This window comes from Cytobacillus dafuensis (assembly GCF_007995155.1).
In the GTDB taxonomy this organism is placed as follows: Bacteria; Bacillota; Bacilli; order Bacillales; family Cytobacillaceae; genus Cytobacillus; species Cytobacillus dafuensis.
The window spans coordinates 3629664-3687334 of the sequence record NZ_CP042593.1 but is presented as its reverse complement, the minus strand read 5'-3'; the positions used below and the strand labels follow the sequence as shown (position 1 = coordinate 3687334).

The window sequence follows — 57671 nt, the reverse complement described above, 5'->3', positions numbered from 1 at the left end:
ATTATGTCATTGTAAAAGACGAAGCAGATCAGCTTCGTGCTGAAGTGTTAAAAGGGTGTAAAGATCCAGAAATTGATGTCGTTCTCACGAATGGCGGAACAGGAATTGCACTTCGAGATATTACAATTGAGACAGTCAAAGACTTATTTGATAAGGAAATTTCCGGTTTTGGAGAGCTTTTTAGAATGCTAAGCTATCAAGAAGATATTGGCTCAGCAGCAATACTTTCACGGGCAGCGGCAGGAGTTGTAAACAACAAAGCTGTATTTTCAACACCGGGTTCATCAGGTGCAGTTCGCTTAGCCATGAATAAGCTAATCTTGCCAGAACTCGGACACGTCGTACGTGAGCTAAAAAAAGATTTATAATCTTCAATTCTGTGAAAAAAAATCCTTTCAGTTTTTGATTGAAAGGATTTTTTTTTTACATATGAACTTTCTCAGATATGTCCTGATTTGTTCGATACCATAGCCATAGGTCATTTATGATGGAAGCCAGCTCAGATATTTGACTATTCAACTCGCAAGATTTAATGAAATTTTCTTCATCTGAGAGCTGATCTTGTTTTACGTTGATTAATTTTTCAAGTTCAGAGATCCGGTCAGGGATTGTTCCTCTAATTTTTTCCCATTGGAATAAGATTGATTGCTGAATCTTTTTAGAAAATTGATCCCAATCCACTTTGAATGATGGAATCGGAATTCCAAGGCGTTCGTCATATGAAAAATACTCATCCATTAAAAATCCTCCAATGAATTATGTTGCTTCCATTCTACTATATACAGGTACTTCATTCCATGGATTATTTCATTTACACTCATTAGCAGATTAATATAAAGGAGCAAAAATTTTTATAAATCATCGATATACTTCTAGTTCACTTGTACTAAATATTACATAAAAGGAACCATTTGATTAAAACTCTCTATACAGGGGAAAATATCAAGCATATGATATTAATAAATATTCATTAGAATATTCTGTCTTTTTCGGAAGGAGGAAGAAATGAAAAAATATTTTTACATTGTGCTCATTACTTTAATGGTTTTAGGCATAATGATGCCTTGGTATTCATCGCCTTCCGCAACTATCGTTTACAATTCGAAAAGAATAATAACTAGCCCGATTACACACAACAAATATGATAAAAAGGATAAATTGAAGTATCCTACCTTAAAAAAAGCTAGTAAACCGGAACGAGCAGGGTTTTCATCAAAAAAATTGCGTCGAATTGATAGGCTTATAAAACAGGAAATCAAAAATGGATTCCCAGGGGCCGCACTTGTCGTAATTAAAGATGGAAAAATTGTAAAAAATACAGCGTATGGGTTTGCTAAAAAGTATGATGGCCATAGACTTTTAAAAAACCCTCAAAAAATGAAAGTGGATACTATGTTTGATTTAGCATCGAATACAAAAATGTATGCTGTTAATTTTGCACTTCAGCATTTGGTTAGTAAAGGAAGAATTGATTTAAACCAAACAATCTCGCATTATTATTCATCTTTTAGAGACAATCCAACAGATAAAATCAAAGGAAAAGATTCTATACGAATTATTGACCTCCTCAACCATACGGCCGGGTTTTCTTCTAGTGTGCATTACTATAATCCTGTAAGAGCAGCCGAACTGTATTCCCAAGATCGAAATACCACTCTGGAAATGGTATTAAAAACACCTCTTCAATATGAACCTGGTACCTCACAAATTTATAGCGACATCGATTATATCCTTCTTGGCTTTATTATAGAAAAAATTACAGGACAGCCATTAGATAAATATGTTGAAACACATATTTATAAACCTTTAGGATTAAAATCTACTAAGTTCAATCCTCTTAAATATGGTCATAAAGAAAAGGATTTTGCAGCTACTGAATTAATAGGAAATACACGGGATGGGGTCATTTCATTTCCTAATATTAGGACGCATACTTTACAAGGTGAAGTTCATGATGAGAATTCATTTTATTCTATGGATGGAGTATCCGGACATGCTGGCTTATTTTCCACAACAGGCGATCTAGCAGTATTACTCCAAGTTATGCTCAATAATGGAGGATATGGAAAGGTGAAACTCTTTGATAAAGAAACAATTGATCTTTTTGTTAAACCATCTGATATGAACCCTACGTATGGATTGGGTTGGAGAATTAACGCAAATGAAAGTATGGAATGGATGTTCAGCGAACATGCAAATAAAAATGTAATAGGGCACACAGGCTGGACAGGGACAATTACAGTTATTGATAGAGACAATCAATTAGCCATCGCTTTGTTAACAAATAAAAAGCATTCTCCAGTTATAAATCCGCAAATTGACTCCAATAGGTTTCAAGGGGACACAAATGAGATTAGCCAATACGGAAAAATAATAAAAGCTGTTTATGAGGCAATGATAATATAAAGTAAAATAGCAGAATTCCTTCAGTGGACTTCTGCTTTTTTGCTGACTGGATGGTTAAATTCTAATACTTTTTAGGATCTGTATTAATTTTTATTCATTTTTACGAATAAGTATTGATTTTCATTTAAATTATGATAATATAATACAGTATAATGAATAAAGATAATAAAATATGAATATTTATTCGATAAATAGAGGAGGATTTTATCATGTCAAATCCAAAAGTCGTTCTTGCCTATTCAGGCGGTTTAGATACTTCAGTAGCAATTAAATGGTTAGAGGAACAAGGTTATTCCGTTGTAGCCTGCTGTTTAGATGTTGGAGAAGGAAAGGATTTAAATTTTATCCAGCAAAAAGCATTAACGGTTGGGGCAGTTCAATCGTATGTGATTGATGCAAAAGAAGAGTTTGCTAATGAATATGCATTAATGGCTTTGCAGGCACATGCATTATATGAAAATGTATATCCGCTTGTTTCTGCACTTTCTCGCCCACTTATTGCGAAGAAACTAGTTGAAGTGGCTGAACAAGAAGGAGCAGTTGCTGTAGCCCATGGATGTACTGGGAAAGGAAACGACCAAGTACGTTTCGAGGTTGCTATTCATGCACTAAATCCAGAGCTAGAAGTATTGGCGCCTGTACGTGAATGGAGATGGTCACGCGAGGAAGAAATTGAGTATGCGAAGCAAAAGAATATTCCAATTCCTATTAATCTAGATTCTCCGTTTTCGATTGACCAAAACTTATGGGGAAGAAGCAATGAATGTGGAATTTTAGAAGATCCATGGGCTGCGCCTCCAGAAGAAGCGTATGAGCTTACTTCAAGTCTTGAAAACACTCCCGACACTCCAGATGTTGTGGAAATTGGATTTGAAAAGGGTGTTCCTGTTAGCTTGAACGGAAAACAATATCCTTTAGCAGAGCTTATTTTGGAATTGAACTCCCTTGCTGGCAAGCATGGTGTGGGACGTATAGACCATGTTGAAAATCGACTTGTTGGTATTAAGTCACGTGAGGTTTATGAATGTCCAGGTGCGATGACATTAATTAAAGCGCATAAAGAGCTTGAAGATTTAACACTAGTAAAAGAAGTAGCTCATTTCAAACCAAATATCGAAAAGAAAATTGCAGAGTTAATTTATGAAGGACTATGGTTCTCTCCTTTAAGAACAGCTTTGGCTGCATTCCTGGAGGAAACACAAACCTTTGTAACAGGAACAGTAAGAGTAAAGCTGTTTAAGGGCCATGCGATTGTGGAAGGAAGAAAATCTCCATATTCTTTATACGATGAAAAGCTTGCCACGTATACATCTGAGGATGAATTTGACCATAATGCAGCGGTTGGATTCATTAAGCTTTGGGGCTTACCAACAAAGGTTCAAAGCATCGTTCAGAAAAACAAGAAGGTGACAGTGTGAAGAAATTATGGGGCGGCCGATTCACAAAATCAGCTGAGGAATGGGTAGATGAATTCGGTGCATCGATTTCCTTTGACCAGGAATTGGTCATGGAGGATATTGAGGGCAGCATCGCCCACGTCACCATGCTTTCGAAGTGTGGCATCATCTCCGAGACAGAAGCAGATGAGATAAAAAACGGCCTTGAACAACTAAAGGAAAAAGCATCTAACGATGAACTAACTTACTCAGTAAAGCTGGAAGATATTCATTTGAATCTAGAAAGCTATTTAACTGAACTTGTTGGTCCTGTTGGCGGAAAGCTTCATACGGCACGAAGCCGGAATGATCAGGTTGCAACCGATATGCACTTATATTTACGCAATCAGGTTCAAGTTATTATCGAGCTGATTGGAGAAATGCAGCAAGCATTAATAGAACAAGCTGAGGAGAATATTGAAACGGTTATGCCGGGCTATACCCATCTTCAAAGGGCACAGCCGATTTCATTTGCTCATCATTTAATGGCTTATTTTTGGATGCTGGAGCGGGATAAAGAGCGTTTCATTGAAAGTGTGAAAAGAATCAATCTATCCCCTCTTGGTGCTGGCGCATTGGCAGGAACCACATTTCCAATTGACCGTCATTTAAGTGCAGAATTGCTTGGATTTGAAGGTATTTACGAAAATAGTCTTGATGCAGTGAGCGATAGAGATTTTATCCTGGAGTTTTTATCGGACAGCTCTATATTAATGATGCATTTGTCAAGATTAAGTGAGGAATTTATTCTTTGGTCCAGTCAAGAATTTAAATTTATTGAGCTTGATGATAGCTTTGCAACAGGCAGCAGCATCATGCCACAAAAGAAAAATCCTGATATGGCAGAATTAATTCGTGGAAAAACAGGGCGAGTGTATGGAAATCTTATGGGTCTCCTTACTGTTTTAAAAGGCTTGCCTCTAGCTTACAATAAGGATATGCAAGAAGATAAAGAAGGCATGTTTGATACAGTAAAAACTGTAACAGGCTCTTTAAAAATCTTTGCTGGCATGATCCAGACGATGACTGTAAACAAGCAGCATATGGAAAAGGCAACAAAAACTGATTTCTCAAATGCAACAGAGCTCGCAGATTACTTATCAGATAAAGGCATTCCGTTCAGGGAAGCTCACGAAATTGTTGGTAAGCTCGTGCTAGATTGTGTGAAAAAAGGCTGTTTCCTCGGTGATTTGCCACTAGAGGTCTATAAAGAAGCCAATCCTCTATTTGCAGAAGATATATACGTAGTTTTAGATCCTGTTACGGCTGTAAAAAGACGAAATAGTGCAGGAGGAACAGGTTTTAAGCAAGTCGCTGCCGCAATCGAAAAGGCGAAGGAAGCGATGAAAACTAGCAAGTAGATAAAGAGATATAGAGTGCGAATCATTTGTGATTTGCACTCTATTTATTTTTTAAAAGACGATTCAGATAATTAACCTCACAATCTATAAGTTTCATTAATATAATATTTGACTATTCTTCTAATAATTAGGAAAATGAATGATACATAGAGTTTCTTTTAATTATTAGGAGGGTAACTAATGAGGGTGTTAAAAAAGGCAGCATTGTCATTGCTGATTTTTGCCTTAATGGGGATATTAATCTTTCAATCTCCTAAAGATGGACAGGCTGAAATACAAACTAAGTCCCAAAAACGGGAGCTTCGAGCTGTATGGATTGCTACAGTAGCGAATATTGATTGGCCTTCAAAAAAAGGACTTTCAATAGATAAGCAAAAGCAAGAGTTCGTGAAGCTTCTAGATGACGTTGAGAAAATGGGGATGAATGCGGTTGTTGTTCAGATAAAGCCAACGGCAGATGCATTTTACCCTTCAAAATACGGTCCGTGGTCAGAGTATTTAACGGGAACACAGGGGAAAAATCCCGGCTATGATCCACTTGCCTTTATGATTGAGGAGGCCCATAAACGTAATCTGGAGTTTCATGCATGGTTCAACCCTTACCGGATTACGATGAACCATACGAATATTAAACACTTAGCCGCTGACCATCCAGCTCGAAAGCATCAAAATTGGATCGCTTCTTATGGAGGAAAGCTTTACTATAATCCTGGAATACCTGAGGTAAAACAATTTATTATTGACGGAATTTTAGAAGTAGTAAAGAACTATGATATTGATGCTGTTCATATGGATGATTATTTCTATCCTTATAAAGTGAAAGGAAAGGATTTTCCTGATGCGGCTGAATTTAAAAAGTATGGAAAAGGCAAGTTTAAAACGGTCGGAGATTGGCGCAGAGATAATGTAAATCAGCTGGTACGTGATCTAAATAAAGCGATCAAAAAAGAAAAGCCTGATGTGAAGTTTGGAATAAGCCCATTTGGAGTATGGCGAAACAATGCTATTGATTCAACAGGTTCTAAAACAGCAGCCGGCGTAACGAATTACGATGACTTATACGCTAATACAAGAGAATGGATTCGCCAAGGCTATATCGATTATATCACTCCACAAATCTATTGGAATATCAGCTATAAGCCAGCTGCTTATGATATTTTACTAGATTGGTGGGCTAAGGAAACGAGCGGCAAGCCGGTTCACCTATATATCGGACAAGCAGCTTATAAGATCAATAATGATTCCAGTTCAGCATGGAAGAAAGCTGAAGAGTATCCAAAGCAAATTCTCTTAAATCGTCAATATGATACATTTATGGGTAGTATGCATTTTAGCTTAAAAGATCTAATTCGAAATCCACTCGGAATAAAAGATCGTTTAAGTAATGATCTTTATAGGCAGCCAGCCATAATTCCAACGATGCCATGGCTTGATAATATTATACCGCAGTCACCGAGTATAAAAAGTGCTGATCGTACAGAAGACGGCATCGAGCTAATTATTGAGGATCATCCACTAAATCAAGACTCTACATACTATGCAATTTATCGATTTACTGGAGATATAAAAGGAAATATTGAGGACTCAGAAAATTTAGTAAAGACAGTTCGAAAAACAGGAAATGAACAAGTTTTTCTTGATCAAACAACTAAAGCGGAAGAAACTTATACGTATGTGGTAACCGCACTTGATCGACTTCATAACGAAAGTGAAGTTAGTATTGAGGCAATTATACAAAAACAATAATTATCAAAACCTTCTTGAATCGAAATGATTGAAGAAGGTTATTTTTTTGCATTCTTTAAGTAAATGGAACCAATCATTATGAACAAGATATGTTAACTATGAAAAAATAGATCAATCTCGCAAGCGTTAATATAGGGGCAAAAAGATGGAAAAGTAAGAGAAAATGTAAAAATGTATGGTAAAATAAAGCAAATTAAATGGAAACATTAGAAGAGGTCATAAACAATGATTCTAACAAAAAATAGTATTGAAAAATTAAAAGCTAGTATTTCAAAAGTGATTATCCAAGATTTGAACTGGCAGCTTGAAGAGATAAAATTAATCGGCAGCGGAGTTATTAATGCTGTTTTTCTTATAAGAGAGAAAAATTTAGGGATGCTTGCTGTTAGAACACCTTGGCGAGCTGAAGAGAATATGATGGATAAGCATTCGAGTGGAATTATTTCACTTAAAAAGGAAGCTCAGATTTCTGAACATTGCCACAAGTATAGTTTACCAGTCCCTAAAGTCCATAAACTGCATTTAAGTAATGAAATAAACTTTCTAATATCTGATTTCGTATCGGGAGATAATAGTCCGATTTCCTCATTTGATATTGGTCAACTTACTTCTAAGATTCATGAAGTTCCATTGGATAGATTGTCAATTATTGATCAACATCAGCAGTCTTTAAGTCAAATTATATCCCATAGAATTATCAATCGTGCTCAAACACTAAGAGAACTCACCAATTCAAAAATTACTCTTCCTTGTTTAAAAGAATTACAGGCGATTTTGGACACATCACAAGCTGATAATTGTTTATTGCACCTTGATGTTAGACGACCGAACTTAATTGGAGAAAAGGGAAGCATTAAAGCGATTATTGATTGGGATAATGCCTTTATCGGTAATCCAATTATGGAATTAATGCGAATTGCTGAAACAGAGGAGCTGCATGTAGACGAATTTTTAAAGGGATATAACAATATGAGTATTGATGAAAATACTGATAAGGCTATTCAATTTATTTACCGCCTAGACACGGCATTAATGCTTTCTATTTTATTCATCTCGTTTGTTAATGACGTGGAAAAAAGAGAGCACTATTTAAAACGTGTAGATTATTTAAGTACAGAAATAATGAATAGTTTATAAGTCTAGTTAACTGATTTTTTCAAAAATGGGCAGTAAGAGAGGGTGTCGCAAATGTACATTGAAAAGTTTCATTTTACTGAAGAAGAACGGAAAAAGACGATTGAAGCTTTTATTAAAAACGGAGTACTGAGAGAATTGCCAAGTAAAGAAAAGCGAAAGGTAATTATCTTATTAGAACTGATAAAAAAGTTTGAAGAGGGTAGTTCTTACTCTGAAAAAGAAGTGAATGAAATTATTAAGAATTTCTATAAGGATTTTGCAATATTAAGAAGGTATCTAGTGGATTATCAGTTACTTGAAAGAAGTAAGGATTGTTCATCGTATTGGATAAATAGTTCATTGGCTATAAAAAACATAACCAATTAATATTTTTCTTAAATTATCTTTATTAATGGGGAGATTAGATGGAAATTATTTTTAATGAATTTTTTCAAGAAGAACTTACGATTCAAGCAATTCAAGCAGCAATGGAAGATGGCGAAATTACTTCAAAAGAGTTAGTTATGTATTATCTTTTTCGAATAGCAAAGTATGACCAAGCTGGCCCAAACATCAATTCCATTCTTGAAATAAATCCTGATGCCATTTTTATTGCTGAAGCATTAGATGCTGAAAGAAAAACAAAAGGTTCTAGAGGACCATTACATGGCATTCCTGTCTTGTTAAAGGATAATATTGAAACGAATGATTCTATGCATACGAGTGCTGGAACCATTGCACTTGAAAATAATATCAGCAGTCATGACGCGTTCCTTGTAGAGAAGCTTCGGAAAGCAGGTGCAGTTATTTTAGGTAAGACGAACATGACTGAATTAGCAAATGGAATGTCAACTGAAATGTGGGCAGGCTACAGTTCCAGAGGGGGACAAGTGTTAAATCCATATGGGGATGCAAACCTATATGTTGGTGGATCAAGCTCAGGATCAGCGGTAGCGGTAGCTGCAAACTTCACCGCATTATCGGTAGGAACAGAGACCGATGCTTCCATTCTCAGTCCGGCGATTCAAAACTCGGTTGTCGGGATTAAGCCTACTGTTGGTTTAATAAGCCGTACTGGTTTGATTCCCTTTACCTATTCACAAGATACTGCAGGGCCATTTGCTAGAACAGTTACGGATGCGACTATATTATTAGAAGCTTTAGCAGGTGTGGATAAGGATGATCCTGTTACTTTTAAAAGTGAAGGAAAGTTACATGATAATTATTCGGAATATTTAGATAGATATGGTTTAAGAGGAGCCAGAATAGGTATATTCAATCCTGTTTCTAAAGAATATTATCATTTAAATGAACATTATACTTCTGAAGATAACAATGAAGACTTATTTAAGAATGTGATTCAGACGCTCATGGATGAAGGAGCTAAAGTCATTTGTGATATCGAGATCCCTTCTTTCCATCGAGAATGGAGTTGGGGAGTATCGCTTTATGAATTAAAGCATAGCTTAGATAATTATCTCTCCAAACTGCCTTCACACATGCCTGTACACTCCATTACGGAACTAATTGAGTTTAATAAAAAGTTAGAAGAAAGGGCATTAAAATACGGACAAAATAAATTAGAAATGAGAGAAGCTTTTTCAAATACATTAAGAAATCCGGAGTATTTGAATGCCAAATTAGAAGATTTGTATTTTTCACAAGAACAAGGGATTGATTATGCTTTAAAAAAGTATGATCTAGATGCGATCCTTTTCCCTTCGTATATTGGTTCAACACTATGTGCCAAAGCTGGTTATCCTTCCATTGCTGTACCTGCAGGATATATGGAAAGTGGTAGACCTTTTGGAGTAACGTTTGCAGGCACCGCTTTTAGCGAAGGGGTTTTGATAAAGATTGCCTTTGCATTTGAACAGGCAACTAAACATAGGAGAAGCCCAAATATGAAATAAGATACAAAGTAAAATGCATACAATAAGTGCTAGACCTACATCGATTTAAGAAAGATAGAAAAAGGAGACTTTATGTTTCGAACGATTGAATATTTAAATGTCGGAAATGAGAGACAGAGAAATGCCTATAAAGTTATATCCACATTAGGCATTATGAAAGACTTAGAGGACTTTACCCCCTTACTTTGTGGGACTATTCCAATCGAAATTGATATCGGAGGTTCAGATTTAGATATTATTTTGGAAGTTCATCATTTTAATCAGTTCGGAAAAAAGGTTGAATCATTATATGGAGATAAATCAGAATTTAGATCAAAACAAACAAATATAAGAAATTCTCCCGTTATTAAGGTTAATTTTATGTTTGAAGGCTTTGAATTTGAGTTGTTTGGTCAGCCTAAGCCTGTTCTTAAACAAAACGCTTTTCTTCATATGCTAATTGAATATCGATTAATGCAGGAATCACCGCAGTTAAAGGAAGAAGTACTGACACTGAAGCATCAAGGCTATAAAACAGAACCTGCATTTTGTAAAATATTAGGATTACAAGGGGATCCATATGAAAGATTACTTGAATATGGGATTGAAAAAGGCATAATTAACGAAATGAATTTATCGTGACAATAGAAATAGAGCTTCAAGAGAAACGGAAGTAGGAGAAGAAATTGGAGAATGAAATACTAAAAATCTTTAATCAACGAAGAGAGCAAATAGGTGTGGCTGTTAGGGAAGAGGTACATAGACTTGGGCTTTGGCATGAAACCTTTCACTGTTGGTTTGTTCATCGTGAGGAGGAAGTTGACTTTATTTATTTACAAATTAGAAGTAGTGAAAAAAAAGACTATCCAAATCTATTAGATATTACTGCAGCTGGCCATTTATTAGTTCATGAAACTATTTATGACGGAGTGCGGGAAATTAAGGAAGAGCTTGGAATAGAAGTTGAGTTTACTGATTTAATTTCATTAGGAATCATTGATTATAGTGTGACTAAAGCTGAATTAATTGATAATGAAATTGCTCACGTTTTTTTATTCAAAAGTCAAAATACATTCTCTGACTTTGAGTTGCAAAAAGAAGAAGTGTCAGGAATTGTAAAAGCGAAATTTACTGATTTTTGTCAGCTTTGGTTAGGGGGAAAATCTGTCATTACTATCGAAGGGTTCGAAATAAATAAATCTGGCGAGAATACCTTGTTTAAGAAAAATGTTGATAAAAATGACTTTGTACCACATGATATATCATATTACGAAACGATCATCAAACTAATCCAAAAAGAAATTTCGGCATAATTTTTATTATAAGGGATGAGAGGGGAGAACAAGGAATAAAACTAGCCTTTGATGAATAAAAGATCAATATTAAAAGAGGATGATTAGAATAAATTATCACGAGAAAGTAAGAGGATACTCATATTTGATCCAGTTATTTAAAAAGAAGGATTTTACGGAGGAACAGATATGAAGAAATTTCATGTAAAAAAGAGATACTTTTTAATTGTTCTGTTTGGAATATTATTCATTGCAGCTATTTTAACAAATCCAACCAAAAAGGACTATATCCTATTTAGTGAAGAGCTAACAGGGCTTAAAACACCTGAAAATGTAAATGTAGAAATTGAGAGACTGAACTTTTATTTATTTTCTACTTATGCACCAAAGGGCCCGTTGAATCATTACGGTATTGTTCACTTCGGATTTATGGGGATTTTCTTCCGTATTTCTAATGGTCAATATGGTTATCCCAATTGGTTAGAATTTTTTAACTAGGTCAACAAAAAATGATGCATGGATAAAATTTTCCATGCATCATTATTTCTATTTGAAAATTAATAATATTAATAAGAACAGTATGTCTTAAAGTTATTCATCTTCCTTATTTGTACGAATAACCAATACATCACAAGGAGCATATCGGACAATGTTTTCAGATACGCTGCCAATTAGGAAGCGTTCTACTGCATTCATACCTGTAGCTCCACAAATGATCAAGTCTACAGAATGCTTTTTAGCGATGTCCTTTGGAATTCTAATTTTAGGTGAGCCGTAATCGATCACATACTCAACATTAGAAACGCCTGCTTCCAATGCTTCATTTTTGTATTTCTCCATTAGTTCTCTTGCGAACATATCAGCTCTTTCTGCGATTGTACGGTCGTATGCTTCCACAGTTGCAAAAGTACGAGTGTCAATAATATGTGCTAATGTGATTCGTGCATCATTTCTTTTAGCAACTTCTATCGCTTTTTTAAAAGCCCATTCTGCTTCTGTTGACCCATCTACAGCTACTAAAATGTTTGAATATTTCATTCCCATGAATATCTCCTCCTTTACTTTAATTATATAATACCAAAATGTGTATATCTGTAACAAATTATCGAACAATAAGAAAGTTAGTAAATAAAATAAAAGGAGCTACCCTGAGATGGAAAAACGTGATCCTAAGAAGCAATCCATTCATTTTCTCAATGAGGAAGGAATGAACCAGGTTTCAGATCAAATTATGGATGTTTATAATAGCGGGGTTATCGACCAATCAAATGCCAATTTTGATCTCGATTCGAATGATGCCCCTGTTGTAGGGGAAAATCAACAGTTTTAAATAACAAAGAAGCTGTCATGCAAATTGACAGCTTCCTACTTATGTCTAGCTCCAGCGCCTACCCCCGACGTCATAAGTCAGTCCGCCAAGAAAGTTAAAGAACAACTTTCAAGTCGGCCTGTCTTATGCTTGTCGGGGGTGGGCAAGGCGCTTGCGCTTTTCTAATTATTTTATAATTTGCAGCTCTTTCGGGAATTTCGTTAAGATTTCAACCCCGTTTGCAGTGACCGCTAAATCATCCTCGATCCTAACACCTGCTACATTAGGTACATAAATCCCAGGCTCAATTGTGAAAACCATTCCCTCTTCAAGCAATAGAGGATTTGTTTCGGTTAATGAAGGAAACTCATGTACACTAATGCCTAAACCATGACCTAAACGATGAGGGAAGTATTCTCCGTATCCTGCTCCTGCAATTATGTTTCTAGCAGTCAAGTCGATTTCAGAACATGAGACACCTGGTTTACATGCTTCAACAGCAGCCAACTGGGCTTTTAATACGGTATCGTATATTTCTTTTTGTTTATCATCTATGTCTCCATAGGCAACGGTTCTTGTAATGTCAGAACAATAGCCGTCAACAATGACACCTAAATCAAATAGAACCAGATCGCCTTTTTTAATTTTAGTCATACCGGGATTACCATGCGGAGAAGCACCATTCGCTCCGGTAAGGACCATAGTAGAAAATGACATTTCACGAACGCCTTTTTTCTTTAAAGCGAGTTCGACAGCAGCTAGAACTTCAAGCTCTGTTTTTCCTTCCTTAATTTCAGCACATCCAGTTTCAATGGCAAAATCAGCTAATGCACAAGCCTCGCGAATAATGTTTAGCTCTTTTTCATCCTTTACCATGCGCAGCTTTCTTAATTTTTCTTCAGCTGAAATGAATTGTACGCCATTAAACATTTGCGAAAGCACTTCATATCTTTCAACATTCATATGCTCTTTTTCAACAGCAATTCTCTCAACCTTTTTCAATCGTTTATCAATCTCTTTATGGATAAATTCCCAAGGATTTTCAATGTCAGTGTAGCTGATAACTTGGTTGTTCCAGCCTGCATTTTTTGCATCAGTCTTATCTAATGCAGGGCAAACAAGGAAGGGTTCTTCCTCTTGGAAAACAGCTATACCAAGAAGTCTCTCATGAGGATCACTTAAAAAACCACTAAGATAAAAAACATTTTCAGGCGATGATACAAAGCAAAATTGTATATCATTTTCCTTCATCCACTCGGATAATTTTATCAATCTAGTATTCATGATAGGACCTCCTATATATTCATATAAAAAGAGTAGCAATGAAATGAGCAAATGTAAACTTTTAGAACAGTATGAAAAATGGTATAAGTGAGTAAGAAGAAGGAAAAATTATTCTTTCGTTGAACTATTTTACATAATGATTAGTTGAAGGGGGAATTGAAATGAAAGTATTCTATCATGGACATTCATTTGTAAAAATTGAGTCCCAAGGAAAGACCATTCTTATTGACCCATTCATAACCGGGAATACATTAACGGATTTAAAGGTTGATGATGTGAAGCCTGATGTCATTATTGTTACTCATGGCCATGGAGACCATCTTGGGGATACAGTTGAACTTGCGAAAAAACACAATGCTCTTGTAATTTCCAACTTTGAATTAGCCACATACTTAAGCTGGCAGGATGTCCATACACATGGAATGAGTATTGGAGGGGCTTACCAGTTTGATTTTGGTAAGGTAAAGTTAACTCCTGCTTTTCACGGAACAGGATTAGTTACTGAGAACAAAGAAATTATTTATTTAGGCATGCCTGCAGGAGTTCTTATCACTTTGGAGGGAAAGACCATCTACCATGCTGGTGATACTGGCCTTTTTTCTGATATGAAACTAATTGGAGATCGCCATCCTATTGATCTTGCGTTCCTGCCAATTGGTGATAATTTCACAATGGGACCAGAAGATGCTGCATATGCTGCTAAGCTGTTATGCGCAAAACGGGTCGTTCCCATTCATTATAATACATTCCCACCTATTAAGCAGGACCCACATAAATTTGTTGAGATGCTTGATTCTGGTGTTGGCCAGGTTCTTGAGGCAGGAGAGTTCATTCAAATATAATCCAAAGCGCAGCTTACCAATGAGCTGCGCTTTTCTTCATATTCATTAGGTAAAAATCATTTTCTATTGTCTGTCCGCATACATATATGAAATAAGAGAAATGCGGGAGGAATCTTGATGAAAAAAAATCGATATTTACTATGTTTACTCGTCTGTGGTGCACTGCTTTATTTTGCATTGCCAAGGCTCGATATATTTAGTGTAGGATTGGAAGGGATATTTGCGATGACTTGGCTTGCATTTGCACTTTTTGTGATAGCTGGGAATTTAACAGCATTGCTTTATTCTCCAAAGAAACTTATGACAAGTACAAGATCGCAAGCGATAAATGAGAGAAAAAAAGCAAGATCCTTCTATCGGTAATTGTAGAATATTTAAGACGATACATGCACCGAATTGATATTAAGGCGTTTTTAACCTTATAATGAAGATAAAGGAATTATAGAAAAAGGGTGAACGTCTTGGCTACAAAGCATGAACAAATATTGCAATATATCGATGAACTGCCTGTAGGAGAAAAAATTTCAGTAAGACAAATCGCCAAGGCAATGACTGTAAGCGAAGGTACTGCCTATAGAGCCATTAAGGATGCAGAAAATAAGGGGTATGTCAGTACGATCGAACGAGTAGGTACGATTAGAATTGAACGTAAAAAGAAAGAAAATATTGAAAAGCTTACTTTTGCTGAAGTGGTAAATATTGTCGATGGACAAGTGCTTGGTGGAAGAGATGGCTTGCATAAGACACTTAATAAATTTGTAATCGGTGCCATGAAGCTTGAAGCCATGATGCGGTATACGGATGCAGGAAGTCTTCTAATAGTCGGAAACCGAACGCGTGCACATGAGCTTGCTCTTAAAGCAGGTGCAGCAGTTCTTATTACAGGTGGATTTGATACGGATGATCAAGTAAAAAAACTAGCTGATCAACTGCAGCTGCCCATCATCTCTAGCAGCTATGATACATTTACAGTAGCTACGATGATCAACCGTGCGATTTATGATCAGCTTATCAAAAAAGAAATCATTCTTGTTGAGGATATTTTAACCCCTCTTGAAAATACGGTGTATGTCAAAACAACTGAAAAGGTTTCAGATTGGCTTCAATATAATCGTGAAACAAAACACAGCCGCTTTCCTGTTGTTGATAAAAATTTAAAGGTATGCGGTATGATAACATCTAAAGATATTATGGGTCATGATCACGAAACACCAATTGATAAGCTTATGACAAAAAATCCGATGACTGTAGGAAAAAAGACAAGTGTTGCATCATCCTCCCATATGATGGTATGGGAAGGGATTGAAGTACTGCCTGTAGTGGATGATTCTAATAGACTAGAAGGGATTATCAGCAGACAAGATGTGTTAAAAGCACTGCAAATGATTCAACGGCAGCCTCAAGTAGGTGAAACCATTGATGACATTGTGACAAATCAGCTTGTATTAACTAGAGGAAAAACAAAAGGAGATGATGTGTATCGTTGCGAAGTGACACCGCAAATGACAAATCATCTTGGTACAATTTCGTATGGCGTTTTTACAACGATCGTATCTGAAGCAGCAAATAGAGTGTTAAGAAATTATAAAAAGGGCGATTTAGTAGTAGAGAACATGACAATCTATTTTCTAAAGCCAGTTCAAATTGAAAGCATGCTTGAAATATATCCGCGAGTGCTAGAAGTTGGCCGTAAATTTGGAAAAGTGGATGTGGAAGTATATAACGAAGGTGTCCTTGTAGGTAAGGCAATGATGATGTGTCAATTGATTGAAAGATAAGCCGTTCCCTTAGGAACGGCTTTAAAACATATTACTCTTTAGCTTCTTGTGCTGCAAGCGGTAAATAATATTTATAGCTTTTGATGCCTCCAAATATTGAAAAGCTTCCTAAAAGGATAAAAATCCCAGCTACTATATAAGTAATAGCGTCACCATTTAAAAATAGCTGATTAATGCCAAAAAGGGCTACAAAAATTCCTAGAGCAATGCTGGATTTAGAAGAAATCCATTTTCTTTCTGCAGGACGTCGTTTACAGCGTACATATTTTACTTTGTAGTATAGATAAAATGAAAGTGAAATCGTGATTAAAATAACTAACACTGGCATAATAGAATAACCTCCATGATTCGACACTTTGATTTTATTTTAACGGTTCATTCAAAAAAATGCCATTACTTGTTCATTAACTATTTTTAATCATATAAAAAAATTCTTGATAATAAAGGAGCAAACAATGAAAGAACATATTTTAGAAGTGATAAAAGAATATGAAACAATTATTATTCATAGACATGTGCGGCCAGATCCAGATGCTTATGGCTCTCAAGGAGGGCTAGCCGAAATCCTTAAAGTATCATTTCCGGAAAAAAATATATACACGGTTGGGAAGGAGGAAGAAACATTACATTATCTTCGAAGACTTGATCAAATTCCCAATGAGGCTTATAAAGGGGCTTTAGTCATTGTTTGTGATACCGCAAATGCTGAAAGGATATGTGATGATCGCTATCATCTAGGTGATAAGTTAATAAAAATTGACCATCATCCAAATGTAGATCCATATGGGGATATAATGTGGGTTGATACGCATGCAAGCTCCGTCAGCGAAATGATATATGAATTTTATCTAGCTGGAAAAGATAGAGGTTTAAAAATGTCAAATGAAGCAGCCAGACTATTATTTGCAGGAATTGTTGGGGATACAGGCAGATTCCTTTTTCCAAGCACGTCAGAAAAAACATTTGCTTATGCTGGAGAGCTTATTCATTATGATTTTTCTCGTACTGAGCTCTTTGACAAAATGTATGAGCTATCACCGAATGTTATTAAATTAAATGGCTATGTTCTCCAAAACTTTGAAACGAAAGAAAACGGTGCCGTAGCAATGGTTTTAAGGAAGGAATTATTAGAGGAATTTCAGGTTAGTGCATCGGAAGCATCCCTTCTTGTCGGAACTTTAGGAAATATTAAAGGGATTAAAGCTTGGGTTTTCTTTATTGAAGAAGAAGATCAGATAAGGGTTAGACTCCGCTCTAAAGGCCCAATTATCAATGAAATTGCTAGAAAATATCAAGGCGGCGGCCATCCGCTAGCTGCAGGAGCATCCATCTATTCTTGGGATGACATGGGATTAGTCATAAAGGATTTAGAAGAAGCTTGTAAAAAATAAAAATTGGGGTTGTCCCATAAGGTGTCTGGCATCCACATAAGAAACAATACCTAGAATCTCACTCGCTTATTGATATTAGATATTGTTCGTGGTGCCTGACACCTTTGCTTTTGGGACAACCCCATAGTTGCTATTTCTACTCTAATTTAATTTCTAATTGAATCGATAAAGTTGTATAAATGACCATTTTTTTTACATCAAGACTGTAACGTTTATCATTTACCTTAAAGACCTTATTCTCGATTATCTTTTCTATTAAATCACTGCTTTTATCAACAGTTTCAATATCTTTAGCCCTCATCATGTTGATGTCTTCTTGAATTTGATGTTCAATTTCAAAAACGCTGTAGGAGTCCAATTTATATTTCTCACTGTTTCTAATCTTAATTTTTATTTCTTGAACGGTTAACTTGTCACGATTCTTTTTATTAAGCTCTTTAAATTCTTCCTGCCAAATTTTTTTATCTTCTTTAAGATCATATATTTCTTCAGCTTGCTTATTGATCAGGTGGCTATATTTCTCCTGCCATTCACCGAAAATAAACAAAAAAACAGTCCAGCTGATAATCCCTCCGATAGCGGCTCCAGCTAAAAATCGCTGCCAGGAAGGCCGACGGTAATATGGAGGAATCCTCATGGTGAAATCTGCTCCTGAGTGAGCCAATTAATGAGCATAGCGGCAGTTTGGGCACCTCCAAGAGCAGAGAGGATTAGTAGAAATTGCTTAAATAAATCCTTAGTTTGCCCATCTAAGAATCCTTTCTCGAAGCTGTAAACAGTATCAAATGTCCCTCCGATTGCAGCAATGATGGCCCAAATCCGAATGATATTAGATATCCTTATTACTTCAGTTAAAGGAGGCTTTCCTGTTAGAAAGGCAGCCAATCCGCCAATGATGGATCCGCCAATAACAACACCCAATGCAATGAAATAGCTTTCTATTAATGATGCGAAAAATGGTTGGTCATTCATCTTCTATCATCCTTACTGCAGGAATATATTCCTTTCATCTCTCCCCTGCAAAAGATACACTGTTACTACATCATATGGACAAACCTTGTAAAATATGATCATTTACGAAAAGCATTTTTCATTCACAAAATAGAACATATTTTCCTTTTTTCTATAATCGTCCTATAATATATTCAATAGTAGAAGAATTAAGGGTGTGAACGAATTGTCATTTATTCACCTTCATGTATATAGTGCGTATTCCTTGTTAACTAGTACTGCACCTATTGAGCAATTGGTTGCAGACGCAAAGCAAAAAGGTTTTTCTTCACTAGCATTAACGGATCGTAATGTCATGTACGGTGCGATTGCTTTTTATAAGGAATGCTTAAAGCAATCAATCAAGCCTATCATTGGCTTAACAGTTGATGTACTTAGCGAAATAACTCCTTCTAATGCCTATCCGCTCGTCCTTCTTGCAAAAAACAAAATAGGATTTCAAAATCTAGTAAAAATTTCTAGTGTTGTTCAGACGAAATCTCATGAGGGAATTCCGTTGAAATGGCTCAAAGCGTATTCACATGGTCTAATTGCAATAAGTCCTGGAATGGAAGGGGAAATAGAGCAGTATTTGAGCCATGATGAATATGATAAAGCAAAAGAAGTGGCGGAATTATATAAAGGATTGTTTGAAAAAAAACATTTTTATCTCTCCCTGCAGAATCATCGTATTGATCAAGAAATAAAAATACTTCCTAGTTTAGTTCGTATTTCAAGTGAAACAGACATCGAATTAACGGTAACGAATCAAGTTTATTATTTATCAAAAGAGGATGCATTTGCGCAAGGTTGCCTGCTGGCAATAAAAAATGGTGAGAAAATACAGGATGATGCTAGAGAACATCTAAATAGTGATGAATACCACTTAAAGACTTCAACTGAAATGGTAGAATTGTTTGTGGAATATCCATCGGCTCTGGAAAACACACTGAAAATTGCTGACAAATGTAATGTTAGTCTTGAACTTAATCAGCAAAACTTGCCTAAGTATCCAGTTGATAAAGATACATCTGCTTACGAGCTGTTAGAGGAGATTTGTTGGAAGGGCTTTAAAGAAAGATATTCAACTATTCATGATGAGCATCAAAGAAGATTATCATATGAACTTCAAATTATAAAAAAAATGAAGTTTAGTGATTATTTCTTAATTGTTTGGGATTTTATGAGGTTTTCAAGAGAGAATGGGATCTTAACAGGGCCAGGCCGGGGATCGGCAGCTGGATCAATGGTAGCGTATGTTTTGTATATTACGGATGTCGATCCTATTGAGCACAAGCTGCTATTCGAGCGCTTCCTTAATCCAGAGCGTATTTCAATGCCTGATATTGATATTGACTTTCCGGATCATCGAAGGGATGAAGTGATCAAATATGTTTCCAACAAATATGGAGATTTGCATGTTGCACAAATCATCACTTTTGGAACACTTGCGGCAAAGGCTGCAGTACGTGATGTAGGACGAGCTTTCGGGTTAAATCCTAAGGAATTGGATAATCTTTCGAGAAGAATTCCATCTAAATTGGGAATGACGCTTAAAGATGCTTATAAGGAATCTGAGGCGTTAAGAATGTTTGTAAAGGAGTCAGATTTTAATCGCAAGCTATTTGAAACTACACTTAAAATTGAAGGCTTGCCAAGACATACTTCCACACATGCTGCAGGTGTTGTTATTAGTGAAAAGCCATTAGTAAATGTCATTCCAATCCAGAATGGCCATGATAATGTTTATTTAACTCAGTATTCGATGGAGCATTTAGAAGATGTCGGTTTATTGAAAATGGACTTCCTTGGATTAAGAAATTTATCCTTGATTGAGAATATTTTAACCTCGATCAAAAGAAAGACAGGGAAAGAAATCAAGATTAAAGAGATTCCACTAGATGATGAAGCAACCTTTACGTTATTAAGCAGAGGAGAAACGACTGGTATTTTTCAGCTTGAAGCCCAAGCAGTCAGAAGAGTTTTAACGAGACTTAGACCTACCTGCTTTGATGATATAGTGGCTGTTAACGCTTTAAATCGTCCAGGTCCTATGGATAATATTCCATTATTTATTGAAAGAAAGCATGGTAAGCAAAAGGTTACTTATCCACATCCTGATCTAATTCCAATCCTAGAGAATACGTACGGTGTCATAGTTTATCAGGAACAGATCATGCAAATAGCGGCAAAAATGGCAGGATTCACATTAGGAGAAGCAGATTTACTAAGGAGAGCTGTCAGCAAGAAGCAAAAAGAGGTCCTTGACAAGGAGCGTAGTCATTTTGTAAACGGGGCATTGAACAAAGGGTATAACGAAAAAACAGCGAATGAAATTTATGATTTAATCGTCCGCTTTGCAAACTATGGCTTTAACCGAAGTCATGCTGTCGCCTATAGCTTTATTTCTTATCAGTTAGCGTATTTAAAGAGTCATTATCCACTACATTTTATGGCTGCCCTTCTAAGTTCAGCTATAGGAAATGAGGAAAAGGTTTCACAATATATTCGAGAACTTAAACAAATGAATATTAAAATACTTCCTCCCTCTATCAACAATAGCGGCTATACATTTTTAGTAGAAAAAGATGCGATAAGATACAGTTTATCAGCCATAAAAGGCCTTGGTGTGTCTGTGTTAAAGGAAATATTTAGCTCGAGGAAAAATAAGAAATTCGACGATTTATTTGATTTTTGTATTAGAGTATCTTCTAAAGCCATTAATCGTAAAGTGATGGAGGCATTCATACATTCAGGAAGCTTTGATGAATTTGGACAAGACCGGGCTGTCCTTCTTGCAAGCCTGGATGCTGCAATCGATCATGCCAATTTATTGAAGGCTGATGATGAACAAATTGATTTCTTTGCTGACGGTGATTTTTTTCCAAAGCCAAAATATACAGAAGTAGACCCAATTCGTTCAGAGGATAAGCTTTCGTTTGAAAAAGAAGTGCTAGGACTGTATCTTTCAGATCACCCAGTTTCAATATTTGAGACGTATTTACCTCTATTAGGTGCAAATCCGCTTAACCATTTACAGCCCAACATGAAAAAAGCGAAGGCTGTTGTATACTTGACAAATATCAAAAAGATCCGTACGAAAAAAAATGTACCTATGGCTTTTTTATCTGTTAGTGACCAAACAGAGGAAATAGAAGCAGTTGTGTTTCCAACTACATTCAGCAAGTTCTCATCTCTATTAAAACAAGGAAATATTCTTGTCATTGAGGGTAAGATCGAAGAAAAGGATGGGAAACGTCAATTTATTATTGATAAGTGTGAAGATGTGAAAGCGGCTATAGAAGAGGAAGAAAATAAAGACCCAGTATTGTATTTAAAAATTACAAGAGAAAATGAAAATGCAGAAGTTCTTCATTTCTTAAAAAAATTATTTGGAGAAAATGAAGGAAACATTCAAGTTGTGTTATATTATGAAAGCACCAAAAAGAGCATTCGTTTAGGTGAAGAGGATATGGTAAATCCTGGTGAAAACTTCATCCGAAAAATTAAATCATCCCTTGGCGAAAGTAATGTTATTTTAAAGAAATAGTACATTTTTCTACTCATGATTATACTTTACAACATGATCAAATATGATATATTTGTAAAAAGAGAACTGGTCTGACCACTATACTAGTAGTGGAGATGATTGTTATGAGGTTTATATATTAGCCGATTACCATTATGTAAATATAGCAACTAAGGGGTTATTCACGAATAATAGTAATCCAAAGGAGAGAAACTAGATGACTTTACGTGAAGAAGCTCTTCACATGCATAGAGTGAACAAAGGAAAACTGGAATCAAAGTCCAAAGTACCAGTGAGGGATGCTAGGGACTTGAGTCTCGCCTACTCACCTGGTGTTGCTGAGCCTTGTAAGGAAATTTATGATAAGCCTGAAACAGTATATGAATATACGATGAAAGGCAATATGGTTGCTGTGGTTTCAGATGGAACAGCTGTACTTGGTCTTGGAAATATTGGTCCAGAAGCTGCTCTCCCTGTTATGGAAGGAAAAGCTGTTCTTTTTAAAAGCTTTGCAGGGGTAGATGCCTTTCCAATTTGTTTAAATACTACGGATATTGATAAAATAGTTGAAACCGTTAAATTACTAGAACCGACATTTGGTGGAATTAATCTGGAGGATATTGCTGCTCCAAATTGCTTTGCTATTGAAGAAAGATTAAAGAAAGAAGCAAATATTCCTGTCTTCCATGATGATCAGCATGGAACTGCTATTGTAACGGTTGCAGGGCTTGTTAACGCACTAAAAATAACTGGTAAAAAAATGAATGAAATTCGTGTAGTTGCAAATGGTGCTGGTGCTGCTGGTATTGCGATTATTAAACTTCTCTATACCTATGGTGTTCGAGATATTATTATGTGTGACACAAAGGGTGCAATCTTCGAAGGTCGTCCACAAGGAATGAATGAAGTAAAAAATAATGTGGCGAAATTTACAAATCGTGATAAATTGCAAGGAAGCTTAGCTGATGTAATAAAAGGTGCTGACGTATTTATTGGTGTTTCTGCAGCAGGTGCATTGACATCAGAAATGGTTAGTTCGATGAATCAAGATCCAATTATATTTGCGATGGCAAATCCTACACCAGAAATTATGCCTGAGGAAGCAAAGACTGCTGGAGCAGCTGTCATTGGAACAGGAAGATCAGATTTCCCGAACCAAGTAAACAATGTCCTTGCATTCCCTGGGATTTTCCGTGGTGCATTAGATGTTCGAGCAACTCATATTAATGAAAGAATGAAGATTGCAGCTGTAGAAGCGATTGCTGGTCTTGTAAAAGAAAGCGAACTAAATGCAGATTATGTCATTCCAGGTCCTTTTGACCCAAGGGTGGCTCCTGAGGTTGCCGCAGCAGTAGCTAAATCAGCTATGGAAACAGGTGTAGCTCGAATCAAAGTAGATCCAGAAGAAATTAAAGAAAAAACACGAAAACTCGCAGATATTGGGAAAAGTGAGTGATCCTTAATCGTGAGTCAATATCAAAAAGATTCAAAGATTTATGTTGAAATTGTAAAAGAATTAAGAACGATGATTGATAGAGATGGATTGAAGCCTGGTGATAAATTGCCTTCTGAACGTGAGCTATCGGAGCGCCTGATTGTAGGGCGCTCTTCCGTTCGTGAAGCATTGAGGGCTCTTGAACTCCTAGGTTTAATTGAAACCAGAAGGGGAGAAGGAACCTTTATTCGTGATTTTCAGGGACACCAGCTTGTGCAATTGTTAAGTACCTTTATATTGCGAGATGAAAAAGCGAAAAAGGATATAGTAGAAACAAAATATTTAATTGAAATGGATTGCTTGCTGTTAGTTCAAAATAAATCAAATGACGATCAATTGTTGAGCTTCAAAAGCTGGGCAGATTCTGCCGTCTTTACAGATGACGAGTTTTTCCTGAAGGTTGCTATGCTAGCAGACAATCATCTTTTTCTTAGAATTTGGACAATATTAAAAGACTATTATAATTCATTAAAAATGGACAAGGTAGAAACGACAAAGCTTGAGTATATGAATGTAATAAATACATTGTTATCCAGACAAAGAGCAGAACTTAGGGAAGCCTATAGAAGCTTAAGAAAAATGTCGAATGTTTAACGACAGTTTTTTGCAGATTTTGTAGCTTTTTTATTTTATATTAAATAGGATAGACAAGCCTTTGCCTGTATGACTTTAATTTTTCAATAGTGGTCTGACCACTATCTCGTATTTTCACTTTTGTAATTATAAATACCTAATTTACTTATTGTTTGATTAAAGTCATGCACAGTTATAGATGGATCAGGGAGGTATAACCTTGCTTAAAGAGATTTTTTCAAAACCAAAAAAGAAGAAATATGCAACAATCCCTTCGGAAACAGCCAAGCAGGATGTACCAGAAGGAATTATGACGAAGTGTCCGAACTGCAAAAAGATTATGTATACTAAGGAACTAGTCAAAAATTTAAAGGTTTGTTTTCATTGCCAATATCATCATTCAATGAACTCAAAAGAAAGACTGGGAAGCTTCCTAGATGAAAATAGTTTTGAAGAATTGAATGCTGATATGATATCGGAAAATCCGCTGAATTTTCCAGATTATATTGAGAAGCTTGAAAAAGACCGTAAAAAAAGTGGGATAAATGAAGCGGTAGTAACTGGAATTGGTATGGTAGAAGGACAAAAAGTGGTCGTAGCCGTTATGGATTCTACCTTTCGAATGGGGAGCATGGGATCTGTAGTAGGTGAGAAAATAACCCTTGCTATTGAAGAGGCAGATGAGTTATCCGTTCCGTTTATCATTTTTACAGCATCAGGTGGAGCTCGGATGCAGGAGGGTGTACTCAGTCTCATGCAGATGGCTAAAACGAGTGTTGCTTTGAAAAGATTTAGTGACAATGGCGGATTGATCATATCGATCATGACACATCCAACAACAGGCGGTGTATCAGCAAGCTTCGCATCTTTAGGTGACTATAATTTAGCGGAGCCTGGCGCATTAATTGGCTTTGCCGGAAGAAGAATCATTGAGCAAACGATTCGTGAAGAATTGCCAGAAGATTTTCAGACTGCTGAATTCCTATTAAAGCATGGACAATTAGACGCTGTAATCTCTAGACTTGAAATGAAAGAAAAGATTGCATCGATTCTGTCTATACATCAACATGGGGGTGACCTCGAATGGTAGGAGAACTTGAATTCGAACGTCCAGTTACAGAACTAAGAAAAAAAATAGCAGAGCTAAAAGAATTTACAAAAAATGCTGAGGTTGATTTATCAGCTGAAATAGAGAAATTGGAAGCTCGATTAGAAAAATTAGAAAAAGATATTTATGAAAATATGAAACCGTGGGATCGAGTACAAATTGCACGCCATCCAGGTCGTCCAACAACTTTGGATTATATTTCACTCCTTTTTACTGATTTCTTTGAATGTCATGGAGATCGAACTTATGCTGATGATGAGGCAATTGTTGGTGGGATTGCTAAATTTAAAGGGCTTCCTATTACGGTAATAGGTCATCAGCGTGGGAAAGATACAAAAGAAAATATTCGTAGAAATTTTGGAATGCCTCATCCTGAAGGGTATCGTAAAGCATTAAGATTAATGAAACAGGCTGAAAAATTTAGACGTCCAATCATCTGCTTTATCGACACAAAAGGGGCTTACCCAGGAAAAGCAGCAGAAGAACGCGGGCAAAGTGAAGCGATTGCCAGGAATCTATTTGAGATGGCCGGTTTAAAAGTACCTGTGATATGCATCGTAATTGGAGAAGGTGGAAGCGGTGGTGCGCTGGCACTAGGAGTAGGAAATCAAATTCATATGCTTGAGAATTCAACCTATTCGGTAATATCACCAGAAGGTGCTGCGGCCATTCTATGGAAGGATGCCTCTCAAGCTAAAAGGGCTGCGGAAAGTATGAGAATCACTGCTCCTGATCTAAAGGAATTAGGTGTTGTTGATGAAATCATCCCTGAAGTTAAGGGCGGAGCACATAAAAATGTAAACGAGCAGGCAAAAAATATTGAGAACCTTCTACTATCATCCTTAAAAGAGCTTAGAGGATTATCTGAGGACGAATTAGTCGCTCATCGATATGATAAGTACAAAGCAATTGGAAAATATTCTTTTTTAAAGGAATTTATTGGGGTAAAATAAGAACGTGCTATTAAAGCACGTTTTTATTTTTTTCTCTTCCAAGAAAGATACGCTACTATACGTATTAATTATGCGCTCAAACGGATTAAGTTGTGATAGCTGTATCTTCATGGTATTTTAGAGATAAACCAACATAATGAAAGAATTTCTGAACTATTGGTAGAATTTTTACAATGTGTTTTGTTTATACCAACATAGTACTCATTGTAATTTTTATTAAATATAGTACTTCACACAATTTACATATGAAAATATGAATTAAGAGGTGGGAGAAATGAAACGAATTGGTGTGCTTACGAGTGGTGGAGATTCTCCAGGAATGAACGCCGCTATTCGTGCAGTTGTTAGGAAGGCGATTTTTCACAATATCGAGGTTTTTGGTGTATATGGAGGATATTCTGGCTTAATAAGCGGTAATATAAAAAAACTTGAGCTTGGATCTGTTGGAGATATTATTCATCGTGGAGGAACAGTTCTTTTCTCTGCAAGATGTGAGGAATTCAAAACCAAAGAGGGCCAACAAAAAGGGATTGAACAATTAAAGAATAAAGGAATTGAAGCATTAGTTGTCATTGGGGGAGATGGATCTTATCAAGGAGCTAAAGCACTAACTGAGCTTGGATTCCCTTGTATCGGTGTCCCAGGAACAATTGATAATGATATTGCAGGAACACAGTATACAATCGGTTTTGATACAGCAATTAATACAGTTATTGACGCGGTAGATAAAATTCGAGATACGGCGACTTCACATGAAAGAACATTTATTATTGAAGTGATGGGAAGGAATGCTGGAGATATTGCTCTTTGGGCAGGGCTTGCAGGGGGAGCAGAAACGATTCTAATCCCTGAAGAGAATTATAATATGGATGAAATAGCACAAAGATTAATGAAGGGGCATGAACGGGGGAAAAGACACAGTATCATTATTGTGGCAGAAGGTGTAGCAACTGGGATGGAATTTGCGAAGCAAGTTGAAGAAGCGACAAACTTTGATACAAGAGTGTCTGTCTTAGGACATATGCAGCGAGGCGGGTCACCAACGGCATTCGATCGTGTTCTAGCAAGCAGACTTGGTGCTAGAGCGGTAGAACTTCTTCTTGAAGGTAAAGGAGGACGCGCTGTTGGGGTCGAAAATAATCAAGTCGTTGACCATAATTTAAGTGAAATCCTAGGAATAAAGCATACAATCGATCTTACTCTTTATAATTTATCAAAAGAGCTTTCGATTTAAATTATTGTATATTTAAGAAAAGCGAGGCGACGGAACAACCCTAGTCTCGATTATTTTGGGAGTCGCAGCAACCACAATGAGGAGGAATCATTATGCGTAAAACAAAGATCGTTTGTACGATAGGGCCAGCAAGTGAAAGTGTAGAGAAATTAATACAGTTAATTGAAGCTGGTATGAATGTTGCACGATTAAATTTTTCTCACGGAAATTTTGAAGAGCACGGGCAACGTATTAATAATATTCGGGAGGCAGCAAAACAAACAGGGAAAACAATAGCGATACTTTTAGATACGAAAGGTCCAGAAATTCGTACACATAATATGAAAGATGGCGCAATTGAATTAATGGCTGGCAGCGAAATTATCGTATCGATGGATGAAGTAGAGGGAACTGCAGAAAAGTTTTCTGTTACATATGAAGAATTAATTGATGATATTGAAATAGGTACAAAAATATTACTTGATGACGGCTTGATTGCACTAGAGGTCATTAATATTAATCATGCATCAAGGGAAATCTCTACAAAAATTTTAAACGGTGGGACATTAAAAAATAAAAAGGGTGTAAACGTTCCTGGAGTCTCTGTAAATTTACCGGGTATTACAGAAAAGGATGCACAGGATATTCTGTTCGGAATTGAACAAGGAATAGATTTCATTGCAGCATCTTTTGTTCGCAGAGCTTCAGATGTTCTGGAAATTAGACAGCTTTTAGAAGAAAATAATGCCTCGCATATACATATTATTCCTAAAATTGAAAATCAAGAAGGGGTCGATAAGATCGATGAAATTCTTGAAGTTTCTGAGGGCTTAATGGTAGCAAGAGGAGATCTCGGTGTAGAAATCCCTGCTGAAGAAGTTCCTTTGGTGCAAAAGCAATTAATAAAAAAGTGTAATGCACAAGGAAAACCAGTTATTACAGCGACACAAATGCTAGATTCCATGCAGCGCAATCCACGTCCGACTCGTGCGGAAGCAAGTGATGTAGCGAATGCTATTTTTGATGGTACAGATGCAATTATGTTATCAGGTGAAACCGCTGCTGGATCCTATCCTGTTGAAGCTGTGCAAACGATGCATAATATTGCTTCTCGAGCTGAGTCGGCGTTAGCACATAAAGAAATTCTATCTTCTCGCAGTAAAGATAATGAACATAATATCACGGATGCTATTGGTCAATCCGTTGCGCATACTGCTCTTAATTTAGGCGTAGATGCAATTATCACTCCGACTGAAAGCGGCCATACAGCAAGGATGATTTCAAAATACCGTCCTAAGGCTCCTATCGTTGCTGTAACATCAAATGATTATGTATCACGACGCCTTGCATTAGTGTGGGGGGCTTATCCGCAAATTGGAAAAAAAGCTACAACAACAGACGATATGTTAGATGCAGCTGTCGAAGAAAGTTTAAATAGCGGAATCGTATCCTCTGGCGATTTAGTTGTGATTACAGCTGGAGTTCCAGTAGGTGAGACGGGTACAACGAATTTGATGAAAATTCATGTTATAGGGGATATCGTTGCAAAAGCTCAAGGAATTGGGCGTAAATCTGCATTTGGAAAGGTTGTAATTGCACGAAATGCAGAAGAAGCACTCTCAAAAGTTACAGAAGGCTCGATACTAGTTACAATAGGATCTGATCGAGAAATGGTACCGGCTATAGAGAAATGCAGCGCCCTAATTACTGAGGAGGGTGGGCTGACTAGCCATGCAGCTGTAGTGGGATTAAATATTGGCATTCCGGTTATCGTTGGGGTTGAAAATGCAACAAAATTATTTAAAGATGGTCAAGAAATTACAGTAGATTCCAATCGTGGTGTAATATATAACGGACATGCTAGTGTACTTTAATAGGTGATAGAATGCGTTATCTTGTCTTAATCATGATTACTGTTCCTGCTGCCGAGATTGCAGTTTTACTCTTATCAGGTAAGATTATTGGAGTTTGGCCAACAATAGCCTTAATTTTATTTACTGGATTTCTAGGTGCCTACTTAGCTAAAAAGCAGGGGCTTGAGACGATTAGAAGAGTCAATGAGCAGCTTCAGAATGGCCAAATGCCAGGAGATGCTATTTTGGATGGGATTTGTATTCTTATCGGTGGCATATTGCTGCTCACACCTGGATTTATAACGGATATTACCGGCTTACTTATGCTTACTTCACCAACGAAGCTCTTTTTCAAAAAGCTAATTTTAAAGATGTTTCGAAAATGGATGGATAGAAATACATTTACAATCATTAGGTAATTGTAAAGAAGAACATTAAAAAGCCACTCTTTTGCTCTAAAAGAGTGGCTTTGTTATATATATTTGTTTAAAATAATTCTAAAAAAATTATCTTATGCTTCGCTACCTTTAATAAATGCCCATATATCTCGGAATACGTTCGCTTTATGAAGAGTCGTAATAATCACAAGTGTGACTGGTCCGACAATTAAACCTAAAAATCCAATTAGCTTAAATCCAACAAATAAGGAAATTAATGTTGCAAGCGGATCAAGTCCGATATTGGATGAAAGTATTTTTGGTTCCATTATTTGACGCTGAACAAGAACGATTGTATACAAAACTCCTAATCCAATAGCCATTCCAATATCTCCAGTAATTGCTTCATAAATAATCCATGGAACAAAGACTAGCCCAGTTCCTAAATATGGTATAACATCAATAATGCCAGTAATTAATGCAATTGTCATGGCATAATCAATACGTAATATTAACAATCCTATTAAAATAATGACTGTGGTAAGGGAAATGAGTGTTGCTTGAGCTTTAATAAATCCAAATAGAGCTTTTTTCAAATCTGCAAACACAGTGATTCCGCTTTTTTTTGCTCGGTTAGGAATAATCTTGCTTCCCAAGGTGGATAGTCGATACCAATCCTTACTAATAAAAAATGTCCCTAATAAAGAGAAAATTAGAACGCTTCCTGCATTCGGAAACCACGAAATGATTTTAGGGATTTTTCCAAAAAAGTCTTGGATAAATGCACCAACAGTAGAACCGATCTCTTTACCGACACTTTCTATATTCGCTAAGATTGTATCTTGCTGTCCAGTACCTAGATTAACAAATATGCTTGTTATCTTATTATATAATGGAATAATTTGTGCAGCTATGAATTGCTCAGTGTAATCAATTAATGTATCAAGATGATCAGGAACAACTTGCGCTAAATATTCTGTCCCTGAAACAATTTCAACTATTAAAAGAGTAATCAGACCAGCAAAAATAGAAATTAATAAAACTAGGCTTATTACTACTGAAAGTCCTCGCGGTATCCTACACTTATGTTGTAGGAAATTAACGAGAGGATTTATTAGAAATGCAATAGCAAATGCTATTAAAAAAGGATAGGTTAATTTTGATAAATAGTAAAAGCCCATGAAAATTAAAACAATAGAAGCAATAACAATTAAAAAACGTATCGTACGATTAATATATTTAGGGTTCAATTAGGTTCCTCCCTTATATAGCTTAAATAAATAATCTTCTGCTGTTCTTTTCACTTATAAATGAGAAGATCTATCAATTCATATTGAATATTCCTTGAAAAATATTTTATCATTTTCATGCAGCATATTCATCTAATAGATACGTATCAAGATCTAAAAGGATTCACTCAAGATTCTAGATTAGTAAAAAATTTATTATAATTATTTTTAGATTCATCTATGTATAAAGGTTATTACATTTTTAATATTTCTAATGCTATGTTAGAATAATATCGGAAGGATGGTAATTATTTGATTTCCCAATCATTCATTTTTTTGTTGCTTTTATTAGTTATTGGAGCTATTGCTAAAAATCAATCCATATTAATTGCTGTAATAGTACTCATGATTCTAAAGCTTGTCGGATTTGATTCGAAAGGCTTTTCATATTTACAGTCTAAAGGAATAAATTGGGGAGTTACGATCATTACGATTGCAGTCCTTGCGCCGATTGCAAGCGGAGATATCGGATTCAAGGAATTAACAGCTTCATTTAAATCCCTCTATGCGTGGATTGCATTAATATCTGGAGTGGCTGTTGCACTTCTGGCCAAAGGTGGAGTCACGCTATTAAGTAAAGATCCTGAAATTACAACAGCTCTAGCATTTGGAACGATTTTAGCAGTTACATTATTTAAAGGAGTTGCGGTAGGACCATTAATTGGTGCAGGTATTGCTTACACGGCAATTAAAATAGTTGAATTCTTTAAATGAATGTTCTTGGCTAATAGGAATGTATAAGTTTATTAACGTAAATAGGTATATTTGATTTATGATTAATTTACTGCTGAGAAAAATGCAAAAGAAAATCAAAGTTTTCGCCGAAAGGAACTTGCCGTATGGTAAGTTTTTCTAGTATATAAGAAATATTAATAAATCTCCATAAGATAAACTTATGTCTTTTTAAAAAAATATTAATTAATTCTTATTTTTCATCGCTTTCCATTCACAAAAGTCTGATAATTGTTTATAATAGGACTTGAAAGTGCAACCTTTCTCATAGAACTAAATGAAAGATAGTTTAACTAAATTAGTTCTATTACATTGAAAATTGTAAGCATTTTCTTTTCTGTCATATTACCGAGCATTCGCTCGATTTTTACAACTCCTTAATGTTGATTTATTATAATTAGGAGAGTTACAAATGGTTGCCTTTTAATATTTATTAATTTGGTCTGTGGTTCGGACTTTTTAGTCGTCTTTTTAGGTCGATTAATAGCCTATATATCTCAGATTATTTATTAACTAATAGAGTCATGAGATTAAGAACATGACTTACAGACAATTGGGTATGGGGAATATTTATTATGTAAAGGAGAGATTCAGTATGACAGTAACACGCGGTCTTGAAGGGGTAGTGGCTACAACATCATCTATCAGCTCAATCATTGATGATACATTAACATATGTTGGATATGATATTGATGATTTAGCTGAAAATGCAAGTTTTGAAGAAGTAATATATTTGCTTTGGCACAGACAGCTTCCGAATCAAGTCCAACTAGAGGAATTAAAAAATCAATTAGCTGAGAATGCAGAATTACCACAAGAAGTTTTGGAACATTTTAAAATGTATCCTATCAATAAAGTACACCCGATGGCTGCCCTTCGTACGGCTGTGTCTCTTTTAGGCTTATATGATGAAGATGTAGATTTAATGGATAAAGAGTCAAACTATAAAAAAGCAATTCGTTTGCAAGCGAAAATGCCAGCAATTGTTACCGCATTTGCACGGATCAGAAAAGGTCTAGAACCAATTGCTCCAAGAAAGGACCTTTGCTTTGCCGCGAACTTCTTATACATGCTATCAGGAAAAGAACCCGAAGCAATTGCAGTTGAAGCTTTAGATAAAGCATTAGTTCTACATGCTGATCATGAATTAAATGCGTCAACATTTACAGCTCGTGTTTGCGTAGCTACTTTATCAGATGTATATTCAGGGGTTACATCAGCAATTGGTGCTTTGAAAGGACCATTACACGGAGGTGCCAATGAAGCAGTTATGAACATGCTGTCTGAAATTGGTACACTTGAAAACGTAGATACTTATATTCGTGAGAAGCTTGAAAAGAAAGAAAAAATAATGGGCTTTGGTCATCGAGTTTATCGCAAGGGTGACCCTAGAGCTAAGCATTTAAGAGCAATGTCTCAAAAATTAACAGAGCTGACAGGTGAACCACATTGGTATGAAATGTCAACACGAATTGAAAGCATCGTAACTGGTGAGAAGAATCTGCCGCCAAATGTTGATTTCTACTCTGCATCTGTTTATCATAGCTTAGGAATTGATCATGATTTATTCACGCCAATCTTTGCTGTAAGCCGTGTTTCTGGATGGCTTGCTCATATTCTAGAGCAATATGAGAATAACCGTTTAATCCGTCCGCGTGCAGATTATACAGGACCGGGTATGCAAAAGTATATTCCGATTGAGCAAAGAGGATAAGTAACTAAAGACAGAGTAATTTACGTAATTTGAAAAATTGTTTTAATATAAAGAGAGCAGATAAAGGTTAGGGGCAATCGCCATCTAACCTTTGCGAGAGATGTCTAGCTCCAGCGCCTACCCCCTCGAGGTCACAAACCAATCCTCCCAGAAAGGTAAAGAACACCTTTCTAGGAGGCTTGTCTTGTGCTTGTCGGGGGTGACCGAGGCGCTTGCGCTTTTCTTATGATAAATAGCATCGTCACCCCTATAAATAGATCTTATAGCCAGGGAATATGTCATGCTGCTTAAAAAATGGAGGGAAAAAACAATGCAAGGTGAAAAAATCACGGTTAGTAATGGTAAATTAAACGTTCCAAATAATCCAATTGTCCCATTTATTGAAGGAGACGGAACTGGTCCTGACATTTGGGCTTCTGCTTCTAGAGTACTGGATGCTGCTGTAGAAAAAGCATATAATGGCGAACGTAAAATTGTCTGGAAGGAAGTATTAGCTGGAGAAAAGGCGTTCAATCAAACAGGTGAATGGCTTCCTTCTGAAACATTAGAAGTAATTGATGAATTTTTAATCGCAATTAAAGGTCCACTAACAACTCCAATCGGAGGCGGTATTCGTTCATTGAATGTTGCACTTCGCCAAGAATTAGACTTATATGTTTGTCTGCGTCCAGTACGCTGGTTTGAAGGAGTACCATCGCCTGTAAAGCGTCCACAAGATACAGATATGGTTATTTTCCGTGAAAACACTGAAGATATCTATGCAGGAATTGAATATGCAAAAGGCACGGATGAAGTGAAAAAATTAATCTCTTTCCTTCAAAATGAATTTGGTGTTAATAAAATTCGTTTCCCAGAAACTTCTGGAATCGGTATTAAGCCTGTATCAGAAGAGGGTACTAGCCGTTTAGTTCGTGCAGCAATTGAATATGCTATTAAAGAAGGCCGCAAATCACTTACGCTTGTACACAAGGGCAATATTATGAAATTTACTGAAGGAGCATTTAAAAACTGGGGTTATGAGTTAGCTGAAAGAGAATATGGTGACAAAGTATTCACTTGGGCACAGTATGATCGTATTAAAGATGAGCAAGGCGTAGAAGCAGCGAATAAAGCACAAGCTGATGCAGAAGCTGCTGGTAAGATTATCGTTAAAGATGCGATCGCTGATATCTTCTTACAACAAATTCTTACGCGTCCAAATGAGTTCGATGTTGTAGCAACAATGAACCTAAATGGCGACTATATTTCTGACGCACTTGCTGCACAAGTTGGAGGAATTGGTATTGCTCCTGGAGCAAACATCAACTACGTTACAGGACATGCAATCTTTGAAGCAACTCATGGAACTGCTCCAAAATATGCTGGTTTAGACAAAGTGAATCCTTCATCTGTCATTCTATCTGGTGTGTTAATGCTTGAACATCTAGGATGGAACGAAGCTGCTAGCATGATTGTGAAATCAATGGAAAAATCAATTGCTTCTAAAGTTGTTACTTATGACTTTGCTCGCTTAATGGAAGGTGCAACAGAAGTGAAATGCTCTGAATTTGGTGATGAATTAATTAAGAATATGGAGTAATTTATTTACCTTACACGATATTTCTAAGGGGGATTCGAAATGTCATTAAAGCGTAAAAAGATTTCTGTTATTGGTGGCGGTTTTACAGGAGCAACAACTGCTTTTTTACTAGCACAAAAAGAGCTTGGTGATGTCGTACTCGTTGATATTCCACAAATGGAAAATCCGACAAAAGGTAAGGCTTTAGATATGCTTGAAGCAAGTCCTGTTCAAGGCTTTGATGCAAATATTACAGGAACTTCAAGTTATGATGATACGACCGACTCTGATATCGTTGTTGTAACAGCAGGTATTGCACGTAAGCCGGGCATGAGTCGAGATGATTTAGTTCAAACAAACCAAAAAATCATGAAAAGTGTTGCACAGGAGATTGCTAAACACTCCCCTAATTGCTTTATTGTTGTATTAACAAATCCTGTGGATGCAATGACTTACACCATTTTTAAAGAGTCTGGTTTTCCAAAAAACCGTGTAATTGGACAGTCTGGAGTTCTTGATACTGCTCGCTTCCGTACATTTGTTTCTCAAGAATTAAATCTTTCAGTAAAAGATATTACTGGATTTGTTCTTGGTGGCCATGGCGATGATATGGTTCCGTTAGTACGTTATTCTTATGCTGGCGGTATTCCGCTTGAAACTTTAATTCCGAAAGACCGTCTTGATGCAATCGTTGAACGTACTCGTAAAGGCGGCGGAGAAATTGTGAATCTGCTAGGAAACGGTAGTGCATACTATGCACCAGCAGCGTCTCTAGTAGAAATGTGTGAAGCAATTCTTAAAGACCAGCGCCGTGTACTTCCTTCCATTGCTTATCTAGAAGGAGAGTATGGTTACGAAGGAATCTACTTAGGTGTACCGACAATCCTAGGTGCTAACGGTATTGAAAAAGTGATCGAGCTTGAGCTTACTGCAGATGAAAAAGCAGCTCTTGATAAGTCTGTTGAAGCTGTACGCAGTGTAATGGCTGTATTAGTGTAATATATATACCAAAATAAAAAAATTCGGGATTGAATACTCCCGAATTTTTTTATTATTTATCTTTTTTGGATACTATATAAATGATATAATAAATGAAATAAACTGAATAATTTTAATAGATTTTATTTAGTTTATTTTTTAAAAGTATCATTGGAACCGTTTACATAACTATGGAGGTGCAGCAAAAATGTTACTTGGAAAAAAGAGGAAGTTAGGAAGAGGAATCGAAGAAATTTCTGTTGGCGAAAAACTTACATTAACAGAGAAAATAGAGGATAAAGATTTATTATTGTATCTTGGACTTACTAATGATGCGAGCCCGCTTTATATCCAGCATGATTATGCATCACAAACTCCTTATAAAAAGCCAATTGTTCCTAGTATTATGCTAAATGGAATTATAAACTCTGCCGTTTCGAAATATTTACCAGGTCCCGGAAGCCATATACTAAAGCAGGATATCGAATATCTTAAGCCAGTATATCATTACGGAACTGTTCAGTTTCTTTTTGAGGTTACAGAGGTTAGCAATAGTAGTCATACAATTCAAATTAAAGTACAAGGTACAAATGAAGAAGAAGAAACGGTTATTCGTGGATCATTACTTGTATGTCCCCCACATCGCATTCAAGGTATGGATGGCGAAGCACTTGAAAATTTTTAAGCTAATCGGAAAGTTTAAGTTTATCGCAGATTAACGGGCTGTAAGACCCCCACCTCAAGAAGTTGAGTTAAGAATAAATTTCTAAGTGGGGGATCAACAGCCCGTAAAAGCCCGACGACGGACAGGATGTCCTAGTCAGGCGCAAGCCACAGAACGTGGCGTTTTGAGCGTGATTGGTGAAATAAGAATTTTCTTTGGGCCTCAGCCCTTAGAAAATTCAATCAGGCTCAGCGTGACTAACAATCAGTGGGGGATGAAGGAAAACCCCCACTGATTGAAGTTTCACTTTATAAACGTACTAAAGTAATGAGTGTTTTCAATTAAATATCTGCTATTAAGATCGCATAAGAAAAACTAAGGCATACGCCAAAAAGACTTGGCGAACGCTGAGTTTTTCTAATTATTTTACTAAGAGATATGCAAACTTGCATGTCTCTTTATTTATATTATAAGAATAACTTCTTTGAAGTTAGATTGCTGACTATAGCAAGCAGCTACCTGACGAATAAGACTTACTAGTGTCGACAATGCAACAGTAAAAGGAAAGTGGCGGCGAGTAGGCATTAAAGGAACAATTGTCTATCGAGTGTTTCGAAGGCACTTCTTCTAATGTTGCTCTTGTTACAATTTGGTTGCCAGTATATATTATTATTAGGATGGTATAAAAGGGGTTTTGTTAGCTCAGAATTATAGAACTATGGTTAGTTAATTTCCTATATAGTTCGGGCTAATTTAGGGGTAATACCGAAAAACGGAGGATAAAATGGGGAAGAAAATTCTAGTTGTAGATGATGAACAATCAATTTTAACATTATTGGAGTACAATCTAAAGCAGGCTGGTTATGATGTGATAACAGCTATGGACGGGGAAGAAGGAAAGGACCTTGCTATCCAAGAAAATCCTGATTTAATTGTGCTTGATCTCATGCTGCCAAAGATGGATGGAATTGAGGTTTGTAAAGAACTCCGCCAAAATAGGGTAATGACCCCAATACTAATGTTAACTGCAAAAGATGATGAATTTGATAAAGTTCTTGGTTTAGAACTAGGTGCAGATGATTATATGACGAAGCCATTTAGTCCAAGAGAAGTGATAGCAAGGGTTAAAGCGATTTTGAGAAGAACCCAAACTCTAACGGAGACGATGGAGAAAATCGAAGAGGAATTAGATAATATTCAAATTTCAGGTCTGAAAATTTTCCCTGATCAATATGAGGCATATTTTGAAGAGAAATTAATTGAATTAACACCAAAAGAGTTTGAACTTCTGCTATATTTAGCTAAAAATAAGGGCCGTGTACTGACGAGAGATCAATTATTAAGTGCGGTATGGAACTATGACTTTGCTGGTGATACAAGAATTGTTGATGTGCATATTAGCCATCTAAGAGAAAAAATTGAGCAAGATACTAAAAAGCCTATATATATAAAGACAATTCGTGGTTTAGGGTACAAGCTAGAGGAGCCTAAATAAGTATGACGAAATTTCGTTCACGGCTCCTTTTTGCACTAATCACTTTAATATCTGCAGTTTTAATCGGATTAGGTCTACTATTAGGGCAGCTTTTCAAAAGTTATTATTTAAATGCCTTTGATCAGCGATTAATTAAAGAAATCGAAATCGTATCAAGTTTTGTTGAAGAAGAAGGCGGTATACGATCTTTTAAAAATGAAACGATAGATAATTTTAGTAGGATGCTTGATGCTCGTGTAACAGTTGTAGATATTTCAGGAGCCATTATTTATGATAGTGGAAAGTTAAAAGAACCTAGCTATGAGGAACACCAAAACAATATTAATGATATGATCAAGAAAAAAGGTAAAAATCATTATTTAATTGAAGACATCACCGGCGATGATTTGCATTACTATTGGAAGCCAGTGTTTCAAGCTGGTAAAATCGAGGGCTATATTTTTCTTAGTTCAAAAATGACTGAAATTAATAATGCATATAAACAAATATGGTGGTTGTTAACGATTAGCCTAGGTTTTTCATTTGTTGTCATCCTTTTATTAGGTTCAAGGATTACAGCACGTTATACTAAGCCAATTGAGTCAGCAACAAATGCTGCAATTGAACTTGCAAAGGGAAATTATCGAGCCCGAACATATGAGGATCATATTGATGAGACTGGAATGCTAAGTGCTTCAATTAATGTCTTAGCAAGGAACCTGCAGGATATGAGAAAATCCCAGGAAATGCACCAAGACAGGCTGGCAGCCCTTATCGAAAACATGGGCAGCGGATTGATATTAATTGACAGCAAAGGTTACATCAACATGGTGAATCGTGCTTATAAAGAAATATTTATTTCAAATTCTGATGAATTTATAAATAAGCTATATTATGAGGTGATTCAACATCGAGAAATCAGCTCATTAATAGAAGAGATTTTTATGACAGAGGAAAAGATAAAAAAGCAAATGATCATTCCTTTAAGAAGTAGGAAACGGTATTTTGAGGTATATGGGGCGCCGATTATTGGAACGAATGATGTATGGAAGGGAGTCCTTCTAGTCTTCCATGATATCTCGGATCTGAAGAAGCTTGAACAAATGAGAAAGGATTTTGTAGCGAATGTTTCTCATGAATTAAAAACTCCGATTACTTCAATTAAAGGATTTTCAGAAACGCTATTAGATGGTGCCATGGAAGACAAACAAGCATTAGAAGCATTTATAAAAATCATTCTGCAAGAGAGTGACAGATTGCAGTCGCTCATTCATGATTTGTTGGATCTCTCAAAAATCGAACAACATAGTTTCAGTCTCAATATTCAGACATTCAATATTACAGACACACTAGATGCAGTAATTGCCATTGTAAATCAAAAAGCTGTAGAAAAGGAAATACAGATTACCTTTGATCAAGGGCATAAACCAATGCACATTGAGGGAGATGCAAATCGACTAAAACAGATTTTTATTAATTTAGTTTCGAATGCTATTTCTTATACTCCAAATGGAGGAAGTGTTTCACTTTCATTATCAGAAACAGAAAAAAATATTTTTGTAGAAGTAAAAGACACTGGGATCGGAATAGAAAAAGAAGAAATAAATAGGATATTTGAGCGATTCTATAGAGTGGATAAAGCACGAAGCCGTAATTCTGGAGGAACAGGGCTAGGGCTTGCTATAGTAAAACATATAGTAGAGGCGCATAAAGGAAAAATTCATGTTGTAAGTGAGGTTGGTAAAGGGACAAGATTCTTAGTAGAATTGAATAAAAAATTTCCGATTAGCTAATGAATGGATGAAGTGGGAAAAGGGTGGCTTTTACATGATCTTAACAATTTGTAAACTTCCTCTTAATATATGGTTGCTACAATTATAAGTGAAATACCCTTTCATCCTAAAAATGAAAAAAGACGAAAGCATACCCCGCTTTCGTCTTTTTTCGTTATATAATTGAAACCTTTTTTAGAATAAATCGTATTAAATGTTATAAAAAGTAAAAGGAAGGGGAGAGAAAATGGTTAGCTTAAAGAAAATATATACAATAACTGGACTTGTACTTTTAATTATTATTTTAGGTATTACAGCATTTACTACATGGTATACAGTTGATGAATCTGACCAAGCTGTTATTTTAACTTTTGGAAAGGTTGAGGAAGGCATAACAGAGCCTGGTCTCCATTTTAAATTACCATGGCCAATTCAAACTGTTGAAAAGGTTTCCAAAGAAACATTCAGTCTGCAATTTGGCTATGAAGGAAAAGCTGAAAAAATGAAGGACTTTCCCGAAGAAACAAAAATGATCACAGGCGATGAATACATAGTTCTAGCAGATCTAGTTGTGCAATGGAAAATCACAGATCCTGAAAAATATTTATATAATGCGCAAAATCCAAAAGAAATTCTTTATGATGCAACATCTGCTTCATTAAGAAGCATTATTGGAAATTCATCAATTGATGACGCCTTAACATCTGGAAAAGCAGATATTGAAGCAGATGTTAGAGATTTATTATCATCGCTAGTTAAGAATTATGACATTGGAATTTCTATCCTAGCAGTAAAGCTTCAAGATGTTGAACTTCCAAATGAAGAAGTCCGTAAAGCCTTTACAGATGTAACCGATGCACGTGAAACAGCGAATACGAAAAAGAATGAAGCAGATAAATATGTCAATCAACGAATGAATGAAGTGAAGGGTGAAGAGGCTGCCATTAAATTAAAGGCAGAAGGAGAGAAAGCAGCCCGCTTAGAAAAAGCACGTGGTGATGTTGCGGTTTTTAACAAGCTGTATGAAGAATATCGCAAAAATCCTGATATTACAAAAGAGCGCCTTGTTCTAGAAACACTTGAGCAAGTTCTGCCAAGTGCACAAATTTATATCATGAATGATGATGGGAACACCATGAAGTACTTCCCAATTCGTCCACTTGAAAAAGAGCTTCCAAAAGAAAATGAACTTCCACAAGAAAAAGAGGAAGGAAGTGAAAAGAAATAATGTCTGATCAAAATGTAGTGAATATAAATGAACATGGCCAAAATAATTTTGAGTGGAGAAAATATATAAAAGTGGGAATATTTTTTGTAATCCTACTCGTGTTGCTCGGGCTGATTTTTAGTAATCTTTTTGTTGTGAAAGAGGGAGAATTTAAAGTAGTTCGCCAGTTTGGTGAAGTTGTTAAAATTATAGATGAACCTGGTCTTAATTATAAAATTCCGTTTGTGCAAAGCGTATCAACACTTCCAAAACATCAATTAACGTATGATGTATCAGAAGCAGAGATTAATACTAAAGATAAAAAGCGGATGATTATTGATAATTATGCTGTCTGGCGAATTGAAGATCCAAAGAAAATGATCGCTAATGCTAGGACGTTAGAGGGTGCAGAATCAAGAATGGAAGAGTTCATTTATTCTGTCACTCGTGCAGAACTTGGTCGTTTAAATTATGCTGATATTATTAACGATGGTAAATCATCACGCGGTTCATTAAATGACCAAATCACTGAAAAGGTAAATGAACTATTAGAAAAAGATAATTATGGGATAGTTGTGACGGATGTTCGTATTAAACGAACAGATTTGCCAGCTGAGAATGAGCAATCTGTGTACACTAGAATGATTTCTGAGCGCCAATCGACAGCTCAAGAATATTTATCAAAAGGGGATGCAGAGAAAAATAAAATAATCGCTAACACGGATAAGCAGGTTAGGGAAATATTAGCAAAAGCTCAAGCAGATGCTGAAACGATTCGTGCTGAAGGTGAAGCAGGAGCAGCAAAAATTTATAATGAAGCTTTTTCAAAGGATCCGAACTTCTATTCTTTATACAGAACTCTTGAATCATATAAAAAGACAATTAACGGCGAAACGGTCATTGTATTGCCGTCTGATTCTCCATATGCCCGCTTGCTAATGGGTTATACTGAATAATTTAAAACCGTTATTTTTCTTTCTTTGTTTGCTCATGGTAGAATGAAGAAAGGAAATAACGGTTTTTTGATGGAGGGATTTATTTGAAAAAATTAGTCTTAATTGATGGTAACAGCATTGCTTATCGCGCATTTTTTGCTCTGCCATTGCTGAATAATGATAAAGGAATACATACAAATGCTGTCTATGGATTTACAATGATGCTATCAAAAATACTTGAGGATGAAAAACCTACTCATATCCTTGTAGCGTTTGATGCGGGAAAAACTACATTTCGCCATAAGACTTTTAGTGAATATAAGGGTGGAAGACAAAAAACACCTCCTGAATTATCAGAACAATTTCCGTTTATTCGAGAACTTTTAGACGCTTATAGGATTTCACGGTATGAGCTTGAGAATTATGAAGCGGATGATATTATAGGAACTCTGTCACTTCAAGCTGAAAAAGATGGTTATGAGGTAAAGGTTATATCAGGAGACAAAGACTTAACCCAATTAAGCTCAAGTTTGACAACGGTTGCGATCACCCGCAAAGGAATTACGGATATTGAGGAATATACACCTTCTTATATTCAAGAAAAATATGGAATCACTCCAGAACGAATTATTGATATGAAGGGATTAATGGGGGATAGCTCTGATAATATTCCTGGTGTGCCCGGTGTAGGTGAAAAGACAGCCTTAAAATTACTCAAGGAATTTGGAACTCTTGAGTCTCTTCTTGATTCTGTCGAGCATGTTAGCGGGAAAAAGCTAAAGGAAAAACTAGAAGAATTTAAGGACCAGGCTTTAATGAGTAAAGAACTGGCAACGATTACGAGAGAAGCTCCCGTTGATATACAAATTAGTGAAATCGAATACGAAGGATTCGACAAAGAAAAAGTCGTTAGCATATATAAAGAGCTTGGATTTAATTCCTTATTAGACAAGCTTGGTGACGAAACAGCTGGTACAGACGAAGTAAATCTAGAAGAAATTGATTTTACCATTGTAAAAGAATTAACAGAGGAAATTTTTTCTGATGAAAATGCTTTTTATGTAGAGATATTGGAAGATAATTACCACTATGCTGATATCCTTGGTTTTTCCATTACGAATGATAAAGGCAATTTCTATATTTCAACAGAGACAGCACTTTCTTCGCCTATTTTTAAACAATGGGCAGAGGATGAGAGCAAGAAAAAATTTGTTTATGATGCTAAGAGATCAGAGGTCTCACTACGACACCATGGAATTCATTTAGCTGGAATAAGCTTTGATTTGCTTATCGCTTCTTACCTGATCGATCCATCTGAAACGATTGAAGATGTCGCATCTGCTGTAAAAAAACATGGCTATACATCTGTTCAATCAAATGAAGCATTTTATGGAAAGGGAGCAAAAAGAAAGGTGCCAGAAGAAGAGTTGCTTGCAGAGCATCTTTCTAGAAAAGCAGATGCCCTTATGTCTTTAAAGGATAAGTTGGACAATGAACTTCAGGAAAATCAGCAAGCAGAGTTATTCTATGATTTGGAATTGCCTTTATCACTAATTTTGGCTGACATGGAGTCTTCAGGGATTAAGATGGATCTCGACCGTTTAAAGAAAATGGGAGAGGAAATACAAGGAAAGCTTGTAGATATTGAAGCAAGGATTCATGAATTAGCAGGGGAAAAATTTAATATCAATTCACCAAAACAACTAGGTGTTATTTTATTTGAAAAGTTAGGGCTTCCTGTATTTAAGAAGACAAAAACTGGCTATTCCACGTCTGCAGATGTTCTTGAAAAGCTTGAACAGGATCATGAAATTATCAAGGAAATACTTCATTACAGACAGTTAGGAAAGCTTCAATCTACCTATATAGAAGGATTACTTAAAATCGCAAATAAAGAAAATGAAAAAGTTCATACGAGATTTAATCAGGCCCTTACCCAAACAGGCAGACTAAGCTCAACAGATCCGAACCTTCAAAACATCCCAATTAGGCTTGAAGAAGGAAGAAAGATTAGACAAGCTTTTATTCCATCTAATAAGGATTGGGTTATTTTTGCAGCAGATTATTCTCAGATTGAATTAAGGGTGCTAGCCCACATTGCAGAAGATGAAAAGTTAATTGATGCATTTAAAAAGGACATGGATATTCATACAAAAACAGCTATGGAAGTGTTCCATGTAAGTGAAGAGGAAGTTACTTCTAATATGCGTCGCCATGCCAAGGCTGTAAATTTTGGAATTGTGTATGGAATTAGTGATTACGGTCTGTCTCAAAGCCTTGGTATTTCGCGCAAAGAAGCAGGAAATTTCATTGACCGTTATTTAGAAAGTTATCCAGGCGTGAAACAATATATGGAAGAGATCGTAATAGATGCGAAACAAAAAGGCTTTGTATCTACTTTGCTTAACCGTAGAAGGTATCTCCCTGAGATTACTAGCAGAAATTTCAATCTTCGCAGCTTTGCAGAACGTACTGCAATGAATACACCTATTCAAGGAAGTGCGGCAGATATTATTAAAAAAGCAATGATTGATATGGCTGCTCGTCTAAAAAATGAAAACTTGAAAACAAAGCTACTTCTTCAAGTTCATGATGAATTAATATTTGAAGCGCCGAAAGAAGAAATTGAAGTGCTGAAGAAAATAGTACCCGAGGTAATGGAAAATGCGGTTGAATTAAAAGTCCCGCTTAAAGTTGATTTCTCATACGGACCAACGTGGTTTGATGCAAAATAGAAAAGTAGAAGCACATATTTTTTTAATATCAATGAACGGGGGGGTTCGATGCCAGAAATGCCAGAGGTGGAAACGATCCGCCGAACATTACATGAATTAATCCTCAATAAAAAAATTGAGAGCGTTTCAGTTTTTTGGCCCAAAATTATTAAGCATCCAGAAGAGGTTGCTCAATTTAAAGATGCCTTAGTCGGTCAGACTTTTATTAATACAGGGCGTAGAGGTAAATATCTTATTCTTTATTCAGATGATTTTGCCCTTGTTTCCCATCTAAGAATGGAGGGGAAATACGGACTTTTTAAGAATACAGATGAGACTGATAAGCATACCCATGTTATTTTTCACTTTACAGATGGTACAGAGCTTCGCTATAAGGATGTTAGAAAATTTGGGACAATGCATCTTTATTTAAAAGGGCAAGAATATGACTGCCTTCCATTGTCGCAATTAGGCCCGGAACCTCTTTCCGATGCATTTACGAAAGAAATCTTAGCTGTAAAGCTTTCGAAGTCGAAGAGACATTTAAAGACAGCCCTCCTTGATCAGAAGATTGTAGTTGGTTTAGGAAATATTTATGTTGATGAAGCACTTTTCCGAGCAAGAATACATCCTGAAAGACGGGCAGATAGCTTGTCTGATTTAGAATTGACAAGGTTGTATAAAGAGATTATTTCTACATTAGCAGAGGCTGTTCAAAAAGGAGGAAGTACGATTCGTTCGTATGTGAACTCTCAAGGCCAAATCGGGATGTTTCAACTAGAGCTTTTTGTCTACGGAAGAAATGGGGAAAATTGCAAAGTGTGTGACAGTGAGCTTGAAAGAATTGTTGTTGGTGGCCGAGGCACAGTCTTCTGTCCTTCATGCCAAAAAAAGTAAATTTCTCAAAGTATAGACGCTGATCAAGGCGCATCCGCATTTCGTTGTCTAGCTTCAGCGCCTAGCACCGACGTACAAGACGTATTAGTGTCGACAATGCGACAGGACATCTCGTTTTTGTCGACCTCTAGGTCATAAGCCAATCCGTCACAAAGGTTAAAGAACAACCTTTATGCCGGCTCGTCTTATGCTTGTCGGACTTGCACAGGATGTGCTGACGTCGACGTTTGCCACAGGACGTGGCAGTTTTTAGTTGACGTTCCTCTTCAAGGCGCATCCGCATTTCGTATAACATTGGATAGGCTTCTCCCATATACTATCTTATTGATTGACAGGGAGGAGTTCTATCTAAATGATGCAAATAATGTCACTTCTAATACTAGCATTTGCTGTAAGTATTGACAGCTTTAGTGTTGGATTAACATATGGCTTAAGAAAAATGCGTATCCCATTTAAATCAATTGGAATAATTGCGTGTTGCTCAGCAATCACATTAATGATTGCAATGACGATCGGCCATATTACCATTCAATTTTTATCACCTGCATTTGAAGAAAGTATAGGGGGAATTATTCTAATATGTCTTGGAGCATGGGTACTTTTTCAATTTTTTCGACCTGAAAAAACAAGGGATGTTCTTCCGCATGAAAAAACGATCGTTAATTTTGAAATAAAATCATTAGGATTAGTCATTAATATCTTAAAAAAACCAATGTCAGCAGATTTTGATAAATCGGGAACGATAACAGGAATTGAAGCTTTAATGCTGGGGCTTGCACTATCGCTTGATGCATTCGGTGCTGGAGTTGGAGCAGCACTGCTTGGCTATTCTCCATACTTTTTAGCACTATCTGTTGCGATTATGAGTTCAATGTTTGTTTACTTTGGTTTAAAAGTAGGATCAGTTTTCTCTAATAGCGGTTGGATTCAAAGGTTCTCATTTGTTCCTGGACTTCTATTAATAGTAATTGGTATTTGGAAAATTTAACTTCCAGAAAGGACTTGTCTATGTCCATTATTGTTGGCTTAACAGGTGGAATTGCAAGCGGGAAAAGTACCGTTTCCTCCTTACTAATTGAAAAAGGTATTACTGTTATTGATGCAGATTTAGAGGCTCGTTTAGCTGTTGAAAAAGGTGAAGAAGCATATGAAGAAATCATTGCACACTTTGGCGATCAAATTCTGCTTGAAGACAGATCTATTGATCGAGGTAAACTGGGATCAATCATATTCCATAATGAAAGTCAGCGTCTAAAGCTAAATAATATTGTCCATCCTGCAGTGAGAAAAAGAATGTTAGGCAAGAGGGATCAGGCTGTTGCAAGTGGTGAAAAATTGGTTATTTTAGATATTCCGCTCTTGTTTGAAAGTAAGCTAACCTATATGGTTGATAAAACGATATTAGTTTTTGTGGACGAATACACTCAAATGGAGCGTTTAATGAAGCGTAATCAGCTTTCGAAGGAGGAAGCACTCGCGAGAATTAACTCACAAATGCTGTTAAAGGATAAGATCCAGTTAGCAGATGCAGTTATTGATAATAACGGAACAATCAAAGAAACCGAACAGCAATTAATGGAGATATTAAATAAATGGAATGCATTGAAAAAGGGCCTATAAAGGGCTCTTTTTCAATGTGATTTTAAATAATATACATTAATAAGGTTAATAATATGTCTGAATTATAAAACATTAAAAATCCATATTTTAATCATTACAAATGTCCATTAATATGTTATACTAATTGCATCGGATAACAATAAAAGTATAACACTTATGCGGAAGGAGCCGTAAAATGAAGGCGAAAATTGCAATTAACGGTTTTGGAAGAATTGGACGAATGGTATTTAGAAAGGCCATTCTTGATGATAAACTTGATGTGGTTGCCATTAATGCAAGCTACCCTGCTGAAACTTTGGCACACTTAATAAAATATGATACAAATCATGGACGATTTGAAGCAGAGGTTGTTCCTGAAGATGGAGCGATTGTTGTAAATGGAAAGCGTGTTCAATTATTGAGCAACCGTAATCCTCAGGAGCTTCCTTGGAAAGAATTAAATATTGATATTGTGATTGAAGCAACTGGTAAATTCAACTCTCGTGATAAAGCAGCTCTTCATTTAGAAGCTGGTGCGAAAAAGGTTATCCTTACTGCACCTGGAAAGAATGAAGATGTAACGATTGTTATGGGAGTGAATGAAAACGCATTAAATATCCAGGAACATGATATCATTTCAAATGCATCTTGTACGACTAACTGCTTAGCACCTGTAGCTAAAGTTTTAGATGAGCAGTTTGGGATTGAGAATGGATTAATGACGACAGTTCATGCTTATACAAATGACCAAAATAATATTGATAACCCACATAAGGATTTGCGTCGTGCTCGTGCATGTGCTCAATCCATTATTCCAACTTCAACAGGGGCTGCGAAAGCATTAACATTAGTACTTCCTCATTTAAAAGGAAAGCTACATGGGATGGCTTTACGTGTACCTACGCCAAATGTGTCCCTTGTTGATTTAGTTGTAGATTTAAAATCTGATGTAACGATTGAACAGATTAACGAGGCATTTGAACAAGCTTCTAAAGGTGCATTACATGGCGTTTTAGATATTACTGATGAGCCTTTAGTTTCAATTGACTTCAATACAAATGAGCATTCAGCTATTATCGATGGATTATCAACAATGGTAATAGGATCAAATAAAGTAAAGGTTTTAGCTTGGTATGATAATGAGTGGGGCTACTCTTGCCGTGTTGTTGACCTAACAAAATATGTAGCACAGGAGCTTCATAAATCTACTGCGGTAAATGTAGGTTAATTAGAAATACCTAGACAAGCTTATGATGGCCTGCCAGTTAATTAATGGCAGGCCTTATTGTGTTATTCTGCATTTCTATATAGTTTTTTGATTTATTTTTAGCCTTATACAGCAGGACTCACTCGAGTCCTTTCACAATTTTTAAGAAATCATATTGCAAAAAGAAATTAAACAAAGTATACTAGTCCTCGTGAACTTCTTTAATTTTGTTTATAGTAGCTACTTAAAGGGTTAGGACCTCTTTGGACTAACTTTCCCCCGTGGTAGTTATCTGGAAATTAAGAATTTCATTATTATTCTTAAAGGGGGAAATTTGAATATGGAAACGATGGGTCGTCACGTAATCTCAGAACTATGGGGATGCGATTTTGAAAAGTTAAATGATATGAATTTTATTGAGCGTACTTTTGTGGATGCTGCTTTAAAGTCTGGAGCTGAAGTTCGAGAGGTTGCTTTCCATAAATTTGCACCTCAAGGTGTAAGTGGAGTTGTCATTATCTCGGAGTCACATTTAACTATTCACAGCTTTCCTGAGCATGGTTATGCCAGCATTGATGTATATACGTGTGGTGATCTTGACCCTAGCATTGCTGCAAATTTTATTGCAGAAGCGTTAGGTGCAGAAACGTGTGAGAATATTGAAATTCCACGAGGTATGGGTCCAGTTCAAGTTAAACAAGCAAATGCTTTATAATTTGACAAAGAGTAAAAATTCAGAGGTGTATCGATACACCTCTTTTTATTTTGTTATCAATTAAAAATAGCACAAGGTGCTAGACATATCTCAAATTCGAGAAAAGTAATACTTAATCTTAAAAAAACAAATCGTCTGACTTTATCGCAGATTAACGGGCTGTAAGACCCCCACTTCAAGAAGTTGAGTTAAGAATAAATTTCTAAGTGGGGGATCAACAGCCCGTAAAAGCCGGACGACGGACAGGATGTCCTAGTCAGGCGAAAGCCACAGGACGTGGCGTTTTGAGCGTGATTGGTTCAACTAACAATCAGTGGGGGATGAAGGAAAACCCCCACTGATTGAAGTTTCATTTTATCCTCTAATTTAACACCACTAGTCAATTCTTCAAAAAAGCTGTGAATTGTTTTCCTTTAAGTATTGGGCTTTTTTCAATTAAATAGTACAATAAAGGTATCTCAATTTTTGATCGAATAGAATCCGGAGCTGATTGAATGAAATGTCCATCATGTCAAAATAATAACACACGTGTTCTAGATTCCCGTCCGGTTGATGAGTATAGGTCTATTCGCCGAAGAAGGGAATGTGAGGCGTGTGGATATCGTTTCACGACTTTTGAAAAAGTCGAGGAAATTCCACTTATTGTTGTAAAGAAAGAGGGAACAAGAGAGGAATTCAGCCGTGAAAAGATTTTGCGTGGTCTTATTAAAGCATGTGAAAAACGTCCTGTTGCACTAAAAGAGCTAGAAGAAATCACTTATAGTGTTGAGAAAGAACTGCGCAGCAATGGTGTTTCTGAAATTCAAAGTGAATCTGTTGGTGAAATGGTTATGGATAGACTTGTGAAAATCGACGATGTTGCCTATGTGCGATTTGCATCTGTGTATAGACAGTTTAAAGATATAAATGTTTTTATAGAAGAATTAAAGGAATTAATGAAGAAAGAAAAGGAATAATGAGCAAGGCGCTTACGCTTTTCTTAGCTAATAGGAAAGTTTAAGTTTATTTACGTACTAAAATATAGTGTGTTTTCAATTAAATATCCGCTAAGAAGATCGCATAAGAAAAACTAAGGCATTCGCCAAAAAGAACTTGGCGAATGCCAAGTTTATCTAATGAGCTGAAGAATTTCTTTAGCTCTTTTTTGGTGGCATAAGTATTTTTTACATGAAAGGTTGATGACAATGGCTCAGCATTGGCAGGAAATGCTTCCGATTGACAGATATGCAGTAGCCGCTAGAGGACTTCTGCATGAATATGACCGGAAAGTGCTGACCTTTTTGTACCAGCCTTTAATCGGTTCTACTTGCTTTAGCTTGTATATGACTCTATGGTCTGAGCTGGAAGAAAATAGATTATGGTCTAATTCCAACACCCATCATAGCCTAATGAACTTTATGGACTTAGGCTTAAGTGAAATTTACAAAGCGCGCATAAAGCTTGAGGGGATTGGCCTACTTAAGGTATATGAAAAAAAGGATAATAATTCAAGGTCATTTATTTATGAACTTATTCCTCCATTAACACCGGAGCAATTTTTTTTAGATGGCATGTTAAATATATATTTGTATAGAAAAATAGGCAAAAATCAGTATGCGAGGCTGAAGCGCTTTTTTTCTGAAGACAGTTTGCAATCTAAAGACGACTATTCTGAGGTGACTAAATCATTTCAAGATGTCTATATGACCACTCATATAGATTCAATTTCTTATGATGTAGAAACAGAACAAGCGATGAAGGCTGCAAACGGAAACAGTTTTATTGGTAGGGAGGAAAACGATCCCATTCAAATAAGTCAAGACACATTTAATTTTGAACTTCTTGAAGCAGGATTGAATGAATCTCTCATTCCGAAGAAAGCTTTGACTAATAAAGTGAGGAATGCAATTAGCAATCTTGCATTTTTATATGGATTAGATGCTATTCAAATGAAAAATATCGTCATTAGTGCCATTATGGAGGATGACGAAATTAATATTGAAGAATTGAGAAAATCAGCTCGTGATTGGTATCAATTTCAACATAATGACCAGCTCCCATCTCTTGTCGACCGCATACAGCCAGTTACACATCGAATTCAAAAGAAGGAGCCGTTATCGAGAGAGGAAGAATTGTTGCATGCTCTAGAGATTACTTCCCCTAGACAGGTTCTTAAGGATATTTCAGGAGGGGCTGAGCCATCTAAAGCAGATCTTCAAATTATTGAAGATGTTATGTTTCACCAAAAGCTTTTACCAGGAGTCGTTAATGTTCTTATCCAATATGTTATGCTTAAATCAGATATGAAATTAACAAAGGGATATGTGGAAAAAATAGCTAGCCATTGGGCAAGGAAGAAAATTAAAACAGCGAAAGAGGCAATCGATTTAGCAAAAAATGAGCATAAACAGTACATGGAATGGGCTGAAGGGAAGAAGAAAAGAACGAAAACGGCAGGAAACAAGAAGGTGATCCGAACAGAAATGCTTCCTGATTGGTTTGAAGAAATCGATAACCCTGCCCCAGAGCGTAAAAATAAATATAATGAACAAGAACTTGAATTGAAAGAGAAAGAATTAAATGAAATATTAAAAAGATTACAAACGTGAAAGGAGGGTAAGTAATGGAAAGAATAAATGATACATTAAAAAGATTGGCTGGCAACGAGGACTTCCAGAAGAGGTATGAACAGCAGCGAAGACAAACATTAAACCATCCAGATGTGAAGGCCTTCTTAAAGAGCCATGAGGACCAATTAACAGACAGCATGATTGAGAGAAGTTTGGTCAAACTGTATGAGTATTGCAATCTGAGCAAAGAGTGTAATAAATGTCCTAGTCTCGACGGCTGTGTAAATTTTATGAAGGGATATCATCCTAAACTTGTCATTCAAAGAGGAAGTATTGATATTCATTATGATACATGCCCTCGGAAAGTCGTAGAAGATGAAAAACGTAAAAATGAAAAACTAATTCAAAGCTTGTATGTTCCTAGAGATATAATTGAGGCTTCTTTTGCTTCAATTTACAAGGATGCCGAACGAATTGATGCAGTTAAAAAAGCAGCATCGTTTAGTATGAACTATACACCAGGTTCTAGGCAAAAGGGGTTGTTTTTTCACGGGAAATTTGGTGTAGGCAAATCGTATTTATTAGGGGCAATAGCTAATGAACTCGCAAAAAAGAAAGTATCTTCAATGATCGTTTATGTTCCTGAATTATTTAGAGAACTGAAAAGCTCGATAGCAGATTCAACACTGAATGAAAAGATTGAAAGAATCAAAAAAGCTCCAGTCTTAATGTTTGATGATATCGGCGCCGAGACCATGTCAAGCTGGACAAGGGATGAGGTGCTAGGTCCTATTCTTCAATTCCGTATGCAAGAAAGTCTCCCTACATTCTTTACGTCTAATTTTGATTTTCAGGAGCTTGAGCATCATTTAACATATAGCCAGCGCGGTGAGGAAGAAAAAATGAAGGCGAAACGGATAATGGAAAGAATGAAGTATTTAGCTGAACCCGTTTTAGTTGAAGGTCAAAATAGAAGGGTATAAAAATAGTTAATACAAACATGAAGTAAAGCAAAGGTCTTAGTTGAACCTTTGCTTTATTTTTTTCTAATATCCTCTAAATCGATACAAGTACTTTCAGATGCTTAAGTCTATTTTGTCCAACTCCCCCATATACATTTATAACAGGAATCTTGTTAACAGGGGGGATTTGGTTGATCGAAATCACTTTCCAGAAGAAAGAAGATGCAATGAATATGTTTGAATATTTACATTTTTATCTTGCCTCTTCTACACTAGCTAATAAAAATATTCTTCAAATTGAAGATCAACATATAGTACGAATAGATATTAATCCGAAAATGAAAAATCATTTGAACATAATAAAAGATGTTTTTTATAAGTTTATAAAAAAAAGCAAACAAGACGTTTGGTTTCGCAGAATTCTGTCAGAGCATTATTATTATAAAGATGAAGAAGAACAGCAGCAAATACTTGAAATTATTCACTCTTTGTTAGAAGGAAACAGGGAAGAGTTAACGGCATTTTTAAGTGAAATTGATATGGAACGAGATTTAAAAACAGCGATAAACGATCTTTTTGATGAAAATATTTCCTTTTCTTTTGATTCCTTTGTGAAATTCAGAATGCGCCCTTTAATGATCCAGATGGCTAAATATGTAGAAATATCAATTGATGAATATAAAATGGAACAGGAATACCAAATATTCATTCAAACATTACGAGATTTTTTGGCTAGACAAAAGGAGAAGCTCTGGTCTATTCATTTACTAATTGATGATGGAATTCACTTTTTTGATGAGAATTTTTTTGAGATTAAGCGAGCAGATCTCAAACGAATGATCGATCGGAAACTTCTGTTTAATCATCCGGTATACGTTGATTCTGTTACGATTGCTCCGCTGCTTTCGATTGCACCAGCAGTTATTTATTTATATTCAGAGGATATTGAACAGCCGCTAATTAGAACAATCCATAATATTTTCGAAGAAAGACTGATTCTTGGATCAATAGATGAATTTTATAAAAATAAAAGAGAGCTTTCATTTATTGCAGATGAAAAAATATAAAGCCCCCTTGATTTTCCTGAAATAACAATCTATAATACGTACATAATATGAAAAGCAGTTTTTCGTAATATGCATAAGTTATGATGAGGACAATGGTATTCTTTTTACGGTTTATAGAGAGGGAAGGCTCGGCTGAAAACTTCCTAACACGATTAGAATACTTACCACCTTTGAACTCCAGTTTTGAATCTTGATTGAAGATAACTGTATCCTTCTCAGTAAAACCTTCCTCTTGACGAAAGAGAAGCAAGAAGGTCAAGGAAGCAAGGGAGAGAGGACCGGAGCGTATCGAATACGTGAGGATCCGCCCGAGTGCAGCTGACGAAGAGATTCGCCGCTTATCATTCGTCAAGTAGTATGAGCTGGCGGCTCAAAAAGCCGTTATTTTCTACAAGTCATTTTCCTTATTGGAAAATGTGAAGTAGGGTGGAACCACGTGTTAATAACAACTCGTCCCTTTTTAGGGACGGGTTTTTTTATTTTTATAGAGGAGGAAAAAGTGATGTCAGAAGTTATTAAAGTGTCGTTTCCAGATGGTGCTGTAAAGGAGTTTCCTAAAGGAACGACAACAGAAGAGATTGCCGCTTCAATTAGCCCTGGTTTGAAGAAGAAGGCAATTGCAGGAAAAGTAAACGGTCAAATGTATGATCTTCGCCGTCCAATTGAAGAAGATGGAGCTGTCGAAATTATTACACAGGACAGTGCAGAAGCATTAGAGGTTCTGCGTCATAGCTCTGCTCACTTAATGGCTCAAGCAATTAAGCGTTTATACAAAAATGTTAAGCTTGGTGTCGGTCCTGTTATTGAAGGCGGTTTTTACTATGATATTGATCTTGAGGAATCCTTAACACCAGAAGATCTTCCGCTTATTGAAAAAGAAATGAAAAAAATCATTAACGAAAATATTAATATTGTTCGTAAGGAAGTTAGCCGTGATGAGGCGATTCAGCTTTTTAAGGAAATTGGCGATGAATATAAACTTGAGCTCATCGAAGCCATTCCTGCTGATGAAACAGTAACAATTTATGAGCAAGGGGAATTTTTTGACCTTTGCCGAGGTGTTCACGTCCCATCAACAGGCAAACTGAAAGAAATAAAATTATTAAGCATTGCGGGTGCATACTGGCGCGGAAACAGTGATAATAAAATGCTTCAACGCATTTATGGAACAGCCTTCTTCAAAAAAGAAGATTTGGCCGAGCATTTACGCTTGCTTGAGGAAGCAAAAGAGCGTGATCACCGAAAGATTGGAAAAGAATTGAACTTATTCATGAACTCCCAAAAGGTAGGTCAAGGCTTGCCAATGTGGCTTCCAAAAGGAGCAACGATTCGCCGTATTGTTGAGCGCTATATTGTTGATAAGGAAGAACGTTTAGGCTATAACCATGTCTATACACCAGTAATGGGAAGTGTTGATCTTTATAAAACTTCCGGCCACTGGGATCACTATCAAGATGATATGTTCCCTGTCATGGACATGGACAATGAGCAGCTTGTTCTTCGTCCAATGAACTGTCCTCACCATATGATGATTTACAAGCATGGCATTCATAGTTATCGTGAACTTCCAATTCGAATTGCAGAATTAGGAACAATGCATCGCTACGAAATGTCAGGTGCCTTATCCGGTCTACAGCGTGTACGTGGAATGACATTGAATGATGCACATATTTTCGTTCGCCCAGACCAAATCAAAGAAGAGTTTATACGTGTTGTTCAATTGGTTCTTGAGGTTTATAAGGACTTTAATATTGACGACTATTCTTTCCGTCTGTCTTATCGTGATCCACAGGATACAGAGAAATATTTCAACGATGATCAAATGTGGGAAAAAGCACAATCAATGTTAAAAGAAGCGATGGATGAGATTGGACTAGACTATTTTGAGGCTGAAGGAGAAGCTGCCTTCTATGGTCCGAAATTAGATGTCCAAGTAAAAACCGCTTTAGGTAAAGAAGAGACGCTTTCAACTGTTCAATTAGACTTCCTTCTACCTGAACGCTTTGATTTATCGTATGTAGGGGAAGATGGAAAGCCACATCGACCAGTTGTTATCCACCGTGGTGTTGTTTCAACAATGGAACGCTTTGTAGCCTTCTTAATTGAAGAGTATAAGGGGGCATTCCCGACTTGGCTTGCTCCGGTTCAAGTTCAAGTGATTCCTGTTTCACCAGATGTACATTATGACTATGCGAAGCAAGTTCAGGAACAGCTTCAAGCGGAGGGCTTCCGAGTTGAACTAGATGATCGTAACGAAAAAATCGGCTATAAAATCCGTGAAGCCCAAATGCAAAAAATACCATATATGCTCGTAGTTGGTGATAATGAAGTGGCTGAAAAAGCTGTCAATGTCCGTAAATATGGAGAGCAAAAATCCGAAACGATTTCCTTTGCAGACTTTACTGCAGCATTGAAAGAAGAAGTAAAACGCTAATGAATGGGAGAGGCTTTTGCCTCTCTTTTCTATTTTGAGCGTAAAGTAGTAAACATGGACAAAAAGTTGGAAGTTCACTAAAATAAACAAACTACAACATAATTATCTCGGGAGTATCACTATAATTAATTTTTAAATCTCAAAAATGTATTGCATGATTTCTATTCTTTTGTTACAATTTTCTTCGTTGTGATAAAAAAGACCGTTTGACATGATATAACCTTTGTGATATAGTATCTAAGGTAATTGAATACAGTTTGAGGAAAAGAAGAAGCACCCGCTTCTCACCTGATTGACGCAATGAGCAGTTGGCAGGTTTTACGTGAACATTTTTTGTTTATTTTGTCCGTAAAGTGTGGGTGTTAGCATCCACACTTTTTTTATTGGTTTAATACAAACTGCTTTTATTAGCAGAAATGTTATGTATACTTGCGATTTATTATTTTGTCTGGTGTAGTTGGCTTCTTTTTAAAAGTCATTCTTGACCCAAACATTGTGTTCGCATTAATCCTTGGAGGTGTCTAACTATTAGCAAAGATATGTTGTTAAACGAGGGCATTCGCGCCCGTGAAGTTCGTCTCATTGATCAAAACGGCGAGCAATTAGGCATTAAATCAAAAATTGAAGCACTTGAAATTGCTTCACGAGTAAATCTTGATCTAGTTCTTGTTGCACCGAATGCGAAGCCTCCTGTAGCCCGTATCATGGACTATGGAAAGTTCAAATTCGAGCAGCAGAAGAAAGAGAAGGAAGCTCGGAAAAATCAAAAGATCATCAGTGTTAAAGAGGTCCGTCTAAGTCCGACAATTGAGGAACATGATTTTAATACTAAACTTCGAAACGCAGTTAAATTCCTTGAAAAAGGAGATAAGGTAAAAGCGTCAATTCGATTCAAAGGACGTGCCATTACTCATAAGGAAATCGGACAGCGAGTATTAGTTCGCTTCGCCGAGGCTTGTAATGAAGTGGCTACAGTTGAATCACATCCAAAAATGGATGGTCGAAGCATGTTCATGGTCTTAGCACCTAAAAATGAAAAGTAAGAGGAGGAATCCCTAATGCCAAAAATGAAAACTCACCGCGGCGCTGCTAAGCGTTTCAAAAGAACAGGTTCTGGAAAACTTAAACGTTCACATGCTTACAGAAGCCATATGTTCGCTAATAAATCTCAAAAACAAAAGCGTAAACTTCGCAAAGGAACTCTTGTTTCTTCAGGCGATTACAAACGCATCCGTAACTTACTAGTAAATCTTAAGTAAT

Annotated in this window: 53 protein-coding genes and 1 other annotated feature (1 of these 54 only partly in view); of the genes, 46 read left to right on the top strand and 7 right to left on the bottom strand. The window is 36.3% G+C overall.

Going from position 1 to position 57671, the window contains the following annotated elements; all coding sequences use genetic code 11:
- Nucleotides 1-368 carry the 3' portion of a MogA/MoaB family molybdenum cofactor biosynthesis protein gene (locus FSZ17_RS17600; protein WP_057772034.1) on the top strand. Its footprint begins 145 nt before the window's first position, so the window shows 368 of its 513 coding nt (coding positions 146-513); the start codon falls outside the window, past its left edge; the stop codon is at nt 366-368.
- A gap of 55 nt (nt 369-423) precedes the next feature.
- Here the strand turns inward: FSZ17_RS17600 and FSZ17_RS17595 are convergent, their stop codons facing one another.
- Entirely contained in the window at nt 424-738 is a 315-nt protein-coding gene (locus FSZ17_RS17595; protein ID WP_057772031.1) for a hypothetical protein, read from the bottom strand.
- A gap of 321 nt (nt 739-1059) precedes the next feature.
- Here FSZ17_RS17595 and pbp4b point away from each other — a divergent pair, with 321 nt between their 5' ends.
- From pbp4b to FSZ17_RS17545, 10 genes are all read left to right on the top strand, one after another.
- Nucleotides 1060-2406 carry a penicillin binding protein PBP4B gene (pbp4b, locus tag FSZ17_RS17590; RefSeq protein ID WP_407643453.1) on the top strand — a complete coding sequence of 449 codons (1347 nt, stop codon included), beginning with the start codon at nt 1060-1062 and terminating at the stop codon, nt 2404-2406.
- Between the two features lie 209 nt (nt 2407-2615).
- Nucleotides 2616-3824 carry an argininosuccinate synthase gene (locus FSZ17_RS17585; protein WP_057772027.1) on the top strand — a complete coding sequence of 403 codons (1209 nt, stop codon included), beginning with the start codon at nt 2616-2618 and terminating at the stop codon, nt 3822-3824.
- Complete coding sequence (argH, locus tag FSZ17_RS17580; protein ID WP_057772025.1) at nt 3821-5203, top strand: argininosuccinate lyase; 1383 nt, start codon at nt 3821-3823, stop codon at nt 5201-5203. Before FSZ17_RS17585 ends, argH begins: the two co-directional genes overlap by 4 nt.
- A 180-nt stretch (nt 5204-5383) precedes the next feature.
- Entirely contained in the window at nt 5384-6949 is a 1566-nt protein-coding gene (locus FSZ17_RS17575; RefSeq protein WP_057772023.1) for a glycoside hydrolase family 10-like protein, read from the top strand.
- A gap of 225 nt (nt 6950-7174) precedes the next feature.
- On the top strand, nt 7175-8086 hold the full coding sequence (locus tag FSZ17_RS17570; protein ID WP_057772020.1) for a phosphotransferase family protein: 912 nt from the start codon (nt 7175-7177) through the stop codon (nt 8084-8086).
- A 51-nt stretch (nt 8087-8137) separates the two neighbouring features.
- The gene (locus tag FSZ17_RS17565) at nt 8138-8452 is read left to right on the top strand and encodes a DUF2087 domain-containing protein (protein WP_057772018.1); all 315 of its coding nucleotides are present in this window, start codon (nt 8138-8140) and stop codon (nt 8450-8452) included.
- A gap of 38 nt (nt 8453-8490) precedes the next feature.
- A complete protein-coding gene (locus FSZ17_RS17560) occupies nt 8491-9978 on the top strand; it encodes an amidase family protein (protein ID WP_057772015.1) in 1488 nt (495 codons plus the stop codon).
- Nucleotides 9979-10050: 72 nt separating this feature from the next.
- The gene (locus tag FSZ17_RS17555) at nt 10051-10599 is read left to right on the top strand and encodes a DUF4269 domain-containing protein (RefSeq protein WP_057772014.1); all 549 of its coding nucleotides are present in this window, start codon (nt 10051-10053) and stop codon (nt 10597-10599) included.
- 44 nt (nt 10600-10643) lie between these two features.
- Complete coding sequence (locus FSZ17_RS17550) at nt 10644-11270, top strand: NUDIX hydrolase (RefSeq protein ID WP_057772011.1); 627 nt, start codon at nt 10644-10646, stop codon at nt 11268-11270.
- A gap of 168 nt (nt 11271-11438) precedes the next feature.
- A complete protein-coding gene (locus tag FSZ17_RS17545) occupies nt 11439-11747 on the top strand; it encodes a hypothetical protein (protein WP_228460234.1) in 309 nt (102 codons plus the stop codon).
- A gap of 93 nt (nt 11748-11840) precedes the next feature.
- Here FSZ17_RS17545 and FSZ17_RS17540 read toward each other — a convergent pair whose 3' ends face one another.
- Nucleotides 11841-12293, bottom strand: coding sequence for a universal stress protein (locus FSZ17_RS17540; protein ID WP_057772008.1), 453 nt, complete (start codon nt 12291-12293; stop codon nt 11841-11843).
- 109 nt (nt 12294-12402) lie between these two features.
- Between FSZ17_RS17540 and FSZ17_RS23525 the strand changes: the two genes are divergently transcribed.
- Entirely contained in the window at nt 12403-12579 is a 177-nt protein-coding gene (locus FSZ17_RS23525; protein ID WP_185150641.1) for a hypothetical protein, read from the top strand.
- Between the two features lie 165 nt (nt 12580-12744).
- On the opposite strand, the gene FSZ17_RS17535 is transcribed toward FSZ17_RS23525, so the two are convergent.
- The gene (locus FSZ17_RS17535; protein WP_057772006.1) at nt 12745-13842 is read right to left on the bottom strand and encodes a M24 family metallopeptidase; all 1098 of its coding nucleotides are present in this window, start codon (nt 13840-13842) and stop codon (nt 12745-12747) included.
- Nucleotides 13843-14003: 161 nt separating this feature from the next.
- Between FSZ17_RS17535 and FSZ17_RS17530 the strand changes: the two genes are divergently transcribed.
- The 3 genes from FSZ17_RS17530 (at nt 14004) to FSZ17_RS17520 (ending at nt 16462) form a co-directional block, all read left to right on the top strand.
- The gene (locus FSZ17_RS17530) at nt 14004-14684 is read left to right on the top strand and encodes a metal-dependent hydrolase (RefSeq protein ID WP_057772004.1); all 681 of its coding nucleotides are present in this window, start codon (nt 14004-14006) and stop codon (nt 14682-14684) included.
- A 117-nt stretch (nt 14685-14801) separates the two neighbouring features.
- Nucleotides 14802-15047: a hypothetical protein gene (locus FSZ17_RS17525; RefSeq protein WP_057772002.1), complete on the top strand. Its 246-nt coding sequence runs from the start codon at nt 14802-14804 to the stop codon at nt 15045-15047.
- A 98-nt stretch (nt 15048-15145) separates the two neighbouring features.
- Nucleotides 15146-16462, top strand: coding sequence for a CBS domain-containing protein (locus FSZ17_RS17520; protein ID WP_057772000.1), 1317 nt, complete (start codon nt 15146-15148; stop codon nt 16460-16462).
- Between the two features lie 31 nt (nt 16463-16493).
- Here the strand turns inward: FSZ17_RS17520 and FSZ17_RS17515 are convergent, their stop codons facing one another.
- A complete protein-coding gene (locus tag FSZ17_RS17515) occupies nt 16494-16790 on the bottom strand; it encodes a YtpI family protein (RefSeq protein ID WP_057771998.1) in 297 nt (98 codons plus the stop codon).
- Between the two features lie 127 nt (nt 16791-16917).
- Between FSZ17_RS17515 and FSZ17_RS17510 the strand changes: the two genes are divergently transcribed.
- Entirely contained in the window at nt 16918-17853 is a 936-nt protein-coding gene (locus FSZ17_RS17510) for a DHH family phosphoesterase (RefSeq protein ID WP_057771996.1), read from the top strand.
- 136 nt (nt 17854-17989) lie between these two features.
- Here FSZ17_RS17510 and ytrI read toward each other — a convergent pair whose 3' ends face one another.
- Nucleotides 17990-18490, bottom strand: a complete 501-nt coding sequence (ytrI, locus tag FSZ17_RS17505; RefSeq protein ID WP_057771993.1) for a sporulation membrane protein YtrI — start codon at nt 18488-18490, stop codon at nt 17990-17992.
- A complete protein-coding gene (locus FSZ17_RS17500) occupies nt 18487-18825 on the bottom strand; it encodes a sporulation membrane protein YtrH (RefSeq protein WP_057771991.1) in 339 nt (112 codons plus the stop codon). The genes ytrI and FSZ17_RS17500 overlap by 4 nt, the downstream gene beginning before the upstream one ends.
- 205 nt (nt 18826-19030) lie before the next feature.
- Between FSZ17_RS17500 and dnaE the strand changes: the two genes are divergently transcribed.
- The 8 genes from dnaE to FSZ17_RS17460 all read left to right on the top strand — a co-directional run bounded on the left by dnaE (nt 19031) and on the right by FSZ17_RS17460 (nt 29986).
- Nucleotides 19031-22393: a DNA polymerase III subunit alpha gene (gene dnaE, locus FSZ17_RS17495; protein ID WP_057771989.1), complete on the top strand. Its 3363-nt coding sequence runs from the start codon at nt 19031-19033 to the stop codon at nt 22391-22393.
- A 196-nt stretch (nt 22394-22589) separates the two neighbouring features.
- Nucleotides 22590-23828 (top strand): NADP-dependent malic enzyme, encoded by a 1239-nt coding sequence (locus tag FSZ17_RS17490; RefSeq protein ID WP_057771987.1) that lies wholly within the window; start codon nt 22590-22592, stop codon nt 23826-23828.
- Nucleotides 23829-23897: 69 nt separating this feature from the next.
- A complete protein-coding gene (locus FSZ17_RS17485; RefSeq protein WP_057772350.1) occupies nt 23898-24461 on the top strand; it encodes a FadR/GntR family transcriptional regulator in 564 nt (187 codons plus the stop codon).
- Nucleotides 24462-24660: 199 nt separating this feature from the next.
- Nucleotides 24661-25530, top strand: coding sequence for an acetyl-CoA carboxylase, carboxyltransferase subunit beta (accD, locus tag FSZ17_RS17480; protein WP_057771985.1), 870 nt, complete (start codon nt 24661-24663; stop codon nt 25528-25530).
- Nucleotides 25524-26501 carry an acetyl-CoA carboxylase carboxyl transferase subunit alpha gene (gene accA / locus FSZ17_RS17475; RefSeq protein ID WP_057771983.1) on the top strand — a complete coding sequence of 326 codons (978 nt, stop codon included), beginning with the start codon at nt 25524-25526 and terminating at the stop codon, nt 26499-26501. Before accD ends, accA begins: the two co-directional genes overlap by 7 nt.
- Nucleotides 26502-26775: 274 nt before the next feature.
- A complete protein-coding gene (gene pfkA, locus FSZ17_RS17470) occupies nt 26776-27735 on the top strand; it encodes a 6-phosphofructokinase (RefSeq protein WP_057771981.1) in 960 nt (319 codons plus the stop codon).
- Nucleotides 27736-27827: 92 nt separating this feature from the next.
- Nucleotides 27828-29588 carry a pyruvate kinase gene (pyk, locus tag FSZ17_RS17465; protein ID WP_057771979.1) on the top strand — a complete coding sequence of 587 codons (1761 nt, stop codon included), beginning with the start codon at nt 27828-27830 and terminating at the stop codon, nt 29586-29588.
- Nucleotides 29589-29599: 11 nt separating this feature from the next.
- Complete coding sequence (locus FSZ17_RS17460; protein WP_057771977.1) at nt 29600-29986, top strand: FxsA family protein; 387 nt, start codon at nt 29600-29602, stop codon at nt 29984-29986.
- A 92-nt stretch (nt 29987-30078) separates the two neighbouring features.
- On the opposite strand, the gene ytvI is transcribed toward FSZ17_RS17460, so the two are convergent.
- A complete protein-coding gene (gene ytvI, locus FSZ17_RS17455; RefSeq protein WP_057771975.1) occupies nt 30079-31194 on the bottom strand; it encodes a sporulation integral membrane protein YtvI in 1116 nt (371 codons plus the stop codon).
- A 291-nt stretch (nt 31195-31485) separates the two neighbouring features.
- Between ytvI and FSZ17_RS17450 the strand changes: the two genes are divergently transcribed.
- From FSZ17_RS17450 to rpmI, 22 genes are all read left to right on the top strand, one after another.
- Nucleotides 31486-31947, top strand: a complete 462-nt coding sequence (locus FSZ17_RS17450) for a DUF441 domain-containing protein (protein WP_057771974.1) — start codon at nt 31486-31488, stop codon at nt 31945-31947.
- Between the two features lie 613 nt (nt 31948-32560).
- Entirely contained in the window at nt 32561-33679 is a 1119-nt protein-coding gene (gene citZ, locus FSZ17_RS17445; RefSeq protein WP_057771972.1) for a citrate synthase, read from the top strand.
- A 310-nt stretch (nt 33680-33989) separates the two neighbouring features.
- Nucleotides 33990-35258, top strand: a complete 1269-nt coding sequence (gene icd / locus FSZ17_RS17440; RefSeq protein ID WP_057771970.1) for an NADP-dependent isocitrate dehydrogenase — start codon at nt 33990-33992, stop codon at nt 35256-35258.
- Between the two features lie 39 nt (nt 35259-35297).
- The gene (gene mdh / locus FSZ17_RS17435; protein ID WP_057771968.1) at nt 35298-36236 is read left to right on the top strand and encodes a malate dehydrogenase; all 939 of its coding nucleotides are present in this window, start codon (nt 35298-35300) and stop codon (nt 36234-36236) included.
- A gap of 187 nt (nt 36237-36423) precedes the next feature.
- Entirely contained in the window at nt 36424-36900 is a 477-nt protein-coding gene (locus FSZ17_RS17430) for a MaoC/PaaZ C-terminal domain-containing protein (RefSeq protein ID WP_057771966.1), read from the top strand.
- A 763-nt stretch (nt 36901-37663) separates the two neighbouring features.
- Nucleotides 37664-38374, top strand: a complete 711-nt coding sequence (locus FSZ17_RS17425) for a response regulator transcription factor (protein ID WP_057771964.1) — start codon at nt 37664-37666, stop codon at nt 38372-38374.
- A 2-nt stretch (nt 38375-38376) separates the two neighbouring features.
- Entirely contained in the window at nt 38377-40146 is a 1770-nt protein-coding gene (gene pnpS, locus FSZ17_RS17420; protein ID WP_057771962.1) for a two-component system histidine kinase PnpS, read from the top strand.
- A 226-nt stretch (nt 40147-40372) separates the two neighbouring features.
- Nucleotides 40373-41353 (top strand): FtsH protease activity modulator HflK, encoded by a 981-nt coding sequence (gene hflK, locus FSZ17_RS17415; protein WP_057771960.1) that lies wholly within the window; start codon nt 40373-40375, stop codon nt 41351-41353.
- The gene (gene hflC, locus FSZ17_RS17410) at nt 41353-42288 is read left to right on the top strand and encodes a protease modulator HflC (RefSeq protein WP_057771959.1); all 936 of its coding nucleotides are present in this window, start codon (nt 41353-41355) and stop codon (nt 42286-42288) included. The genes hflK and hflC overlap by 1 nt, the downstream gene beginning before the upstream one ends.
- Nucleotides 42289-42365: 77 nt before the next feature.
- Nucleotides 42366-45002, top strand: a complete 2637-nt coding sequence (gene polA, locus FSZ17_RS17405) for a DNA polymerase I (RefSeq protein WP_057771957.1) — start codon at nt 42366-42368, stop codon at nt 45000-45002.
- A 48-nt stretch (nt 45003-45050) separates the two neighbouring features.
- Nucleotides 45051-45878 carry a DNA-formamidopyrimidine glycosylase gene (mutM, locus tag FSZ17_RS17400; RefSeq protein WP_057771955.1) on the top strand — a complete coding sequence of 276 codons (828 nt, stop codon included), beginning with the start codon at nt 45051-45053 and terminating at the stop codon, nt 45876-45878.
- Between the two features lie 352 nt (nt 45879-46230).
- Nucleotides 46231-46866, top strand: a complete 636-nt coding sequence (gene ytaF, locus FSZ17_RS17395; RefSeq protein WP_057771952.1) for a sporulation membrane protein YtaF — start codon at nt 46231-46233, stop codon at nt 46864-46866.
- A gap of 20 nt (nt 46867-46886) precedes the next feature.
- Nucleotides 46887-47498, top strand: coding sequence for a dephospho-CoA kinase (coaE, locus tag FSZ17_RS17390; RefSeq protein ID WP_057771951.1), 612 nt, complete (start codon nt 46887-46889; stop codon nt 47496-47498).
- Between the two features lie 175 nt (nt 47499-47673).
- A complete protein-coding gene (locus FSZ17_RS17385) occupies nt 47674-48705 on the top strand; it encodes a glyceraldehyde-3-phosphate dehydrogenase (protein WP_057771949.1) in 1032 nt (343 codons plus the stop codon).
- 319 nt (nt 48706-49024) lie between these two features.
- Nucleotides 49025-49399, top strand: a complete 375-nt coding sequence (speD, locus tag FSZ17_RS17380; protein ID WP_057771947.1) for an adenosylmethionine decarboxylase — start codon at nt 49025-49027, stop codon at nt 49397-49399.
- Between the two features lie 494 nt (nt 49400-49893).
- Complete coding sequence (nrdR, locus tag FSZ17_RS17375) at nt 49894-50355, top strand: transcriptional regulator NrdR (protein ID WP_057771944.1); 462 nt, start codon at nt 49894-49896, stop codon at nt 50353-50355.
- Nucleotides 50356-50583: 228 nt separating this feature from the next.
- Complete coding sequence (locus FSZ17_RS17370; RefSeq protein ID WP_057771942.1) at nt 50584-51987, top strand: replication initiation and membrane attachment family protein; 1404 nt, start codon at nt 50584-50586, stop codon at nt 51985-51987.
- Nucleotides 51988-52001: 14 nt separating this feature from the next.
- Complete coding sequence (gene dnaI, locus FSZ17_RS17365; protein ID WP_057771939.1) at nt 52002-52931, top strand: primosomal protein DnaI; 930 nt, start codon at nt 52002-52004, stop codon at nt 52929-52931.
- Nucleotides 52932-53101: 170 nt separating this feature from the next.
- A complete protein-coding gene (locus FSZ17_RS17360; RefSeq protein ID WP_057771937.1) occupies nt 53102-53977 on the top strand; it encodes a putative sporulation protein YtxC in 876 nt (291 codons plus the stop codon).
- Between the two features lie 502 nt (nt 53978-54479).
- Entirely contained in the window at nt 54480-56411 is a 1932-nt protein-coding gene (gene thrS, locus FSZ17_RS17355) for a threonine--tRNA ligase (RefSeq protein WP_057771935.1), read from the top strand.
- A 259-nt stretch (nt 56412-56670) separates the two neighbouring features.
- Nucleotides 56671-56798, top strand: a sequence feature (ribosomal protein L20 leader region).
- A gap of 152 nt (nt 56799-56950) precedes the next feature.
- Nucleotides 56951-57454, top strand: coding sequence for a translation initiation factor IF-3 (infC, locus tag FSZ17_RS17350; protein ID WP_057771933.1), 504 nt, complete (start codon nt 56951-56953; stop codon nt 57452-57454).
- Between the two features lie 15 nt (nt 57455-57469).
- A complete protein-coding gene (rpmI, locus tag FSZ17_RS17345; RefSeq protein WP_009333215.1) occupies nt 57470-57670 on the top strand; it encodes a 50S ribosomal protein L35 in 201 nt (66 codons plus the stop codon).
- Nucleotide 57671 lies beyond the last annotated feature (1 nt).

Bases quoted from the DNA above. Each gene is read 5' to 3' on its own strand.
- FSZ17_RS17595 (WP_057772031.1), bottom strand. From the start codon at position 738: ATGGATGAGTATTTTTCATATGACGAACGCCTTGGAATTCCGATTCCA.
- pbp4b (WP_407643453.1), top strand. From the start codon at position 1,060: ATGCCTTGGTATTCATCGCCTTCCGCAACTATCGTTTACAATTCGAAA.
- FSZ17_RS17585 (WP_057772027.1), top strand. From the start codon at position 2,616: ATGTCAAATCCAAAAGTCGTTCTTGCCTATTCAGGCGGTTTAGATACT.
- FSZ17_RS17575 (WP_057772023.1), top strand. From the start codon at position 5,384: ATGAGGGTGTTAAAAAAGGCAGCATTGTCATTGCTGATTTTTGCCTTA.
- FSZ17_RS17570 (WP_057772020.1), top strand. From the start codon at position 7,175: ATGATTCTAACAAAAAATAGTATTGAAAAATTAAAAGCTAGTATTTCA.
- FSZ17_RS17565 (WP_057772018.1), top strand. From the start codon at position 8,138: ATGTACATTGAAAAGTTTCATTTTACTGAAGAAGAACGGAAAAAGACG.
- FSZ17_RS17560 (WP_057772015.1), top strand. From the start codon at position 8,491: ATGGAAATTATTTTTAATGAATTTTTTCAAGAAGAACTTACGATTCAA.
- FSZ17_RS17555 (WP_057772014.1), top strand. From the start codon at position 10,051: ATGTTTCGAACGATTGAATATTTAAATGTCGGAAATGAGAGACAGAGA.
- FSZ17_RS17545 (WP_228460234.1), top strand. From the start codon at position 11,439: ATGAAGAAATTTCATGTAAAAAAGAGATACTTTTTAATTGTTCTGTTT.
- FSZ17_RS17540 (WP_057772008.1), bottom strand. From the start codon at position 12,293: ATGGGAATGAAATATTCAAACATTTTAGTAGCTGTAGATGGGTCAACA.
- FSZ17_RS23525 (WP_185150641.1), top strand. From the start codon at position 12,403: ATGGAAAAACGTGATCCTAAGAAGCAATCCATTCATTTTCTCAATGAG.
- FSZ17_RS17535 (WP_057772006.1), bottom strand. From the start codon at position 13,842: ATGAATACTAGATTGATAAAATTATCCGAGTGGATGAAGGAAAATGAT.
- FSZ17_RS17530 (WP_057772004.1), top strand. From the start codon at position 14,004: ATGAAAGTATTCTATCATGGACATTCATTTGTAAAAATTGAGTCCCAA.
- FSZ17_RS17525 (WP_057772002.1), top strand. From the start codon at position 14,802: ATGAAAAAAAATCGATATTTACTATGTTTACTCGTCTGTGGTGCACTG.
- FSZ17_RS17515 (WP_057771998.1), bottom strand. From the start codon at position 16,790: ATGCCAGTGTTAGTTATTTTAATCACGATTTCACTTTCATTTTATCTA.
- FSZ17_RS17510 (WP_057771996.1), top strand. From the start codon at position 16,918: ATGAAAGAACATATTTTAGAAGTGATAAAAGAATATGAAACAATTATT.
- ytrI (WP_057771993.1), bottom strand. From the start codon at position 18,490: ATGAGGATTCCTCCATATTACCGTCGGCCTTCCTGGCAGCGATTTTTA.
- FSZ17_RS17500 (WP_057771991.1), bottom strand. From the start codon at position 18,825: ATGAATGACCAACCATTTTTCGCATCATTAATAGAAAGCTATTTCATT.
- FSZ17_RS17490 (WP_057771987.1), top strand. From the start codon at position 22,590: ATGACTTTACGTGAAGAAGCTCTTCACATGCATAGAGTGAACAAAGGA.
- FSZ17_RS17485 (WP_057772350.1), top strand. From the start codon at position 23,898: ATGATTGATAGAGATGGATTGAAGCCTGGTGATAAATTGCCTTCTGAA.
- accA (WP_057771983.1), top strand. From the start codon at position 25,524: ATGGTAGGAGAACTTGAATTCGAACGTCCAGTTACAGAACTAAGAAAA.
- pfkA (WP_057771981.1), top strand. From the start codon at position 26,776: ATGAAACGAATTGGTGTGCTTACGAGTGGTGGAGATTCTCCAGGAATG.
- pyk (WP_057771979.1), top strand. From the start codon at position 27,828: ATGCGTAAAACAAAGATCGTTTGTACGATAGGGCCAGCAAGTGAAAGT.
- FSZ17_RS17460 (WP_057771977.1), top strand. From the start codon at position 29,600: ATGCGTTATCTTGTCTTAATCATGATTACTGTTCCTGCTGCCGAGATT.
- citZ (WP_057771972.1), top strand. From the start codon at position 32,561: ATGACAGTAACACGCGGTCTTGAAGGGGTAGTGGCTACAACATCATCT.
- icd (WP_057771970.1), top strand. From the start codon at position 33,990: ATGCAAGGTGAAAAAATCACGGTTAGTAATGGTAAATTAAACGTTCCA.
- mdh (WP_057771968.1), top strand. From the start codon at position 35,298: ATGTCATTAAAGCGTAAAAAGATTTCTGTTATTGGTGGCGGTTTTACA.
- FSZ17_RS17430 (WP_057771966.1), top strand. From the start codon at position 36,424: ATGTTACTTGGAAAAAAGAGGAAGTTAGGAAGAGGAATCGAAGAAATT.
- FSZ17_RS17425 (WP_057771964.1), top strand. From the start codon at position 37,664: ATGGGGAAGAAAATTCTAGTTGTAGATGATGAACAATCAATTTTAACA.
- pnpS (WP_057771962.1), top strand. From the start codon at position 38,377: ATGACGAAATTTCGTTCACGGCTCCTTTTTGCACTAATCACTTTAATA.
- hflK (WP_057771960.1), top strand. From the start codon at position 40,373: ATGGTTAGCTTAAAGAAAATATATACAATAACTGGACTTGTACTTTTA.
- hflC (WP_057771959.1), top strand. From the start codon at position 41,353: ATGTCTGATCAAAATGTAGTGAATATAAATGAACATGGCCAAAATAAT.
- mutM (WP_057771955.1), top strand. From the start codon at position 45,051: ATGCCAGAAATGCCAGAGGTGGAAACGATCCGCCGAACATTACATGAA.
- ytaF (WP_057771952.1), top strand. From the start codon at position 46,231: ATGATGCAAATAATGTCACTTCTAATACTAGCATTTGCTGTAAGTATT.
- coaE (WP_057771951.1), top strand. From the start codon at position 46,887: ATGTCCATTATTGTTGGCTTAACAGGTGGAATTGCAAGCGGGAAAAGT.
- FSZ17_RS17385 (WP_057771949.1), top strand. From the start codon at position 47,674: ATGAAGGCGAAAATTGCAATTAACGGTTTTGGAAGAATTGGACGAATG.
- speD (WP_057771947.1), top strand. From the start codon at position 49,025: ATGGAAACGATGGGTCGTCACGTAATCTCAGAACTATGGGGATGCGAT.
- nrdR (WP_057771944.1), top strand. From the start codon at position 49,894: ATGAAATGTCCATCATGTCAAAATAATAACACACGTGTTCTAGATTCC.
- FSZ17_RS17370 (WP_057771942.1), top strand. From the start codon at position 50,584: ATGGCTCAGCATTGGCAGGAAATGCTTCCGATTGACAGATATGCAGTA.
- dnaI (WP_057771939.1), top strand. From the start codon at position 52,002: ATGGAAAGAATAAATGATACATTAAAAAGATTGGCTGGCAACGAGGAC.
- thrS (WP_057771935.1), top strand. From the start codon at position 54,480: ATGTCAGAAGTTATTAAAGTGTCGTTTCCAGATGGTGCTGTAAAGGAG.
- infC (WP_057771933.1), top strand. From the start codon at position 56,951: ATGTTGTTAAACGAGGGCATTCGCGCCCGTGAAGTTCGTCTCATTGAT.
- rpmI (WP_009333215.1), top strand. From the start codon at position 57,470: ATGCCAAAAATGAAAACTCACCGCGGCGCTGCTAAGCGTTTCAAAAGA.